Origin of the sequence: Shimia sp. (assembly GCF_041624275.1) — a bacterium.
Lineage (GTDB): Bacteria > Pseudomonadota > Alphaproteobacteria > Rhodobacterales > Rhodobacteraceae > Shimia.
Window position 1 is genome coordinate 1 of the sequence record NZ_JBFJVE010000001.1, and the last position, 55731, is coordinate 55731.

Genomic DNA, 55731 nt, shown 5'->3' on the forward strand with positions numbered 1-55731 from the left:
GCCGGCTTCGTCATTGGTGCGCGATGCCACTTCCTTGACCATCTGCGCGCCCATGTTCTCGAACTTGTCTTCCAGTTCGATTTCCTTGGCGACCGACACACCGTCCTTGGTGATACGGGGGGCGCCGAACGACTTGTCGAGGACCACGTTGCGGCCCTTGGGGCCCAGGGTCACTTTCACGGCGTCGGCGAGAATGTTTACACCGCGCAGCATCGAATTGCGGGCGTCGGTGGCGAACTTTACGTCCTTAGCAGCCATTGTGCTTTACCTCTTTGAAATTCTTGTTCAGTCGGACGATCAGGACAGGATGCCCATGATGTCGGATTCTTTCATCATCAGCAGCTCTTCGCCGTCGACGGTCACGTCCTGACCGTTCCACTTGCCGAAGAGCACGCGGTCGCCGACCTTGACGTCCAGCGGGATACGGTCGCCATCGTCGTCGCGCAGACCGGCGCCAACGGCGATGATTTCGCCCTCGGCGGGCTTTTCTTTCGCGCTATCGGGGATGATAAGGCCGCCTGCGGTTTTCTCTTCGCTTTCAACGCGACGAACCAGCACGCGGTCGTGCAGAGGTGTAAGTGCCATTGTCTAGGTTTCCCTAACTAAGTTGTCTCCCTGACTCCTCAGCGGAGTCGTTAGCACTCCCTGTCGGCGAGTGCTAACAGCGGAATAGCTAGGGGGAGCCAAACCGCGAGTCAACAGCCGAATGGGAAAAATTCAAAACCTCGCAGAGGGCGGATTCACGATACCCCTCGCCGCCCCGGGGCACCAATGCCGGATCAGCCGCCGTCGCCCGCCAGCGCCGACCGACCCTGCGGGCCAAGGTCGTAAACCCCGGTCGCCACCCTGACGAACCAGCCAAGATGGTTCTCGCGCATCATCCGCGTCGCCTCGGCCACCCCTGCCCCCTTGGCCACCACGGCCCCTTTCGAGGCGCCGTTCCGGGCCAGAAACTCGGCGCAACGCCTCATTTCCTGCTTGTAGGCGGTGGTGATCCGGCCCCGGCTGCCGCCGAGGTTGGGGTCGCCGTCGCGGCGATCAAACTCTTTCAGCAAGGCACCGCGCCGGGGCCGCGACTTGCGCGGCCGGAAGGTGGCCGGGTCGCAATGGGCCTGCACATGGCCATCCTCGAGCCGCACCGAGAGCACCCCGACACCAAGCCGCCGGCACAGGCCGACATTGCCCTTGAATGTGCGCCAGCCGCTGCGGCCCGACCAGCGCGGCACCGCGACATAGACCCAGTCGCTGATCTTCTGGCGTGCCACCGCCTGCTGCAGCAGCGTCAGCGAAAACCCGGTCTTCAGCTCGACGATCACCGGGTCGTCCGCGCCGCGCCGCGCCACCACATCCGCGGCGCCGACCTCGGCCTTGACCTCGAAGCCGCGCGCTTCGAGCCAGGTCTTTACCGGCAGGTAGAGGTCGGTTTCGCGCAGCTTGGCCATGATCCCTGCTTAGCCTGTCAGGCCAGGGCTGCCAAACCCCTGTTTGCGCCGGACAGCCGGATGTTTCGCCGGACTGCGCAAGATGGGTTGTCATCCGACCCTTCGCATCTACTATCGCGGGCAATTCGGCAAAGGACGTCTTCCCGTGATACGCATCCTACTGGTTCTTCTGACCCTGATCCTGCCCGCCACGGCACATGCCGCCTGCTCCGGCCCGTCGCAGTTCGAGGCCCTCGCGCCCGAACAGCAGGCCGCGCTGCGCGACAGGGCGCATCAGGTGCCCTTTGCCCGGGGCGTGCTGTGGCAGATCGAACGGGGCGGTGTGCGGTCCTACGTCGTCGGCACGCTGCACCTGCCCGATCCGCGCCACGCGGCGACGCTGGACAGGCTTGCGCCGCTGATGCCCAAGGCCGACCGCCTGTTTCTGGAGATGACCACCGAGACCGAGGCCGCGTTCATGCGCGATCTCACCTCGGACCCTTCGCACTATCTGATGCCCGCCGGCACCAGCCTGATCGAGGCCCTGGGCGATGAGGCCTGGCAGGGCCTGTTGCCGCACCTGAAGGCGCGCGGCGTTCCGCCGGTGATGGCGGCGCGCTACCAGCCCTGGTTCCTCGGCATGACCATGTCGGTGTCGCCCTGCGCCCTGCGGGTGCTGCAATCGGGCCAGCCCGGCCTTGACCGGCTGATCGAGCGCCGGGCGCTGGACCTGGGGCTGGAGACCCGGTCGCTGGACAGCCCCGAGGCGATGCTCGCGACCTTTTCCGCAAGCCCGCTGGACAGCCAGATCGACGATTTGAAACAGGCGATCGGCGCCGGCACCATCGACGCCGAGGACACGGCGGCGCTGATCGCGCTGTATTTCGCCGGCGAAACCCAGCTGGCCTGGGATTTCAGCGCCCACACCGTTCTGACCACCGCGCAGAGGAACGGGGTTTCCGGGATGGAGGGGCAACTGCAACGGCTGGAGCAGGACCTGCTGACCGACCGCAACCGCCAGTGGTTGGAGATTCTGGTCGCGGAACTGCGCCATGCGCCGGCGGTGGTCGCCGTCGGGGCCCTGCACCTGCCCGGAGAACAGGGTCTTCTGGCCGGGTTGCAGCGGGCCGGCTTTACCGTCGAGCGCATCGAAATCCGCCGCGACTGACCGCGCGCAGCCCCTCGCGACGCTGCAATGCAGCAACACATTTCACAGAGCCACAGACTCCTCGTCGCAGGGGCCGGCGCGGGGCGTGACAAGCCCGGCGGCAGACCCTATAAGCGCGCCAAATCGCCCCTTCCAGACAAGGAACCGTTCAGATGACAACGCTCGTTTTTGGCCATAAATCCCCCGACACCGATTCCACCGGCTCGCCGCTGATCTGGGCCTGGTATCTCAATGAAGTGAAAGGCGTCGATGCCAAGGCCGTGCTGCTGGGCCAGCCCAACACCGAAGCCGCCTTCATGCTGGAACGCTGGGGCTTCGACATGCTCGACACCATCGAGGACGTGGCCGACGGCCAGCCCTGCGTCGTGGTCGACACCAACAACCCGGCCGAGCTGCCGGCCAATATCAACGGCGCCGACGTGCAGCAGATCATCGACCACCACAAGCTGGTCGGCGGGCTGGAAACCAAGGGCCCGATCGACATCACCATCCGTCCCGTGGCCTGCACCGCGACCATCATGTACGACCTGATGGGCGACGATGTTGCCAAGATGCCCGAGGCCATCAAGGGCGCGGCGCTGACCTGCATCCTGTCGGACACGCTGGAGTTCCGCTCGCCGACCACCACCGACCGCGACCGCGAGGTGGTTGCCGCCCTGGCCGCCGACCTCGGCGTCGACGTCACCGAATATGCCGCCGAGATGTTCGCCGCCAAATCCGACGTTTCGGCCTTTTCCGATGCGGACCTGATCCGCATGGATTCGAAGAAATACGAAGTCGACGGCGTCCAGTTCCGGGTCTCGGTTCTGGAAACCACCGCGCCCGAGATCCCGCTTGGCCGCAAGGCCTCGCTGATGGAGACCTATGCCACGGTGCAGGCCGAGGACGGCGTCGACCAGGTGCTGCTCTTCGTGGTCGACATCCTGAAGGAAGAAGCCACGCTGCTGGTGCCCAACGACGTGGTCAAGGGTGTCGCCGAAAAGAGCTTTGGCGCCACGGTCGAGGGCGATGCGGTGGTGCTGCCCGGCATCATGAGCCGCAAGAAGCAGATCATCCCCAACCTCAAGGTGTGATCGCCGGGATCCGGCTTTCGGACACTGACAGAACGCGGGCCGGAGTTCACGGGACTCCGGCCCGCTTTGCGTTGCCGCCGATGGTTGGCACTGGTCATGGCGCGCCTGCTTTGCGATACAGGCCCTGCCGCAACGCGACAGGAGCCCCGCAATGACCCGGATCATCTCATCTCTCGCCGAAATCTCTGACCGCTATCAGGCCCTGTTCGTGGACCTCTGGGGCTGTGTCCACAACGGCGTCAGCGCCTTTCCCGAGGCGGTCGCGGCGCTGACCGACTACCGCCGCAGGGGCGGCATCGTGGTGCTGGTGACCAATTCGCCCAAGCCCCGCGCCGGCGTCGCCACCCAGCTCGCCCAGTTCGGTGTCCCGGCCGAGGCCTATGACACCATCGCCACCTCGGGCGATTCTGCCCGCGCCGCGATGTTCACCGGCGCCGTCGGCTCCAAGGTCTATTTCATGGGCGAATGGGCCCGCGACGAAGGGTTCTTCCAGCCGCTTGAGGTGATCGAGACCCCGACCCCGATCACCCGCGTGCCGCTGGCCGAGGCCGAGGGCATCGTCTGCTGCGGCCCCTTCGACCCGATGGCCGACCCGGCGGTCAACCGCGCCGGTTTCCTCTATGCCAAGACCAAGGGGCTGAAACTGCTCTGCGCCAACCCCGACATCGTCGTCGACCGGGGCGAGACCCGCGAATGGTGCGCCGGGGCCCTGGCGCGGCTGTACACGGAAATGGGCGGTGAAAGCCTCTATTTCGGCAAGCCGCACCCGCCGATCTATGATCTGGCACGGCGCCGGCTGGCGGCGCTGGGGGTCGACATTCCCGACAGCGCCATCCTGGCGATCGGCGACGGGGCGCAGACCGATATTGCCGGCGCCATGGGCGAGGATCTCGATTCCCTGTTCATCTCGGGCGGCCTTGCCGCGCAGGAGACCGCAACCACGCGCGACCCGGACCCTGCGGCGCTGGAGGCCTATCTCGCGGGCGAAAAATCCGCGCCGACCTACACCATCGGACAGTTGCGACCTTAAGATTAGGGGTTGATTTTCTGCGCCTGCAAAGTAATAAAGTTGCGGAGCGGCTGTCAGGGGGGTCGCAATATTACTCACTCAACAGACCAGGAGGGTGGAATGTTGGACAATCTGCCGCGCGGAACCATCTGCATCGAAGACATCGAAATGGGCATGTCCCGCCATCTGCGCAAGGTGGTGACCGATGAGGATATCGAGATGTTCGCCCAGGTCTCGACCGACCGCAACCCGGTGCATCTGGACGACGATTATGCCAATGACACCATCTTCGAGGGCCGCATCGCCCATGGCATGCTGACCGCCGGGCTGATCTCGGCGGTGATCGGCGAGCAGCTGCCGGGCCATGGCACCGTCTACATGGGCCAGACTCTCAAGTTCCTTGCCCCGGTGCGCCCCGGCGACATGGTCTATGCCGAGGTCAAGGTGGTGGATATCGACCATGCCAAGCGGCGGGTGAAGCTTGACTGCCATTGCGCGGTGGACGGCAAGAAGGTGCTGATCGGCGAGGCCATGGTGCTGGCCCCGTCGCGCAAGTTCGACTGAACCGGCGCCGGTGACGGGCGGTTTCGGGGCCACGAGGCCGCCGCCCCCTTGCAAGCCCCCCCGCAAATAGCTACCCCGGCTTTCATGCGGATTATTCGAGACTACCAATACGTGGATGCAAAGGATCGGGGCGCCAGCGCCGCGATCGGCAATTTCGACGGCGTGCACCTGGGCCACCAGTCGGTGATCGACATCGCCCGCGAGGCCGGCGGCGACGCGCCTCTGGGCGTCGTGACCTTCGAGCCCCACCCGCGGGAATTCTTTGCTCCCGATGCCGCCCCCTTCCGGCTGACCAATGCCGACACCCGGGCCCACCGGCTCGACAAGCTGGGGGTCGAGCGGCTGTACGAGCTGCCCTTCAACGCCACCCTGTCGGCGCTCAGCCCCGAGGAGTTCGCCCGCGACGTGCTGGCCCGGGGGCTGGGGCTGACCCATGTGGTGGTCGGCGCCGACTTCTGTTTCGGCAAGGGGCGCGCCGGCAATGCCGAGGACCTGCGGCGCTTTGGCGCCGAGATGGGCTTTGGCGTCACCATCGCCCCGCTGCTCAGGGGCAGCGGCGAGCAGGTCTCGTCGACCGCGATCCGCAAGGCGCTGAGCGACGGGCGACCGCGGGACGCCAAGGAGATGCTGGGCCACTGGCACCGAATCGACGGGCCGGTGATCGGCGGCGATCAGCGCGGCCGCGAGCTGGGCTTTCCCACCGCCAACATGTCGATCGACGGGCTGCACCCGCCGAAATTCGGCGTCTACGCGGTGCTGGTCGACGTGCTCGACGGGCCGCACCGTGGCAGCTATCAGGGCGCGGCCTCGGTCGGCGTGCGCCCGATGTTCGGCATCAACAAGGCCAATATCGAAACCTTCCTCTTCGATTTCTCGGGCGATCTTTATGGCGCCGAACTGTCGATCGCGCTGATCGAGTTCCTGCGCCCGGAATGGAAGTTCGACAGTCTCGAGGCCCTGATCGCCCAGATCGACGCCGACTGCGCGCAATGCCGCGACATCCTGAGCGCCCTATGAAACGCGACCCGATCGACCGCAGCGGGCTGGCCCGGCGCTTCTGGGAAAGGAAACCGCTGAGCAAGCTTTCCGAACGCGAATGGGAGGCGCTGTGCGACGGCTGCGGCAAATGCTGTCTCAACAAGCTCGAGGACGCCGATACCGGCGAGGTGGCGCTGACCTGCGTCGCCTGCCGGCTGCTGGACGATGACAGCTGCCGCTGCACGCAATACGACATCCGCCACCAGTTCGTGCCCGAATGCATCGTGCTGAAGCCCTCGAACATCGACAGCCACGCCTATTGGATGCCCCGCACCTGTGCCTACCGGCTGCTCTGGGAGGGCAAGCCCCTGTTCGACTGGCACCCGCTGATCTCGGGCGATGCGCAATCGGTGCACGAGGCCGGGGTCTCGGTGCGGCACCGCACGGTGTCAGAGTTCGAAACCCCCGAGGACGAGTGGGAAGACCACATCATCGAGGAGCCCCTGTAATGTTCTTTGCCTCCGACAATTCCGGCCCGGCGCATCCGGCCATTCTCGACGCGATGACGCGGGCCAATGACGGCTATGCCATGCCCTATGGCGCCGACCCGATCATGGACGAGGTGCGCGCCGCGATCCGCGAGATCTTCGAAGCCCCCGAGGCGGCGGTCTATCTGGTCGCCACCGGCACGGCGGCCAATTCGCTGGCGCTGGCGACGCTGTGCCAGCCCTTCGAGACGGTGTTCTGTTCGCCGGTGGCCCATATCCACGAGGACGAGTGCAACGCGCCCGAGTTCTTCACCGGCGGCGCCAAGCTGACGCTGGTCGGCGATGGCGACAGGATGAGCGCCGCGGCGCTGCGCCGGGCCATCGAGGCCGAGGAAACCCGGGGCGTGCACGGCCCCCAGCGCGGGCCGGTGTCGATCACGCAGGTCACCGAGCGCGGCACCGTCTATGGGCGCGAGGAGATCGCCGGCTTATGCGAGGTGGCGCATGGTTACGGCCTGCCGGTGCATCTGGACGGGGCGCGCTTTGCCAATGCGCTCGAGACCCTCGGCTGTTCACCGGCCGAGATGACCTGGAAGGCGGGCGTCGACGTGGTCAGCTTCGGCGGCACCAAGAACGGCTGTGTCGGGGTCGAGGCGGTGATCCTGTTCGACCCTGCCAAGGCACGCGAGTTCGAACTGCGGCGCAAGCGCGGCGCGCATCTGTTTTCCAAGCACCGCTATCTTTCGGCGCAGATGCAGGCCTATCTTGCCGATGACCTGTGGCGCGAGAATGCCGCCCGGGCCAACCGCAACTGCGCCCGGCTGGCCGAGGGGCTGCGCGCCATCGACGGCGTCACCTTTCAGCACGACCCGCAGGCCAACATGATCTTCTGCGCCTTTCCCCGCGCCGCCCATCTCCGGCTGCACGCGGCCGGGGCGCTTTACTACGTCTGGTCCGGCAATCTGGAGGGCGACGACCCCGAAGAGATGCTGGGGGCGCGGCTGGTCTGCGACTGGTCGATCGCCACGCAGGAGATCGACCGTTTCATCGACCTCGTGCGCGGCTGAGCCGGCTCAGGCGCAAAGCCGCCTGATGCGCTCGGGTGACCGGTGGGCATCGGCGGCGGCGCGCAGGCGTGCCCGCAGGCAGGCCAGCACCGTGTCGATGGTCGCCTGCATGAAGGGGTGGGCCTGCTGTGACGGGTCGCGATCGGCAAGCTGCCGCCGCAATAGGCGCCAACGGCCGAGGGCGGCGTCGATCTCGGGACTTTGCCAGCGGCTCTGCTCGGCCACCACGAAGCCATCGAAAGCATCGCCGGGTGCCCCCGGCGCGAGACGCGTGGACAGCGCGCGGGCATGGATGCCGTTGGCGCCTTCGTAGATCGCGGTGATCCGGGCGTCGCGATAGGTCTGTTCGACCCGGTATTCGCGCAGGTAGCCATAGCCGCCGAGCACCTGCATCGCCAGTTCGGCAGCACGCATGCCGGCCTCGGTGCAATAGACCTTGGCGACCGGGGTCAGGAACGCGACCAGATCGGGATCGTCGCCCGCCTCCATGGCGACGAATGCAAGATGAACAAGGGCGCGGCCGCTGACCGCGAGCCAGTCGATTTCATCGAGCATGCGCCGCACGTCGGCATGCGCCTCGAGCGCGACCGGCCGGCCGTCGCCCCCCCTGCCCTGTACCCGCTCGGCGGCATAGCTGCTGGCGATGTCATGCGCGCGGGCGGCATGGGCCACCCCCTGAAGCGCGACGTCGGCCCGGGCGTGGTTCATCATCGTGAACATCGCCGCCAGCCCCTGCCCCTCGGCCCCGATCAGCTCGGCCTCGGCGGCGTCGAAGGCAAGCTGGCAGGTCGGCGAGGCATGCAGGCCCATCTTCTCTTCGATCCGGGTCACGGTGACCGCGTTGCGGCTGCCATCGGCGCGGGTGCAGGGGCAGAGGAACAGCGACAGCCCCTTGACCCCCTCGTCCGAGGTGCGCGCCAGCACCAGATGCAGGATGCTTTCGCTCATGTCCTGATCGCCGCCCGAGATGAAGATCTTTTCGCCGCTGATCGCCCAGCCGTCGCTGCGGGGGGTGGCCTTGCAGCGCACGCGCGACAGGTCGGAACCCGCGCCGGGTTCGGTCAGGCACATGGTGGCCAGCGTTGCGCCCGAGGCCAGCGGCGGGATGTGGCGCGACTTCTGCGCCTCGGTGCCAAAGCGCAGCAGGGTGCGCACCGCGCCGGGCACGAGGCCGGTGACCATCTGCAGGCTGTGGTTGGCGCCCGAGAAGATCTCGGAGGTGATGGCCAGCATCAGCGCCCCGAGCCCCTGACCGCCATAGGCCTCGGGCACGGTCAGAGACGGCCAGCCCTGTTCGGCATAGGCGCGGTAGACCTCGGCAAACCCGTCGGGCATGGCGACGCGCCCGCCCTTCAGGGAACAGCCCTGCAAGTCGCCGGTTTCGTCCAGCGGGGCGATCTCACCCTCGGCGAAGGCGGCGAAATGGCCGCCGATCTCGGCTGCGAATTCGGCGTCCCAGTCAGGCAGGCCGGTCGCGCCGGCGACATGTTCAAGAGAAAACAGGATGTCGGCGAGCGGGGCTTCGAACGGTTTCATGGTCAGGTCACCTTGTAATAGTCGATTTCGACGGCCGAGGCGCGGCGCAGGCCGGCACAGAGGAACAGCATGTGATTGACCCAGCGGTAGCGCGCATCCCCGGTTTCGAGACGCGCGGCGGTGCGCATGTAATAGGTCGCCGGGTCGACCTCTTCGCAGGCGGCGAGGCGGTCCATTAGTTCGGGCGGGCCGTGCCGGGTGCCGATATTGACGATCTCGATCACCGCGCCGTCACCGGTCTTCAGCGCATAGCGCGTGTCGAGATGGGCGGCGCCGTCGTCGAAAACGGTCTGCCAGTCGGCGCCGAGGTTCAGCACCTCGCCGCGAATGTCGGGGCCCAGCGCCGCGCCGCCGATGATCGGGATGATGCGGCGCCCGCCGGCCCGGCCCCGGCCGATCTCGATCGGCGCCGCCAGATCGACCCGCAGGCTGAAGGACAGCGCCAGCCCCGGAACCGGAGCCCGCATCAGTCCATCAGCCCCAGCAGACGGGCGGCGTTGTTCTTGATGATGTCTTCGCGCAGGTGATCCTTGATCGCGATCTTGTCGAAGGCGTCAAGCCAGCGATCGGGCGAGATCATCGGCCAGTCCGAGCCGAACAGAACCTTCTTCTTCAGGATCGTGTTGCAATACTGGACAAGGATCGGCGGGAAGTATTTCGGCGACCAGCCCGAGAGGTCGATATAGACATTGGGCTTGTGCTGGGCCACGGCCAGCGCCTCTTCCTGCCAGGGAAAGGAGGGATGCGCGAGAATGATCTTCATGTCGGGGAAATCCACCGCCACGTCATCCATATACATCGGGTTGGAGTATTTCAGCCGCATGCCGTTGCCGCCGCGCATGCCCGATCCGACCCCGGTCTGGCCGGTGTGGAACAGGGCGATACAGCCATGCTCTGCCAGCACCTCGTAAAAGGGATAGGCCATGCGGTCATTGGCATAGAACCCCTGCATGGTGGGGTGGAACTTGAAGCCCTTGATGCCGTGGTCCTCGATCAGGCGGCGGGCTTCGCGCACCGCCATCTTGCCCTTCCACGGATCGATCGAGGCAAAGGGGATCAACACGTCGTCGTTCTTGTTGACCAGTTCGATCACCTCGTCGTTGGAATAGCGGCGATAGCCGGTCTCGCGCTCGGCATCGACGGGAAAGATCACGGCGGCGATGTTCTTCTCGCGGTAATGAGCGGCAGTCTGCTCGATGGTCGGCGGATGCTGCCAGGGGGCGCCGAAATAGGTCGCCATCGTCGATTGCAGATCGTCATAACCGTCATCCGAATGGCAGCCGCAGGGTTCTTCGGCGTGGGTGTGGATGTCGATGGCGCGGACCTTGGAAATATCAACCATGTTTCAGTTCTTCCTCAAATCTGGATGGTGGCCGGATCGGCTTGGTCATAGAGCCGCTCCAGAAGGGTTTTGCGGCGCGTCAGCACCCGGCGGAAATTGAGATTGCCCTTGGCGGTCATCTCGCCCTCGGGCATCGAGGCGGGCTCACTGAGCACGATGGCCCGCGACACCCGGGTGGAACTGCCGGCGATCTCGCGGGCGCGTTCGGCCAGGCGGCGGTGGATCTCTCCCTGCATCAATCGGCAGCGATAGGCGCCACCGTCCTCGGCAAGGTCGAAGCCTTCGCGCTGCAACTCGGCGACATCCGGGAAGATCAAGACGCCGATCTGGTCCCGGTCGGCGCCGGTGACGACAAGGTCGGCGGCCAGAGGAGCGAGGCAGGCCAGCATCTCCATGCGCAGCTGCGCCGCCCGCACCCAGGTTCCGGTCAAGAGCTTGAAGTCTTCGGAAATGCGCCCGTCGAAGGCCATGCCCCGGTTCACATCTGCCGCATCGACAAAGCGCATCGCGTCGCCGGTGATGAAAAAGCCTTCCTCGTCGAAGGCCTCGGCCGTCTTTTGCGGATCCCGGAAATAGCCCTTGGTGACATTCGGCCCCTTGACGCGCATCTCGCAGCGCATCTCGTCATCGGGGATCAGCTTCATCGTCACCCCGTTCAGAGGCACCCCGACCACGCCCGAACGGTCGATCGGCTCGCTTTGCATCATCGTCGCCGGGGCGGTCTCGGTCAGCCCCCAGGACGAGGTCATCAGCGGGATTTCCCCCTTGATTTCCAGCGCCATCTCCTCGAAGCCGGCCCAGATGTCCTGGGGCAGCGACGCGCCGGCATAGAACATCAGGTCGAGGTGTTCGAAGAACCGCTGCCGCAGACCGGAATCCTGCCGCAGGGCGCCGAGCAGCATGGCATAGCCCACCGGCACGTTGAAACTTAGCGTGCCGGTGACCAGCGACAGGTTTTCCAGCGACCGCTCGAACAGGCCTTTGACCGGCTTGCCGTCATCGACATAATAGCTGCCGCCATTGGCCAGCATCATGTTGAAATTATGCGAGCCTCCGAACACGTGGTTCCAGGGCAGCCAGTCCACCACGCGCGGCGGACGGGCGCGCAAAAAGGGCATCGCGTCGGCCAGCATGGTCTGGTTGACGCACATCATGCGCTGCGTGGTGAGCACCCCCTTGGGGGCCGAGGTCGAACCGCTGGTCATCAGGATCTTGGCCACGGTGTCGGGGCCGACCCGGTCATGGGCCAGGGCCAGATCGACCCCCGCGTCGCCCTTCAAGAGGTCGTCAAACGCGGTCACACCAGGGTTGGCGCCGGGACGCGAGGCGACGATCTCGATCCCGTTCAAGGCGTCGAGCGCCAGCGCCTCGCGATACTGGTCGGCATCGACCACATAGGCCATCGTCGGGCGCACCAGTTCGATCGCATGTTGCAGGCGACCGTGGGCGCCATGGATCAGCGCGTATTGCTCGGCCACCGGGGCGGTCGGGATGCCGACATATTGCGCCGCCAGGGACAGGAGCCCGTGATCGACGCCATTGCCCGACATGATGAGGATCGGTGTCTCGGGGCCCATGCCGCGCGCCAGCAGCGCGCTGGCAAGGGCGCGGACCTTCTGCAGCGCGCCGGCATAGCTTTCCTCGCGCCAGCCGGCGCCGCTGCGCTCGGCCAGAAAGACGCGATCCGGGGCTTTCTCGGCCCAGTCGTGCAGCCAGACTCCGGTCTTGTCGACCACCGGCCCCAGATCGTAGTTCGAACGCAACAGGATGCTGCCGTCGGCGCGGTCTTCGCGCGACACGGAATGGGCGCGGAATTCGGATGTGCGTTTCATGGTCAATCCCCCTGCCTTGCGTTTTCGATGGTTTTCAGGGCCGCGAGCACGGTCGCGATGCTGTCTTGGTCGATCCCGTCAAGCAGCCGTGCCTCATGCGCGGCAACCGCCGCGACGGCGCGGTCATAGAGCCGCAGGCCGGCCAGCGTCGCCTTGAGAGCATAGGCACGCCGGTCGGTCGGAACGCGGTCGCGCACGATGAGTTCGCGCCGCTCCAGCTCGTCGATCAGCACGACGAGATTGGGGCGTTCGATGTCCATGGCATCGGCCAGCTGCGACTGGCGCATGCCGGGATTGTCGACGATGAGAACCAGCGCGGTATAGGTCAGCATCCGCAGTTCGAAAGGTTTCAGAACCCGTGCCAGATCTTCCTGCACGACGTTGAAGGCGCGTTTCATCCGGTAGCCGACAAAGCGGCGCATGGTAGCATCGCTGACCGATGCCACCTCGACATGTTGCGGCGCGGGGGAATGTGTCTTTTTCATCGCGTCACCGGAACACGGGCGCGCGTTTTTCGAGAAAGGCACGCAGCCCTTCCTCGGCATCCGGCGAGGTCTGGGACAGGGCCGCCGCAAGCGACTCGGTGAACAGACCGTCACTCTGCGACATGTCGTTGATGCGGGCGATGGACTGGACCATCAGATAGTTGGACAGCGGCGCATTGCGGGCGATCTTGCCGGCAAGGGTCCGCGCCAGCGCCATGGCTTCGCCCTCGGCGACGGCGTAATGCGCCAGCCCCAGGGACAGCCCGTCCTGTGCGTCGTACCTGCGCCCGGTGAGCATCATCTCGGTCATGCGGTCCGGCCCCAGAAGACGGCCGACGCGGGCGGTGGCGCCGCCGCCGACGAAGATGCCGCGCCGCCCTTCGGGCAGCTGGAAGATGGTCGAAGGCTCGGCGATGCGCACATGGGTCGACGCCGCCAGTTCGAGCCCGCCACCGATGACGGCCCCGAACATCGCCGACAGGGTGATCAGACCGCCGAACTGGATCTTTTCCATCACCACATGCCAGTGGCGCGAGTGGTAGAGATTGTCCTCGGCCGAGCGGTGCACATGTTCGGACAGGTCGAGCCCCGAGCAGAAATGGCCCTCGACGCCGGTCAGAATGACCACGCGCACCCCTTCGGGCGGGTTGAAATAGAAGCCCTGAAGCGCCTCGAGCAGGGCTTCGCACATGGCGTTGCGCTTGCCGGGGCGGTTCATGGTCAGGGTGGCGATCGGGCCGTCGGTCTCGATCTTCAGGATGCTGTCGCTCATCGTTCTCTCCTTAGCGCGGCGGCAGGCGGACGGCGCCGTCCAGCCGGATCGTGGTCCCGTTCAGGAACCGGTTGGTGGCGATCTGCTCGGCAAGAAGCGCGAATTCCCGCGCCTGCCCCAGCCGCGCCGGGAAGGGAATATTCGCCGTGATCTCGGCCGCGACCTCCTCCGGCAGACCCTCCATCATCGGCGTATGAAACAGGCCCGGCGCGATCGCCATCACCCGGATGCCGCTACGGGCCAGTTCGCGCGCCGCCGGCAGGCACATCGAGGCGATCGCCCCTTTCGAGGCGGCATAGGCGGCCTGCCCCAGCTGCCCGTCCTCGAAGGCCACCGAGGCGGTGTTGATGATGACGCCGCGCTCTGAGTCTTCAAGCGGGGTCAGCTCGGCCATGCGCTTGGCGGCGTGGCTCATCACGTTGTAGGTGCCGAACAGGTTCACCCGCAGGGTCTTTTCGAACACGTCGAAGGACAGCTTGCCCTCGCGCCCGACGATACGCGCCGCCATGCCGATGCCGGCACAGTTGACGGCGATGCGCGGCGCCGATCCGAAATGCGCCGTCGCCGCGTCAAAGGCTGCACCGACCGCCGCTTGGTCGCTGACATCGGCCTGAATGGCCATGCCGCCGATCTCGTCGGCCAGCGCCCTGGCGCCCTCGAGATTGTAGTCGAGGATGGCGACGCTGGCGCCAAGGCCCGCGAAATGGCGCGCGGTGGCGGCGCCAAGTCCGCTGCCGCCGCCGGTGACCAGAACCGGGTTTCCGTCAATCTGCATGGCTGGGCTCCTTATTGGTATCTTCAATCATTGTTATGTCTCATATCTATTTTCCAGACAAGACTTTGCGCATGTTCCGGCGCTTGGTCTTGGGGTCGGGTTTACGGGATCAGGAACAGGGTGATCGCCGGGAACAGCACCAGAAGGACGACCCGCAAGAGGTCGGAGGTGACGAACCACATCACCGCCTTGTAGGTCTGCACCATCGGGGTCGAGCGATCCATGGCATTGATGATGAACAGGTTCATCCCCACCGGTGGCGTGATCAGCCCGACCTCGACCACGATCAGCACCAGGATGCCGAACCAGATCGCCACATGTTCCGGGCTCATGCCGAAATCAAGCGCGCTGATGACCGGAAAGAAGATCGGGATCGTCAGCAGGATCATGCTGAGACTGTCCATCAGGCAGCCGAAGATCAGGTAGAAGACCAGGATCAGCGACAAGACCATCCACGGGCTGAGACCCAGCCCGACAACCCAGGCCGACAGTTCCTGCGGCACCTGCGACAGCGCCAGAAAACTGTTGTAGAGGCCGGCGCCGAGCACGATGAAAAAGATCATCGCGGTGCTGGTCGCGGTGGCGATGATGCTTTCGACGAAGACCTTCCAGTTGAGGTTGCCCGAGACCAGTGCGATCAGCCCGGTGCCGGCGGCGCCCACGGCAGCCCCCTCGGTCGGGGTGAACCAGCCGAGGTAGATACCGCCGACGACAAGGCCGAAGACCAGCAGCACCGGCCAGACATCAATCAGCGCCCGCAGGCGTTCGTTATAGGGGGTCGGCGCGCGGGTACCGGCGGAATCCGGGTAACGGCGCACGTAAAGCGAGATGGTGATGATATAACCCAGCGCCGCCAGCAGCCCGGGCACGAATGCGGCAAGGAACAGCTTGGCGATATTCTGCTCGGTCAGGATGGCATAGATCACCAGGATCACCGAGGGCGGGATCAGGATGCCGAGCGTGCCGCCGGCGGCCAGGGTCGCGGTCGAGAACCCCCCCGAATAGCCGTAGCGGCGCAGCTCGGGAAGGGCAACGCGGCTCATCGTGGCGGCCGTGGCCAGCGAGGAGCCGCAGATCGCGCCGAACCCGGCACAGGCCCCGACCGCCGACATCGCGACACCGCCCTTGCGGTGGCCGAGCCAGCTTTCGGCGGCCTTGAACAGCGCCGAGGACATGCCGGACAGGGTCGCGAACTGCCCCATCAGCAGGAACATCGGGATGATGGTCAGCGAATAGCTGGAAAAGGTCGAATAGGTCTCGGTCTTGAGCTTGGCCATGAACATGTTGGTGCTGCCCATGGCGAAATAGAGCCCGCCGATACCGCAGAGGAACATCGCAAGGCCGATCGGCGCGCGCAGGAAGATCATGACCAGAAGGATCGGGAAGGACGCGTAGCCCAGTTCGAGCATGCTCAATGGACTGCCTCCCCACCATAGGGCAGCACATAGCGCCCGGTGGCAAATTCGACGATGCGCGCAAAGGCGCAGTAAAGCGCGACCAGCGAGGCCACGACGGCGGCGAGGAAACTCAGCCCATAGGCCCACCAGACCGGAAACTGCAACAGGAAGGTGGTGTCGCCATAGGCCATCTTGGCCTGAACACCGTGGAACAGCCGCCAGGTGATCAACAGCACGATCGCCGTCAGGACCAGCTCCCAGAACATCACGATGGCCCGGTTGACCCGTGGCGCCAGCCCGTTGGTGAACACATCCACAGTGGCATGGCTGCCGTAGAACTGGCAGATCGGCAGGAACGAGAAGATCGCGAAGGCGACACCGGCTTCGACCAGTTCGAAATCACCGTTCACCGGCCCGACGCCGGTGGCGATCAGCCCGTCGGCCACCGCGCCGGACAGGGAGGTCAGCAGATCCGAATGCCCCAGCGCGTTGAGACCACGCCCAAGGACGCTGATACAGGTCAGGACCACCAGCAGCGTCAACACGATCCCGCCGGTTATGGCCATGAGGCGCGCCGCGCGTTCGACCAGTTTCGTCATGGTTTCCTCCGGGTTGGATGCGCCCCCGAGCCGGTTTCGGGCCCGGGGGAGCGGTCGGTTCAATGCGAATACTTGGCGATCAGCTCGAGTGCGCGGGCACGCAGGCCGGTGCCGTCCATACCCTTGTCATCCATTTCCGCGACCCAGTTCTCCGAGGTCGGCTGCGCGGCGGCCTTCCATTCGGCGACCTGCTCGGGGTTCAGGGTGATGATGTTGTTGCCGCGCTCCATCGCCTGCTTGTGCGAGGGGGCGTCGTCGGCCTGCATCTGCCGCCCGGCGAAGGCCGAGAACTCGGCCCCGGAATTGGCATCGATGACGGCTTTCAGATCCTCAGGCAGCGCATCCCAGCGTTGCTGGTTCATCGCGAAGATGAAGGTGGTGGTGTAAAGCGCATCATCGCCGAAGGTGGTGTGGTTGCTGACCAACTCGTTGACTTTCAGCGCCCCGGTCACTTCCCAGGGAATGACGGTGGCATCGATCACGCCCTTGGAGAGGGCTTCGGGCACTGCTGGAATCGGCATGCCGACAGCGGTTGCGCCAAGCGATTTGAACATGCCGTTGGTGACCCGGGTCGGGGCGCGCAGCTTGACACCGTTCAGATCGCTGACGCTCTGGATCGGCTTCTTGGAGTGGATCAGGCCGGGCCCGTGGACCCAGAGGCCAAGCACCTTGAACTGCTTGAAATCGGCGTCCATCATGGTTTCTTCGGCCAGTTGCCAATAGGCGCGCGACACCGCCTCGCCATTGGTCATGGTGAAGGGCAGTTCAAAGACCTCGGCACGCGGGAAGCGGCCGGGGGTGTAACCGGCGACGGTCCAGACGATATCCGCCACGCCGTCGATGGCCTGATCGATCAGCTGCGGCGGCTTGCCGCCAAGCTGCATGGCCGGGAAGCGCTGGATCTCGATGCGGCCACCGGACTCGGCCTCGATCTTGTCGGCCCAGACATCGAGAATGTTCTTGGGCACATTTGCCTGCGCCGGCAGGAACTGGTGCAGCCGCAACGTGACCTCGGCCGCGAAGGCCCCAGTGGACATTGCACCAAGCGCCATCGCGGCAACAGCGGTCTTCAACATGTTTCTACGGGTCTTCGCCATCTTTTCCTCCCAAAATGATTGATGCCGCCGATGTCAGCGACGCAAATCCGTGCCTGCTACTGTTAAACAGGCGCGGTCGGAGTCCACAGTTCGTTTTCGTTCTTGTCTATTTGATTTTGTTAGGATGCCGTTTTCCGACCGGTCAGTAACCGGGTCGTCAGCCCGGCCTGTCGGTCTGCGGCTCGCGATCGAAACCGCGCAGGGCCTTGCTTGCCAGGGCCAGGAACTGCTGTTTTTCCGCCTCGCTCAGCCCATGCAGAATGTCTGCCTGCAGGGCCTCCACGACGGGATACAGCCGTGACATCAACAGCTGCCCCTCGCCGCTGAGGCTCACCTCGCGGGCGCGCTTGTCCCTTGCGCTGACGGTGCGCATCACGAGGCCTTTCTTCTCCAGCCTGTCGATGACCCCGCCGATTGTCGCCCGATCATAGGCGATCCGGGCCGCAATTCCGGCCTGATCCGCCCCCGGCGTGGCGCGGATGGCATCCAGCGCCGCGAATTGCACCGGCGTCAGATCCAGCCCCTGCTGCTGCATATGAGTCGCGAACACCTGGGTCGATGCCTGATGCAGGCGCCGAATCAAGTGCCCTGCCATCCGTGTCACTGCCATTGCTGCCCCCTTCGACATGCCCGCGCCCCTTTGATCGTTAAAGCATAAAATCCTGTCAGGGTTCAATATATGTAAGTACACATATTAAATTCTTGACGGATTATAGTAAGTATAGATATTAGTTTTCGCGGAAGCCGGCACGCCCGTGCCGCAGGACCGGAGGAACGACATGCAATTTTATCTGGATGGTTTTCGCGCAGGAGACCCCGACATCAGCACCGCGGCAGCCAACCGGCGCGACCGGGACCCGCATGCGCCGCTGCCCGAAAAAGTGGATGTGCTGATTGCGGGCACCGGGCCGGCCGGGCTTTGCCTGGCCGCCCAACTGGCGCAGTTTCCCGACATCGACACGATGATCGTCGAAGCCAGCCCCTGCAACATCAACAAGGGCAAGGCCGACGGCATCAACACCCGCACCATGGAGATGTTTCAAGCCTTCGGTTTCGCCGACAAGGTCAAGCGTGAAAGCTATTGGGTCAACCAGACCGCCTTCTGGATGCCGGACCGTGATGCGCCCGGCAACATCACCCGCGTCGGCCGGGTGCAGGACGTGGCGGACGACAGTTCGGAAATGCCGCATATCCTGATCAACCAGGCGCGGCTGCACCAGCTGTTTCTCGACGTGATGCGAAACGCGCCGTCGCGGCTGGCGCCGGATTACAACTGGTCGGTCAAGGATGTGAGCATCGATCCGACCACCGACGACCACCCGGTCACGGTGACGCTGGAGGATACCGGCGTCGACTGGGGCGCGATCCGGACCGTTCGGGCCAATTACGTCGTCGGCTGCGACGGCGCCCGGTCGAACGTCCGCCGGGCGATCGGCGGCGAGCTGCATGGCGACGCGGCGCATCAGGCCTGGGGGGTGATGGACATATTGGCCAATACCGATTTCCCGGATGTGCGGCAGAAATGCCTGATCACCTCGGCCCGCGAAGGCAACGTACTGATACTGCCGCGCGAGGGCGGCTATCTGTTCCGCATGTATGTCGAACTGGACAAGCTGCGCGCCGGCGAACGGGTGGCCGAACGCGGTTTCGGACAGGACGACATGATCGCGGCGGCCAACCGCATCATGCACCCCTATACCATCGACGTGAAAGAGGTGGTCTGGTGGTCGATCTACGAGATCGGCCACCGCATGACCGACCGGTTCGACGACGTGCCCGAGGGCGAGAGCCCGAGCCGCACCCCCCGCGTCTTTACCGCCGGCGACGCCTGCCACACCCACAGCCCCAAGGCCGGTCAGGGCATGAACGTCTCGATGCAGGACAGCTTCAACCTTGGCTGGAAACTGGCCCATGTGTTGCAGGGGCGCGCCGATGCCCGCCTGTTGCACAGCTATTCGGCGGAACGCTGGGCCGAGGCCAAGCGGCTGGTCGAGACCGATCACGAATGGGCCCGCATCATGTCGGCGCCGCCGGGCACCAGCGCCCTGGACGACGGCACCGAACCGCGATTCATCCGCGCCTTCAAGGACAATCTCGAGTTCACCGGGGGGCTGGCGGTGCATTACGCCGAATCCGACCTGATCGGGCCGGCAACCCACCAGGGCCTGGCCACGGGCCTGCCGGTCGGACGCCGGTTCCACTCGGCCCCCGTCGTGCGGGTTGCCGATGCCAAGCAGATGCAGCTTGGCCATGCGGCGCAGGCCGACGGGCGCTGGCGGATCTATGCCTTTGCCGGCAGGGAGCATGATGCGCTGCACCGGCTGGCCCTGTGGCTGGAGACGGACCCGGCCTCGCCGGTGGTGAAATACACCCGCCAGACCGAGGATATCGACGCGCTGATCGACCTGCGCGCCGTGTTCCCGCAAACCTTCGACCAGCTGGCCCTTGAAACCATGCCACCGCTTCTCAGGCCGACCAAGGGCAGGCTGGGCCTGCAGGATCACGAAAAGATCTTCTGCGTCGATCACAAGGGCGCCGGCGATGTCTATGACATGCGCGGGATCGACCGCGGCCAAGGCTGCATGGTGGTCGTCCGCCCCGACCAGTACACCGCCCATGTGCTGCCGCTTGACCACGTCGATACCCTTGGGCGTTTCTTCGACGGCATCTTCGCCTGAGCCCCGGGGCAGGCAGCGGGGCACCCGAGCGGCGCCCCGCCCGCCCTTTCTGCCTCCCCTCTGCCCCCCTGCGCTCTGCCTCCCCTGCGCCCTCCCCCCTGCGCCCGGCGGCGATTTTCTTTGCGATCGGCCGATTTGAAAGCCGCATGAAGCGATGATCCTGCCTTGATGCCGACCGGAGGATCGCCCACTGTCGGTGCCGCAAACGCAACGCAACAGGACAGGCCCCTTGAAAACGCGCAAACTTGGCCGCAACGGCCCCACCGTCAGTGCCCTCGGCTACGGCGCCATGTCATTCACCAATTTCTACGGACCGGCCACCGACGAAGGATCGATGGCGATCCTCGATGAATGCACCGAACTGGGGATCACGCATATCGACACCTCGAATGTCTATGGCATGGGGCGTTCGGAAACCGTGATCGGCGCGTGGCTGAGGCAACGCGGCGGCGAGCCGCCCTTTGCCATCGCGACCAAAGTCGGCATCACCGCCGACCCGGACCAGCGTTTCAACAACGATCCGTCCCATATGCGCGGCGCACTCGACGCCAGCCTGACCCGGCTCGGGGTCGAGGCGATCGACCTCTACTACGTGCACCGCCGCGACCAGCGGTTCGAGATCGAAGAGGTCGCCGAGACGATGGCCAGCTTCGTCAAAGAGGGCAAGGTCAAGGCGGTCGGATGGTCGGAAATCGCCCCGTCCTCGCTGCGCCGCGCCCATGCGGTGCACCCGGTGGCGGCGGTGCAGTCCGAGTATTCGCTGTCGACCCGCGCCCCCGAGCTGGGGTTGATCCAGACCTGCGCCGAGCTGGGCGCGGCGCTGGTGGCCTTTTCGCCGGTCGGGCGGGCGCTGCTGACCGACCGCCCGCATTCGGCCGAAAGCGTTGCCGACCTGCCCTTTCTGAAGGTCAACCCGCGCTTTATCGAACCCAATCTCGGCGCCAACCTCGAATACAACGCCCGGTTCCGGGAACTGGCGGCAGATCTCGGGGTGGCGGCCGCCTCGCTGGCCATCGCCTGGGTGTTGCAGCGCGGCGATCATGTCCACGCGATCCCCGGCACCCGCAGCATCGCGCATCTGCGCGAACTGGCCGCCGGTGCCGATCTTGAGCTGAGCGCCGAGACCCTGGCGCGGATCGACGCGGTGCTGCCGGTCGGCTGGGCCCATGGCGACCGATACTCGGTAGCGCAATGGGCCGGCCCGGAATGCTACTGCTAGGGTGAAAAGGGGCCGCGAGGCCCCTTTCCGCACACCCTTACATCAGATGCGACCTCAGAACGGCAGGCCGACATAGTTTTCGGCCAGCGAGGTCAGCGCCGCCTCGGACGAGAACAGATAGTCCATATCGGTCTGTTGCAGCTTCTGATCATAGGCGATGCTGTCCGGGAAACGGTGCAGCAGGGTGGTCATCCACCAGCTGAAACGCTGCGCCTTCCAGATCCGCGCCAGCGCCTTTTCGCTATAGCCGTCGAGCCCGCTGTCGTCGCCATCCTGATAGTGGGCCACCAGCGCGTGATAAAGGTAGTAGATGTCGCTGGCGGCCGAATTCAGCCCCCGTGCCCCGGTCGGCGGCACGATATGGGCGGCGTCCCCGGCAAGGAACAGATTGCCATAGCGCATCGGCTCGGCGACGAAGCTGCGCAGCGGGGCGATGCTTTTCTCGATCGACGGGCCGGTTTCGAGTTCGGCCGCGACATCCTCGGGCAGACGGGCCTTGAGTTCCTCCCAGAAGGCCTCGTCCGACCAGTCCTCGACAGTATCGGTCAGCGGCACCTGGATGTAATAGCGGCTCAGCACCTGGCTGCGCAAAGAGCACAGGGCGAAGCCCCGGTCGCTCTTGGCATAGATCAGCTCGGGCGACACCGGCTTGGTGCGGCTCAACACGCCGAGCCAGCCGAAAGGATAGACCTTTTCATATTCGACCAGCACGTCGGAGGGGATCGACTTGCGGCTGACACCGTGGAAGCCGTCGGCGCCGATGACGTAATCGCAATCAATGCGGATGATGTCGTCGCCGCTGCGGTAACTGATGTGAGGGGCGTCGGACTTCAGGCCGTGCAGCTTCACGTCCTCGACATTGTGGATGACCTGGCCGTTCATCTTCTCGCGCGCCTCATAGAGGTCGCGGGTCAGTTCCGTCTGGCCGTAGACCACCACCGAATTGCCGCCGGTATGGCCGGCCAGATCGACGCGGCGCTTCTCGCCGCCCTCGGCGATGTAGAAGCCTTCGTGGATCTCGCCCTCGGCATCCATCCGGTCGCCGCATTGCGCCTCGCGCATCAGCTCGGCAAAGCCGTGCTCCAGCACGCCGGCCCGGATGCGGCCCAGCACGTATTCGCGGCTGTGTTTCTCAAGCACGACGTTGTCGATCCCCTTGAGGTGCAGGAGCTGGCTCAGCATCAGCCCCGAGGGGCCACCGCCGATGATTCCAACCTGGGTTTTCATGTTCATGGTGCATCTCCTCCATTCTGCCGACATCCTGCGCCTTTCCGGCCTCGGAATGAATGGATGTATCCGAACTTTTCTGGTACATTTCGAACATGGACACCATCAAGAACTTCAACCTCTACGGAGAGTTCCGCGATTTTCCCGACGTGGTGCACTGCGAAACGATCGAGGTGCGCTCGCAGGCCAACAACTGGGAATTCCGCCCCCACAGACACGCCCGGCTGCACCAGTTCCTGCTGTTGGAAAGTGGCGGCGGAGAGGCAATTCTGGAGGACAGGCGGCACCGCCTGGAGGCCGGGATGCTGATCAATGTGCCGGTGGGCGTGGTCCATGGCTTTGCCTTCGCCCCCGAGACCACGGGCTGGGTCGTTACCCTCGCGGCCGAGCTTCTGGTGCAGGGTCTTCTGGACGGAGAGGGCCTGCACCCCTATCTGAAGATGCCGAAGTTATTCAATTACGACAACGAGATAAAAGGTTCCGTCCGGGCCATATTCGCCGAGCATGGCAATCGCTCTTTCGCACGCGCCCACATCCTGCGGGCCCATTCCGGGGTGTTGATCGGGCTGGTGGCGCGGCGAATCGCGGAACAGGCACCGGCCGGCGGGCAAAGCCGGGGCAACCTGCTGCACCGCTTTGAAACCCTGCTGGAGAAACACGCCGCCGATCATCTGGGCGTGGCGCAATATGCCGAACGTCTGGGCGTGACCCCGACCCATCTCAGCCGGGTCATGCGCCGGGCAACCGGGCGCTCGGCGCTGGCTGCGATCGAACAGCACATGATTCGCGAAGCCAGACGAAACTTGGCTTTTACGAACCTATCGGTTTCCGAGATCGCCTATCAGCTTGGCTATGTCGATCCGGCCTATTTCAGCCGCGTTTTCAAACGCGCGACCGGTCTTTCGCCGCGCGCCTTCCGTCACAGTCTGGAGGGCTGAGATCAGCCGAATGACCTTTCGATCCGGTCCAGCGTCTCCATGGCCTGGATCACGTCGGTGACACAGCCGTTGGGCGCCCGCCCTTCGCGGATCGCGGCGACGAATTCGCGGTCGATAAGCTCGATGCCGTTGTCCGAGACGGCGACGCCGCTCAGGTCGATCTTGTTCTCGTTGCCGTCATAGAGGTCGTCGTAGCGGGCGATATAGGTGCCGTTGTCGCAGATGTAACGGAAATAGGTGCCCAAGGGACCGTCGTTGTTGAACGACAGCGACAGGGTGCAGATCGCGCCATCTTCCGCTTTCAGACCGATCGCCATGTCCATGGCAATACCCAGTTCGGGGTGCGCCGGACCCTCGAGGCCAAAGGCGGCGACCGCCTTGCCGCCGGTCTGGTACTGGAACAGGTCGACGGTGTGGCAGGCGTGGTGCCACAGCAGGTGATCGGTCCAGCTGCGCGGCTCGCCCTTGGCATTGGTGTTGCTGCGGCGGAAGAAATAGGTCTGAACATCCATCTGCTGGATCTTCAGCTCGCCGGCGTCGATGCGGTTCTTGATCCATTGATGCGAGGGGTTGAAGCGGCGCACCTGCCCGGCCATGCAGGTCAGCCCGGTCTCGCGCTGCTTGGCGACGACGCGCTGGCTGTCCTCGAGACTGTCGGCCATCGGAATCTCGATCAGGACATGTTTGCCCGCGTCCATGCAGTCGATGGCCTGCTGGGCATGCATCTGAGTCGGCGTCGACAGGATCACCGCATCGACGTCATCCCGCGCGATGCATTCCTCAAGCGTGGTGCCCGCGTGGCCGATGCCCCGCTCTGCCGCCAGCGCCTCGATCTTGGCCTTGGTCGGCCCCATGACCGAGGTCACCTCGACCTCGTCGATCCGTGCCAGCGCATCAAGATGTTTCAGGCCGAAGGCGCCATAGGCGCCGGCTACGCAGAGTCTCATGATCTCGGTTCCCTTTTCGCTTCCGGCCCGCCCGCCCAGCGGCGCGTCACCCTGCTCCGACACGGCCTCGCGCGCGGAAAATCGGCGGCAAGCCTCGTCTACCGTTGCCGCGACCATATCAGCGCCCGGGCAGGTCGGGGCATTGAAATGCGGCACCCGTCATTTGAAATTGTTATTCCCTTCATTCACTCACGCCCCCGCCCGAAGCCGCCTCGCGGATGATTTCAAGAAACCTCTGCTGAATCGGGGTCGGCACCCATCCGGAACGGAAGGTCAACCCGATCGCCCGGCCGGAGCTTGGCAGCTCGATCGGCAGCTGCATGACCTGCCCCAGCGCCTCTTCGGTCTCGATCTGGCGCTTGGAGGCGATCGAGACATAATTCCCCCGCGCCAATAGCCCGCGCAAAAGAACCAGCGAGCTTGACACGATCCGCACCGGCGACCCCGGCAGATCGAGCTGCCGCAGGGTTTCGAACAGATAGGTGCCGGTGGGGGCGCTTTGCGGCGGCGCCACCCACGGATAGGCCAGCGTGTCCTCGAAGGTGAGACCGGGCTTTGCGGCCAGCGGATGGTCGGGCGAGGCCACCACCGCGAGATCGTCCATGAACAGCTCTTCCTGTTCGACGTCGCTGGCCGGCTTGGGGAAGCGCAGCGCGCCGATCAGGAAGTCGATGTCGCCAAAGCGCAGATCATGGATCAGCGTGTGATAGCGCGCGTCGACACAGTTCACCTGCACCCCCGGCCCGACCTCGCCCATCAGGCGGTCGATGGCCTCGGGCAGGATCGAGCTGCGCGACAGCGGCAGCGAGCCGACATTGATGCAGGTGGTGTCCTGCCCGAGGAATTCATTGATTTCATAGACCGCCTGCTGAAACTCGCTGGCGGCAAGTCGGACATGATAGACAAAGGCCTCGGCGGCCGGTGTCAGCACCACCCCGCCCCGCGTCTGGTCGAACAGGGTCAACCCCGAAAGCGAGGCCAGCTCGCGCACCGCGCGGTGAAGGCCGGGCTGACTCACCCCCAGTTCACGGGCGGCCTGATTGAAGCTGCCGGCCTTGGCGATCGCGGTCAGGGCGCGCAGCTGGGCCGGCGAACAGAAGCGGTGAAAGGGATTGCGCAGCCGTTCATCGCTGCCACGCGCCATCTTCTTGCGGGCCAGCCCGTCACCACGGCGCAGGTGTTCGAGAATCCGCGCAAGCCGGCGCTCGAAGACCAGCCCGGGCTCGGTCGGCACCATGCCCTTGGGCTGGCGTTCGAACAGCGGTGCGCCGAGAATGGTTTCGACCCTTGCCAGCGCCTGTGTCGCCGCCGGCTGCGACATATGCGCGGCCTCGGCAGCAGCGCCGATACGCCGGTGGCGGTAGACTTCGCTGACCACGTAGAGATAGCGGATATGTGGCAGTTCCTTCATCGGTCCCGACCCTGTCTGTTTCCTTGGTTATAACAAAAACAAATTTCGATTGTCAGGATTCGAAATGGTCAAATTGGCACCACTGCCATTACCTTTTGATAGAATTCCGACCATTTGAGAGGCGCAACAATGGCTGACAAGAAAACCGCGCTGGTGATTTCTGCCCATGCGGCAGATTTCGTTTGGCGCTGTGGGGGGGCAATCGCCCTGCATCAAGAACTGGGCTACGACGTGACCGTGGCCTGCCTGTCCTTCGGCGAACGCGGCGAGAGCGCGCGGCTGTGGAAAGAGGGCAAGACGCTCGACGAGGTCAAGGCGATCCGCCAGAGCGAGGCCGAGGCTTCGGCCCGTGCGCTTGGCGTCAGCGACATCCGTTTCCTCGACATGGGCGACTACCCGCTGCGCTTCACCGAAGAGGCAGAGGACAAGGTGGTCGACATCATCCGCGAGGTGCAGCCGAAATTCATGTTCTCGCACTCAAGGTGGGACCCCTACAACACCGACCACATGAAGACCACCGACTTCGCCCTGACCTGCCGCATGATCGCCCAGGCCTGGGGCCACAATCCGGGCGAGAAGGTGCTGGGCGCGCCGCAGCTTTATCTGTTCGAGCCGCATCAGACCGAACAGATGGGCTGGAAGCCCGACGTGTTTCTCGACATCACCCCGGTCTGGGAGAAGAAGCGCGCGGCGATGGAGTGCATGAACGGGCAGATCCACCTCTGGGATTTCTACACCCGCGTCGCCCAGCAGCGCGCCAATCATTTCAAGCGCAACTCGGGCGGCATGGCCGGTGGTCGCGATTGCAAATACGCCGAGGGCTTCGAGACCGTGTTCCCGATCTGCGTGGATGAGCTGTCATGAGCTATCCGCTGGGCACACAGGGCGTCGTCGTCCAGAATATCGAACGCGCCGACCCGGCGGTGATCGACGGGCTGGCCGAATGCGGCGTGGCCACGGTCCACGAGGCGCAGGGGCGCAAGGGGCTCTTGGCGGGCTACATGCGGCCGATCTATCCCGGTGCGCGGATCGCCGCCTCGGCGGTGACGATCTCGGCGCCGCCCTGCGACAACTGGATGATCCATGTCGCGATCGAACAGCTGCAGGCGGGCGATGTTCTGGTGCTGGCGCCGACCTCGCCTTCGGATGCCGGCTATTTCGGCGATCTGCTGGCCACCTCGGCCAGCGTGCGCGGCTGTCGCGGGCTGGTGATCGACGCCGGGGTCCGCGACATACGCGACCTGACGGAAATGGGCTTTCCGGTCTGGTCGAAGGCGGTTTTCGCCCAGGGCACGGTCAAGGAAACCCTGGGCTCGGTCAATGTGCCGGTGGTCTGCGCCGATGCGCTGATCCACCCCGGCGACGTGATCGTGGCCGATGATGACGGCGTCTGCGTCGTGCGCCGAGACGAGGCCGCATCGGTGCTCGAGAAGGCCCGCGCGCGCGAGGCCAACGAGGCGCAGAAACGGGCCCGTTTCGAGGCCGGCGAACTGGGGCTCGACATCTACGGAATGCGCGCACGCCTGGCGGAAAAGGGGTTGAAATATGTCTGAGGGCCTGCGCTGCATGTGGATGCGTGGCGGCACGTCGAAGGGCGGGTATTTCCTGCGCGACGACCTGCCCCGCGATCTGTCGCGGCGCGACGCCACGCTGCTGGCCATCATGGGGTCGCCCGACCCGCGCCAGATCGACGGCATGGGCGGCGCCGACCCGCTGACCTCGAAGGTCGCCGTGGTCTCGAAATCCGACCGCCCCGGCGTCGATATCGACTATCTGTTCCTGCAGGTCTTCGTCGACCGCGCCATTGTCACCGACGCCCAGAACTGCGGCAACATCCTTGCCGGGGTGGCGCCCTTCGCCCTCGAGAGGGGGCTGGTGGCGGCGCAGGACGGCGAAACCCCGGTCACCATCTACATGGAGAACACCGGCCAGATCGCCACCGCCCGGGTGGCGACACCGGGCGGCCGGGTCAGCTATGCGGGACAGGCGCGGATCGACGGGGTGCCGGGCAGCGCGGCGCCGGTGCCGATCGAGTTCAAGGACACCGCCGGGTCGAGTTGCGGCGCGCTGCTGCCGACCGGCAACGCCGTCGATGTCATCGACGGTGTCGCGCTGACCATGATCGACAACGGCATGCCCTGCGTCGTGATGCGCGCCGCCGACATGGGCATTTCCGGCACCGAAAGCCCCGAGGACCTCGAGGCGAACGCGGCACTGCGCGCCCGGCTCGAGTCGATCCGCCTGCAATGCGGCCCGCTGATGAACCTTGGCGACGTCGGCGACAAATCGGTGCCCAAGATGACCATGGTCAGCCCGGCGCAGAACGGCGGCGCCATTGCGACGCGCACCTTCATTCCGCACCGCTGCCACAAGACGATCGGCGTGCTGGGGGCGGTCAGCGTCGCCACCGCCTGCCTGCTCGAGGGCAGCCCCGCCGCAGCCCTGGCCGAGACCGGCACCGGCGACGAGCGGCGGCTGGCGGTCGAGCACCCCAGCGGCGAAATGACGGTGATTGCCCGTCTCGACGCGGCCGGCGCGGTCGCCTCGGCGGCGATCCTGCGCACGGCGCGCAAACTGATGGATGGAAAGGTCTTCGCATGAGTGAAGAACAGAAAATGGACGCGGGCTGGCTGGTCTTCGACCCCGACCCCAAGACCCCCGATTTCAAACTGCCCGAGGGGGCGGTGGACGCGCATTGCCACGTCTTCGGGCCGGCGCCCGAGTTTCCCTTTGCCCCGGAACGGAAATACACGCCGTGCAATGCCGGCAAGGATCAGCTTTTCGCCCTGCGCGACCATCTCGGGTTTGCCCGCAACGTGATCGTGCAGGCAACCTGCCACGGCAAGGACAACCGGGCCATGATCGACGCCTGCCGCGCGGCCGGCGAGCGCGCCCGGGGAATCGCCTCGGTCGGCGCCGAGATAACCGAGGATGACCTGCACGAAATGCACGCAGCCGGCGTGCGCGGCGTTCGGTTCAATTTCGTCAAGCGGCTGGTCGACGCGACCCCGAAACAGGTGTTTCTCGATATCGCCGACAAGATCAAACCCCTGGGCTGGCACATCGTGGTCTATTTCGAGGCCGCCGACCTGGAAGAGCTGGAACCTTTCCTCAGGCAACTCCCGACCACGATCGTCGTCGACCACATGGGGCGCCCGGATGTCACCAAGGGCGTCGATCACCCCGATTTCCAGCGCTTCCTGCGCCTGATGGAAGAGAACGACAGCATCTGGTCCAAGGTCACCTGCCCCGAGCGGCTGAGCGTCGAGGGCCCGCCCTATGCGGATGTGATCCCCTATTGCGCCGAGATCGTGTCCCGTTTCCCGGACCGCGTTCTGTGGGGCACCGACTGGCCGCACCCAAACATGAAATCCCACATGCCCGACGACGGGGCACTGGTCGATTTCATCCCCAAAATCGCACCCAACCCGGAGCATCAACGCAAGCTCCTGGTCGACAACCCGATGCGCCTTTACTGGGCGTGAGCGCCGCGCCCCCCCGGTGAGGACCGGAAAGCGCGGCTGAAACAGGAGGAGACCCGATGCACGATCACGCGGGCCACGACTATCATATCGACATTCCCGGCACGACGATCTTCGACGGCAAGATGGCCATGAAAGGCTATCAGCTGAACAAGATGTGCTATTCTTTCAACAAGGCGGCCAACCGCGAAGCCTTCAGGGAAGACCCCGAGGCCTATATGGCCGAATACGGGCTGACCGAGGCCCAGAAAGAGGCCATCCGCTCGACCAATATCCTCGCCATGATCGAGGAGGGCGGCAACATCTACTACCTCGCCAAACTCGCCGGCATCTTCAAGCTGTCGGTCCAGGACGTGGGCGGCCTGCAAACCGGCCGCAGCACCGAAGAGTTCAAGAAATACCTGCTGAGCCAGGCGTAAGGAGACCGGATAATGGCCAAGATTCTCGGAGGCATCACCACCTCGCACATCCCCGCTGTCGGCAACGCCATCCAGCAGGAGCTTTATGACGATCCCTATTGGAAACCGTTCTTCGACGGCTATCCGAAGGTCCATCAATGGATCAAGGAGAAGAAACCCGACGTGGTCATCAACATCTACAACGACCACGGGCTGGGGTTCTTTCTCGACCAGATGCCGACCTTTGCCATCGGCGCGGCACATGAATACAAGAACGAGGACGAAGGCTGGGGCCTGCCCGAGCTGGACCCGTTCCCGGGCCATCCCGAGATGAGCTGGCACATCATCGAAAGCATGGTCGCCGACGAATTCGACATCACCTCCTGCCAGGAGCTGCCGGTCGATCACGGTTTCGTGGTGCCGATGCAGCTGTTCTGGCCCGGCGCCCCGCACAATCCGGACATGCCCCGTGCGATCCCGATTTCGGCCAACACGGTGCAGCACCCGATTCCGACCCTGAAGCGGGCGCTGGATTTCGGCAAGGCGCTGCGACGCGGGATCGAAAGCTTTCCCGAGGATCTCAAGGTGGTGGTGCTGGGCACCGGCGGGCTGTCGCATCAGCTCGACGGCGAGCGCGCCGGCTTCATCAACCGCGAATTCGACGAATACTGCCTGAACAACATCGTCCACAACCCGGAAGAGCTGACCAATATCACCCGCATGGAATTGGTCGAGAAGGCCGGCGCCCAGGGCACCGAATTCCTGATGTGGATGATGATGCGTGGCGCGCTTGGCGACAACATCACCGAGATCACCCGGAACTACCACATTCCGATCTCGAATACCGGCGCCGGCACGCTGCTGCTGGAATGCGCCTGATCGACTGCACCGGGGCCCGCTTTCAGGGCCCCGGCGACTGGGGTGTCCGGCCCGTGTTCAGAGCTGGCCCGCCAGCACCAGATCGAGATCGGCAAGCCGGTCCTGGCCCCAGAACCTCTGATCGTCATCGGTGATGTAGAAGGGCGAGCCGAAGGCGCCGGCGGCCACCGCCTGTTCGAGGTTGGCGGCATAGGTCTCGGCACCGGCCAGCAGGCCGCTGTCGGCCAGAGACGGATCGAACCCCGCCGCGCTAAGGCAGACGCGGATCACCGCATCCTCGGCGATGTCTTTCTGTTCGACGAAACAGGCCCGCAGCAGCCCGTGAACGAGCCCTCCCAGATCGCCGCCACCGGCGTTCTGCGCGGCGATGATCGCATAGGCCGAGGGCGCCTGGTTGGTCGGCCAGTGGGCCGGTTGCAGGTTGAACGCCATGCCCAGCCGGCGCGCCTGACGCGGCAGGTCCATGGCCCGGTACTGCTGGCGCGACGGGTGGCGATCCTTGGGCGCCGTGCCGCCGGTGCGCGCAAACAGCGCCACCACGTCCAGCGGCTTGTAGGTGATCGTCGCACCATGCGCCTTGGCGATCTCTTCCAGACGGGTCCCGGCAAGATAGGCAAATGGTGAAATGGTCGAAAAATAGTAGTCAATATGCGCCATTTTGGTTCCTCCGCGCCCCGGCATCACTTTGCCCGAGGGTAGGGCCATGTTAAGCGGTGTGTAACGTCACGAATCTGTCATCTGCCGCTTGCCGACAGCACCCTGGGGACCACTCACATGCCAACCATCCTTGAACCCAAACTGATCACAGGCACCTCGAATATTCCGCTGGCCAAGGCCATCGCACGCCGCATGTCGATGCATCGCGGCAAGACCCTCGGGCTGGTCGAAGCCCGGGTCGAGCGTTTCAACGACCAGGAAATCTTCGTCGAGGTCTATGAGAACGTGCGCGGCGAGGACATGTTCATCATCCAGCCGACCTCGAACCCGGCCAATGACAACCTGATGGAGCTGCTGATCATGGCCGATGCGCTGCGCCGCTCGTCGGCCGCCCGGATCACCGCGATCATCCCCTATTTCGGCTATGCCCGCCAGGACCGCCGCACCAAGGCGCGCACCCCGATCACCGCCAAGCTGGTGGCCAACATGCTGGTCGAGGCCGGGGTCGAGCGGATCCTGACCATGGATCTTCACGCCGCGCAGATCCAAGGCTTCTTCGACATTCCGGTCGACAACCTCTATGCCTCGCCGATCTTTGCCCTCGATATCCTGAACCAGTTCAAGGGCGATGAGCTCAAGGACGTCATGGTGGTGTCGCCCGACGTCGGCGGCGTCGCCCGTGCGCGCGAGCTGGCCAAGCGCATCAACGCCCCGCTGTCGATCGTCGACAAGCGCCGCGAGAAGCCCGGTGAAGTGGCCGAGATGACCGTGATCGGCGATGTCAGCGGCAAGAAATGCATCATCGTCGACGACATCTGCGACACCGCCGGCACGCTCTGCAAGGCCGCCGAGGTGCTGATGGAGCACGGCGCCACCGAGGTGCATTCCTATATCACCCACGGCGTCCTGTCGGGCCCGGCGGTCGAGCGGATCTCGAAATCGGTGATGAAGTCGCTGGTGATCACCGACAGTATCGAGCCCACCCAGCCGGTGCTGGATACGCCCAATATCCGCATCGTGCCGACCGCGCCGATGTTTGCCCAGGCGATCCTGAATATCTGGAACGGCACCTCGGTCTCGTCGCTGTTCGACACCGCGACGTTGGAGCCGGCCTACGAGGGGCTGTTCAACGTCTGAGCCTCCAAAGGCGCAACAGCACGGAACGGATCAGAGGGCGCCCCAGAGGCGCCCTTTCTCATGACGCCGCCCCCCGTATCCCGAGATCCCGAGGGGGCATGCCGGGGTCAGTCGACCTGCCAGTCGTCCGCATAGGGCAGTTCGCCGACCGCCAGCCAAGACAGGCGGATGCGGGCGACGCGGCTGTCGCCCCAGGTCCTGAACACCAGCTCGAACCCGTCGTGGCCGATGTTTTCCGCCTTCGCTTCGGCGCGCTGGTGCGGACCGCTGTCCATGTCGGAAAGCGCCACCGAGACATGCACCGCAGGCGCGGCGCGGTAGGCCTCGGAAAAGGTTACTTTCTTGCGGCGTTCACGCGGGCCGGTGCCGGTCCACATCTCGCCGCCGTCCTCGAAATCCGCGAACAGGGACACGTCGCCCTGGTCGACGCCGATCAGATGATTTCTCAGTCGTTTCATGCCGCTTTCCAGTTTTGGCTACCCGAGTACCGGAAACCGGCCGCGCAATGCAAACGCAATTTCCGAAATGCCCCTGGCGCGGCCCTTCGGCAACGAAAAAGGCCCCGCGAAACGCGGGGCCTTTTCTGTATCGATCTGAGCGGGCTCAGAGGTTCAGCGCAGCGCGCAGCGCCTCGAGATCGGCCAGGGTCTTGTTGGCAGCGTCCTTGGACTCGGGCGTCGCATTGGCCGCGGCTTCCGAGGCCTGGGCGATCAGCGCGTCCATGTCGGCGGCGGTCACTTCCGCCACCGGCATGGCCTTCTCGGCCAGAACCGAGGTGCCTTCACCGGTGATCTCGGCAAACCCGCCGGTCACCGCGTATTGCGATGCGCCATCGGGTCCGTCCACGGTCAGAACGCCGGGGCGCAGCGTGGTGATGGTCGGAGCATGATCCGGCATTGCGGTCATGTCGCCATCGGCGCCCGGGATCTGGACTGCCGTCGCCTGAAGCGAAGCAAGGCTCCGCTCAGGGCTGACAAGGTCAAATTGCATCGTGTTTGCCATCAGGGGCCTCCTTAGGCCGCTTCAGCAGCCATTTTCTCGGCTTTTGCGATCACTTCATCGATGCCGCCAACCATGTAGAAGGCGCCCTCGGGAAGGTGGTCGTATTCGCCGGCAACAACGGCCTTGAACGACGAGATCGTGTCTTCCAGCGGAACCTGGACACCGTCCGAACCGGTGAACACTTTCGCGACGTCGAAGGGCTGCGAGAGGAAGCGCTGGATCTTCCGGGCACGGGCCACGGTCAGCTTGTCTTCTTCCGACAGTTCGTCCATGCCGAGGATGGCGATGATGTCCTGCAGCGACTTGTAGCGCTGGAGGATACCCTGGACTTCGAAGGCCACTTTGTAGTGCTCTTCGCCCACGACCGAGGGGTCCATCAGACGCGAGGTCGAGTCGAGCGGGTCAACGGCCGGGTAGATGCCCAGTTCCGAGATCGCACGCGACAGAACGGTGGTTGCGTCGAGGTGGGCAAAGGTGGTTGCCGGTGCCGGGTCGGTAAGGTCGTCGGCGGGAACGTAGACGGCCTGGATCGAGGTGATCGAACCCTGCTTGGTCGAGGTGATGCGTTCCTGCATGGCGCCCATGTCGGTGGCCAGGGTCGGCTGGTAGCCCACGGCCGAAGGAATACGGCCCAGAAGCGCCGACACCTCGGAACCCGCCTGGGTGAAGCGGAAGATGTTGTCGACGAAGAACAGAACGTCGGTACCGGACTGGTCGCGGAACTGCTCGGCCAGGGTCAGACCGGTCAGGGCAACACGGGCACGGGCTCCCGGAGGTTCGTTCATCTGACCGTAAACCAGGGCCACCTGCGATTCCTCGAGGTTGTCCGGCTTGATCACGTTGGATTCGATCATCTCGTGGTAGAGGTCGTTGCCTTCACGGGTCCGTTCACCAACACCTGCGAACACCGAGAAACCCGAGTGCACTTTGGCGATGTTGTTGATCAGTTCCATGATGAGAACGGTCTTGCCCACGCCGGCGCCGCCGAACAGGCCGATCTTGCCGCCTTTGGCGTAGGGGGCCAGCAGGTCGATCACCTTGATGCCGGTCACCAGGATTTCCGACTCGGTCGACTGTTCGTCGAATTCCGGTGCCGGCTGGTGGATGGCGCGGGTTTCGGTGGCATTCACCGGACCCTGTTCGTCGACCGGCTCGCCGACGACGTTGAGGATGCGGCCGAGGGTGGCGTTGCCGACCGGAACCGAGATCGGTTCGCCGGTGTCGATCACTTTCGCGCCGCGAACGAGACCTTCGGTCGCGTCCATCGCGATGGTGCGGACGGTGTTTTCGCCAAGGTGCTGAGCCACTTCCAGCACCAGTTTCTTACCATTGTTGTCGGTGTTCAGTGCGTTGAGGATTTCCGGCAGGGAATCTTCGAATTGCACGTCGACGACGGCGCCGATGATCTGGGTCACCTTGCCTTTTGCATTTGCCATGTTTCGTCTCCGGTCTTAGAGCGCTTCAGCGCCCGAGATGATTTCAATAAGCTCGTTGGTGATCACAGCCTGACGCGAGCGGTTGTACTGGATCGTCAGTTTGTCGATCATGTCGCCTGCGTTGCGGGTCGCGTTGTCCATTGCGGACATCCGCGCGCCCTGCTCCGAGGCACCGTTTTCCAGCAGTGCGGCGAAGATCTGCGTCGCAACTCCGCGCGGCAGCAGGTCGGCAAGGATCGCCTCTTCGCTGGGCTCGTAGTCGTAGAGCATGCTTGCGCCGTCACCTTCGACCTCGTCAAACGCGGCCGGGATGATCTGCTGTGCGGTCGGGATCTGGCTGATGACCGACTGGAAGCGGTTGAAGAAGATCGTCGCGACGTCGAACTCGCCGGCATCGAAACGCGACAGCAGGTCGCGCGCGATGTCCTGAGCGTTGTCGTAGCCGATCTTCTTGACCTCGGACAGATCGACATGAGCGACGATCTTGTCCTGGAAGTCACGCTTCAGCTGCTCGCGGCCTTTCTTGCCGACGGTCAGGATCTTGACGGTCTTGCCTGCGGCGGTCAGCTCCTGAGCCTTGGCACGAGCGAGTTTCACGATCGAGCTGTTGAAGCCGCCGCACAGACCCCGCTCTGCGGTCAGGACCACCAACAGGTGGACCTGATCGCTTCCGGTGCCCGAAAGCAGCTTGGGTGCAGAGTCGGAACCACCGACCGAGGCCGCCAGCCCACCCAGAACGGCGTTGAACCGTTCCGTGTAGGGGCGCGATGCCTCGGCAGCGTCCTGCGCGCGGCGAAGTTTCGCCGCGGCAACCATCTGCATGGCCTTGGTGATCTTGCGAGTGTTCTTCACACTCTCGATCCGAGTTTTTAGGTCCTTCAGACTGGGCATTGTCCGAACCCCTTACGCGAAGTCAGCTGCGTATTCGTCCAGCGCGGCTTTGATCTTGTCTTCGGCTTCACCTTTGATCTTGGGATCTTCGTCGGTGATGTACTGAAGCAGGTCAGCGTGCTTGCCGCGCAGGTGGTCGAGAAGACCCTGCTCGAAACGTCCGACTTCGCGAACCGCCAGCTTGTCGAGATAGCCGTTCACACCGGCGTAGATCATGCAGACGATCTCGGCGTTGGTCAGCGGCGAATACTGCGGCTGTTTCATCAGCTCGGTCAGGCGTGCACCACGGTTCAGCAGCTGCTGGGTGGCGGCGTCGAGGTCGGAACCGAACTGGGCGAAAGCCGCCATCTCGCGGTACTGGGCGAGCGACAGTTTCACCGGGCCGGCGACCGACTTCATGGCGTTGGTCTGGGCCGACGAGCCCACGCGCGACACCGACAGACCGGTGTTCACGGCCGGGCGGATACCCTGGTAGAACAGCTCGGTCTCGAGGAAGATCTGGCCATCGGTGATCGAGATCACGTTGGTCGGAATAAAGGCCGAAACGTCACCACCCTGGGTTTCGATCACCGGCAGTGCGGTCAGCGAACCGGCGCCGTTGTCTTCGTTCAGCTTGGCCGAACGTTCCAGCAGGCGCGAGTGGAGGTAGAAAACGTCACCCGGATAGGCTTCACGTCCCGGCGGACGACGCAGCAGCAGCGACATCTGGCGATAGGCCACGGCCTGTTTCGAGAGGTCATCATAGATGATCAGCGCGTGCTTGCCGTTGTCACGGAAGTATTCGGCCATCGCGGTCGCGGCATAGGGTGCCAGGAACTGCATCGGCGCGGGGTCCGACGCGGTGGCGGCCACGACGATCGAGTAATCGATGGCGCCGGTTTCTTCCAGTTTCTTCACCAGCTGGGCAACGGTCGAACGCTTCTGTCCGACGGCCACGTAGACGCAGTACAGTTTCTTGCTGTCGTCGTCGCCGGCGGCGTCGTTGTAGGATTTCTGGTTCAGGATGGTGTCCAGGGCGATCGCGGTCTTGCCGGTCTGGCGGTCGCCGATGATCAGCTCGCGCTGGCCACGGCCGATCGGGATCATCGCGTCGACCGACTTGAGGCCGGTTGCCATCGGCTCGTGCACCGATTTACGCGGGATGATGCCCGGCGCCTTGACGTCTGCGACGTTGCGCTGCGCGGCATTGATCGGGCCCTTGCCGTCCAGCGGGTTACCCAGACCGTCGACGACGCGACCCAGCAGCTCGGGGCCGGCGGGAACGTCCACGATCGAGTTGGTGCGCTTGACGGTGTCACCTTCTTTAATGTCACGGTCCGAACCGAAGATCACGACACCGACGTTGTCGCTTTCAAGGTTGAGGGCCATGCCCATGATGCCACCGGGGAATTCCACCATCTCACCGGCTTGAACATTGTCCAGGCCGTAGACGCGCGCGATACCGTCACCGACGGAAAGCACACGGCCGACTTCGGCCACTTCGGCTTCTTGGCCAAAGTTCTTGATCTGGTCCTTAAGGATCGCAGAGATTTCGGCTGCTTGGATACCCATTATCCGACCTCTTTCATTGCATTCTGGAGGGAAGAGAGCTTGGAAGCGATCGAGGTATCGATCATCTTCGAGCCCACCTTAACGACAAGACCGCCGATGAGGGCTTCATCAACGGTCGCATTGATTTTGACATCTTTGCCCACGCGGGCAGCAAGAGTCTTGGCAAGTTTCTCGCTCTGAGTCTTGGTCAGGGCCTTGGCCGAGACCACGTCTGCGGTCACTTCACCCTTCTCTTCGGCGATCATTGCGCGCAGCTGTTCGACGAGCTGCGGCATCACAAACAGGCGGCGCTTTTCGGCCATCAGGCTCAGCGCGTTCTTCAGCATCGGCTGAAGACCCATTTTGTCGGCAATTCCCGCAATGGCCTTGCCCTGAACTTCGCGGGTGTACACCGGCGAATTGATCAGGTCGCGCACATCTGCGCTTTCGGCCAAGACGGAACTCAGGTCATCAAGACCGCTTTCCAGTTCGGCAAGCGACTTGGTCTCTTTGGCGATCTCGAAGATCGCTTTGGCATAGCGTTCCGCGATGCCGGAGGAGATCGAAGCTGGTTCGGACACGTCCACCCTTCCGCGTTTTGGCCCCAGAATCGGCATACTTTTGTATGCAATTCTCGGGGACGTTTCATCGCCCCGGCAAGTCGGGGCAGTAAAATCCGTCGCGGGTGTAGCAGAGCCTTCGCCACCTAGCAACATGGTTTGGAATATTCCGCCAGACCCGCAAAGCCCTTGTTTATATGGCTTTGCCACAGGTGCGACCCTTTGCCTGTGACGGGGCGTCAAATTTTACCTTCCGAAAAGGCGGTTTTTCGCGATTCCCGGGGCGCGCGGCGGGCAAAATGCGGCGCGTTCGGACGCCCCCCTGCCCCCCCCCTCCGGCCAGAGCGCCGCTAGACCGGCGCCGTCCCCGGTTTGGGCGCCAGCACGCCAAGCGGTTTCCTCACCGCCTCGCGCAGACCCGGCCCCGAGGGGGCATGCACCCTCTTGCTGGCCTCGACCATGAGCACGCCGCCGGCCATCACCGGCGACACGGTCTTGCCGACGCTTTCCCAGAGCGGCCCGGTGCGGCGCCAGAAGCGGCGATGCGACGGCGGCTGGAACAGGGTCGTGCGGTGGCGCTCGGGCATGAAACCGTGCTGGCGCAGCTGCGCCTCGAGCTGCGAGGTCGAATAGGGGCGGCCGAAACCAAAGGGGGTCTTGTCGCTGCGCGACCACAGGCCGGCGCGGTGCGGCACGATGAACAGCGCCCGCCCGCCCGGCCCCAGCACCCGGTTGGCCTCGGTCAGCAGATCACCCGGCCGGTCGCAGTTCTCGAGCCCGTGCATCATCACCAGCCGGTCGACGCGCCCGGTCTCGATCGGCCACAGGGTCTCTTCACAGAGGGCCGCGACATTGGCCATGCCCGCCGGCCAGGGCATCACCCCCTGCGGCGCCGGCATCAGGCCGATCACCCGGCGCGCCTCGGCCAGATAGGGGCGCAAGAGCGGCACCGCGAACCCGTAGCCCACCACCGACTGCCCCTTGGCCTCGGGCCACAGATCCAGCGTCTCGTCGCGCACCGCCTTCTGGGCGGCACGGCCCAGGGCGCTGCGATAGTAGAAGTTTCGGAGATCCTGAACGTCGAGATACATTGCAACCGCCCAATCAATCGGCAAAGCTGAGGCGTTTCGCGACGCCCCCTGTTCGGGGTGGGCGTGAAACGCGCGGAACCTATAATGTCGTGAGCGTATCGACCCCGGCCGCCGATGCGGATCGGACCCGATACATCCCGGCCACACCATAGCAAGCAAAAAGCGAAACTCCATGCCTCTCGAAATCGTCACCCTGCCCTGCCTGTCCGACAACTACTGCTTTCTTCTGCACGATGCCGACAGTGGCGCCACCGCAGTGGTCGACGTGCCGGACGCCGCAGTGATTTCCGAGGCCCTCGCCGCCCGGGGATGGACCCTTGGCCAGGTGCTGCTTACCCATCATCACTGGGATCATGTCGACGGGCTGCCGGCCCTGCTCGAGGCGCACCCGGCGCAGGTCATCGGCGCCAAGGCCGATGCCCACCGGCTGCCGCCGCTGGACCTCGAGGTCGCCGAGGGCGACGGTTTCCTTGTCGGCAGCGAGCCGGTCGAGGTGCTCGAGGTGCCCGGGCACACGCTGGGCCATATCGCCTTTTACCTGCCGAACGCGGGGGCCGTCTTCACCGCCGACAGCCTCATGGCCATGGGCTGCGGCCGCCTGTTCGAGGGTGATCCGGCGATGATGTGGGCCTCGCTCTGCAAACTCGCCGCACTGCCCGCCGAGACCCTTGTCTGCTCGGGCCACGAATACACCGAGGCCAACGCCCGCTTCGCCAAGACCGTCGATCCCGACAACCCCGCGCTTGCCGCCCGGATCGAAGCCATTGCCGCGGCCCGCGCGGCAGGGCGGCCGACCGTGCCCTCGCGGCTGTCCGAAGAGCTGGACAGCAATCCCTTCCTGCGCGCCACGGCCCCAGAAGTGGCGCGGCATCTGGGAATGACCGGGGCGGACCCGGAACACGTATTTGCAGAAATTCGCAAGCGTAAAGACAATTTTTAGTGTACTATGATCTCATCTAATTCGGCTAAATCCTGCAAATGTGAAGGGAATTCCGAAGAAAGAGCTTGAAGACCGGCCCAGATAGACCAAACTTTATAAGTATGAGGCCATGGTTGTGAGGGGTCTCGCATCCCGCCAACCCAGAACCAGAAGGAGCACCGGAGCAGTGCCTTCATTCTCGACCACCCTGGAGCAGGCCATTCATGCGGCGCTGGCGCAGGCCAATGCGCGCCGCCACGAATTCGCCACGCTCGAACACCTGCTTCTGGCATTGCTGGAAGAACCCGATGCGGTGCGCGTGATGCGCGCCTGCAGCGTCGACCTTGACGAGCTGCGCAGCACGCTGGTCGAGTTCATCGACGACGACCTGTCCAACCTCGTGACCGACATCGAGGGCTCGGAGGCGGTGCCGACCGCCGCCTTCCAGCGCGTCATTCAGCGCGCCGCGATCCACGTGCAGTCTTCGGGCCGCACCGAGGTCACCGGCGCCAATGTGCTGGTGGCGATCTTTGCCGAACGCGAATCCAACGCCGCCTATTTCCTGCAGGAGCAGGACATGACCCGCTATGACGCGGTCAATTACATCGCCCATGGCGTGGCCAAGGATCCGGCCTTCGGCGAAAGCCGGCCGATCACCGGCGCCGAGGAAGAAGAAAGCCAGACCGTCGACGCCACCGAGGGCGACAAGAAGGAAAGCGCGCTGGCGAAATACTGCGTCGATCTCAACGCCAAGGCCCGCAAGGGCGACGTCGATCCGCTGATCGGGCGCGGCGAAGAGGTCGAGCGCTGTATCCAGGTGCTGTGCCGCCGCCGCAAGAACAACCCGCTTCTGGTCGGTGACCCCGGGGTCGGCAAGACCGCCATCGCCGAGGGGCTGGCGCATCAGATCGTCTCGGGCGAGACCCCCGAGGTGCTGTCCAAGACCACGATCTATTCGCTCGACATGGGGGCGCTGCTTGCCGGCACCCGCTATCGCGGCGATTTCGAGGAACGGCTGAAGGCGGTGGTCTCTGAACTCGAGGAACACCCCGACGCGGTGCTGTTCATCGACGAGATTCACACCGTGATCGGCGCCGGCGCCACCTCGGGCGGCGCGATGGATGCCTCGAACCTGCTGAAGCCGGCCCTGCAGGGCGGCAAGCTGCGCTGCATGGGATCGACCACCTACAAGGAGTTCCGCCAGCATTTCGAAAAGGACCGCGCCCTCAGCCGCCGGTTCCAGAAGATCGACATCTCAGAGCCATCGGTCGAGGACACGATCAAGATCCTCAAGGGGTTGAAACCCTATTTCGAAGAGCATCACAGCGTCAAATACACCGCCGAGGCGATCAAGACCGCCGTCGAGCTGTCGGCGCGCTACATGAATGACCGCAAGCTGCCCGACAAGGCGATCGACGTCATCGACGAGGCCGGCGCGGCGCAGCATCTGGTAACGGCTTCCAAGCGCCGCAAGACCATCGGCGTCAAGGAGATCGAAGCCGTGGTCGCCAAGATCGCCCGCATCCCGCCCAAGAACGTGTCGAAGGACGATGCCGAGGTTCTGAAAGATCTCGAGCGGTCGCTGAAACGCGTCGTCTTCGGCCAGGATCCGGCCATCGAGGCCCTGTCGAGCGCCATCAAACTGGCGCGCGCCGGGCTGCGCGAGCCCGAGAAACCGATCGGCAACTATCTTTTCGCCGGGCCGACCGGGGTCGGCAAGACCGAGGTCGCCAAACAGCTTGCCGACACGCTGGGCGTGGAACTGCTGCGCTTCGACATGTCGGAATACATGGAGAAACACGCGGTCAGCCGCCTGATCGGCGCCCCGCCGGGCTATGTCGGCTTCGACCAGGGCGGGCAGCTGACCGACGGGGTCGACCAGCATCCGCATTGCGTGCTGCTGCTCGACGAGATCGAAAAGGCGCATCCGGATGTCTACAACATCCTGTTGCAGGTGATGGATCACGGCTCGCTGACCGATCACAACGGGCGCACCGTGGATTTCCGCAACGTGATCCTGATCATGACCTCGAATGCCGGCGCCATGGAACAGGCCAAATCGGCGATCGGCTTCGGCCGTGACCGCCGCGAGGGCGAAGACACCGCCGCCATCGAGCGCACCTTCACGCCGGAATTCCGCAACCGGCTGGATGCGGTGATTTCCTTCGCGCCGCTGTCCAAGAAGGTCATCATGCGCGTGGTCGAGAAGTTCGTGCTGCAACTCGAGGCGCAGCTGATGGATCGCAATGTGACCATCGAGCTGACCCCCAAGGCCGCCGAATGGCTGGGCGAGCGCGGTTACGACGACAAGATGGGCGCCCGCCCTCTGGCCCGCGTGATCCAGGAGCATATCAAGAAACCGCTCGCCGAGGAGCTGCTGTTCGGCAAGCTCGCCAAGGGCGGTGTGGTCAAGGTGACGGTGAAGGGCGACGCGCTGAAGCTCGAGCTCAGCGGCCCCGACAAGCCGCGCATCACCGGCAACAAGCCACCGCTGCTCACCGCGGAATGATCGCCCGCGCGATCCTGACGATTTATGCGCTCGCAGCTTTCCCGGCTGCGGGCGCACCCGTTTTGGACCAGCCCGTCGACTGCGTTTTGGGCGAGACCTGCTATATCCAGAACTACGTCGACAACGACCCCTCGCTTGCCGCCGCCGATTTCGCCTGTGGCGGGCTGACCTATGACGGCCACAAGGGGACCGATTTCGCCCTGCCCACCCTGCGCGACATGCAGCGCGGCGTCGCCGTGCGCGCCGCCGCCGCAGGCGTGGTGGCCGCCAGCCGCGACGGCATGGCCGACCTCGGCTATTCCCAAGACACCGCCGAGACGGTGCGCGGGCGCGAATGCGGCAATGGGCTTGCCATCGACCACGGCGACGGCTGGGTCACCCAGTACTGCCACATGAAACGCGGCACGGTTGCCGTTTCGCCGGGGCAGCGAGTGCTCGCCGGGCAGGTGCTGGGGCAGGTCGGCCTCAGCGGCAAGACCGAATTCCCGCATCTGCACATGTCGCTGCGCCACAACGGGGTGGTGGTCGACCCTTTCGCGCCCTCGGGGCCGGACCAAAGCTGCCGGGGCGACGCGGGCGGTGCGCTTTGGCGCAGCCCGCCGGGCTACACGGCCGGGGGGCTGGTGCGGCTCGGCTTCGAGACCGGCGTGCCGTCATTCGCGGCGGTGAAGTCCGGCGCCGCAGGCCGCCAGAGCCTGTCGGCGGACGCCCCGGCGCTGGTGCTCTTCGCGCAGGGTTTCGGCAGCCGCGCCGGTGACAGGGTCACGCTCCGCATCACCGGCCCCGAGGGGTTCAGCTTTGATCACGACGCCACGCTGAGCCGGACTCAGGCGCTGTATTTCCGCGCCGCCGGAAAGAAACGCCCCGCCGGCGGCTGGCCGACCGGGGCCTATCTGGGTCAGGTGACCCTGATGCGCGACGGCGCCGCCTATGATCACGCCAGCCTGACACTGGTGGTCGAATAAACCGGGTCTTCGCAGCGGCGGGTCAGCGTTCGGTCAGCTTGATCTCGATACGCCGGTTGCGGGCCCGGGCCTCGGCGGTATCGGCCGGATCCAGAGGCTGGAACTCGCCGAAACCGTTGGCCGACAGGCGCCCCGGCGGAATGTCGAGAACCTCGGACATATAGCGCACGACCGACAGCGCCCGCCCCTGGCTCAGCTCCCAGTTGTCGGCGTATTTGCCGGCGCTGAAAAACGCCTGATCGTCGGTGTGACCGTCGACCCGGATGATCCAGTCGATGCCGGGCGGAATATCCTTGGCCACCCGCTGCAATATCGCCGCGACCTTGGCGATCTCGCCCTCGCCCTCGGGCGACAGGGTGGCGCTGCCGATGTCGAACAGCACCTCGGAGGAGAAGACAAAGCGGTCGCCGACGATGCGCACCCCTTCCTGATCGGCAAGCACGTCGCGCAGACGCCCGAAGAATTCGGAGCGGAATTTCTCGAGATCCTTGGCCTCGGCCTTTAGGCGCAGCCTTTCGGCCTCGAGCCGCTTGCGTTCGGCCTCTTCCAGCTCGCGCCGCCGGCGTTCCTCGGCCGCGGCGCGCGCCAGCGCCGTGTTGAGATCGCTGCCAAGGGTCTGCAACCGCACCTGGGCCGCCGCGTCCCGTGCCTTGGAATCGTCAAGCAGCGCCTGCAGGCTCGACAGCTGGCTGCGCAGTGCCGCGACCTGCTGATTCAGCAGTGCAACCTCGCGCTGGCTTTCGGCGAAACGCGCCTCTTCTTCGGCCAGTGCCCGATTGGCGGTGGCCAAGAGAGCCTCGCGTTCTTCGGCGGCGGTCATGCTTTCGTCCCGCCCCTGCTCGGCCGCCAGCTTGGCGGCCAGCGCCGCCGCAAGCTGTCTGCGCACCGCCTCGGCGTCACCGGCTTCGGTCTCGGCCGCCAGCCGCGCCGCGATCGCCGCGGCAAGCTGCGCGCGGGTGGCCTCGAGATCGGCCGAAAGGGTGCTTTCCCGCTTTTGCTGCGTGCCCTGCTCGGCCCGGGCCGCGTCCAGCGCCGCCTGCAAGGCCACCAGCTCCGCCAGCTTGCGCGCCAGTTCGTCGCGGGCTGCCGTCAGTTCATCTTCTTTCGCCTCCAGCCGCCCCAGAGCTGTCTCCAGCGCAGCCTCGCTCGCCTGCGCCTCGGCGTTTCGCTGCTGCGCGGCCTGCCGCTGGGTCTCGAGCGCCAGAAGGGTCTCGGCCAGATCCAGCTCGACCGCCTCTCCGGCCAGCAGCGCCGCCGCCAGTTTCTCGGTCAGATCATCCCGCGCCGCCTCGGCAGCCGCCAGCATGGTCAACGTCTCTTCGGCCCGCCGCCGCTGTTCTTCGAGCGCCAGTGTCATCGCCGTCAGCTCGGTATCGGCGTCCTGCAATTTCTTTCGCAGGGCTTCGGCGGCGGCGGCTTCGGCCAGCCGCGCCACCTCTTCGTCGCTGAGCGCGGTCTCGAGTTCGCTCACCCGCGCGGTCAGAATCGCATTGGCGGCCTGACGCTCTGCGTTCTGACGGTTGAGGTCGGCGATCAGCGCCTCGAGCGCCTCGCGCCGCGCCGCCGCCAGCCGCGCCGCCTCGGTCTGGGCATCGATCTCGTTCCGGGCCGTGGCCAGCGCCAGGTTCAGCGCCTGCTGCTCGCTCAGCAGCTGATCGCGCACGTCTTCAAGCTCGGCGATCGTGCCCAATGCGGTGCTGCGCTCTGCCAGCAGGGCCGCGACCTGGGCCTCGAAACTGCTGATCCGGGTCCGGGCCTCGGCCAGGTCCCCCTCGCGCGCGGCGAGGCTGGCATTGAGGCTGGCGATCAGGCTTGCCTGACGCTCGGCATCGGCGCGTTCGTCGGCCAGGGTGGCCCGCAGGGCGCCCGTTTGGCTGGTCAGCTCGGCGCTGCGCTCGCGTTCGAGCCCCAGCGCCTGAGCCAGCGCCGCGACCTCGGCCGACAGGGCATCGAGTTCGCTTTCCTGGCCGGATATGGTCTCGCGCAGAACGAACTGCACCACCATGAAGATGGTCAGCACGAACATCAGCACCAGCAGCAGACCGGTCATCGCATCGACGAAACCCGGCCAGATGGAAGCCTGAAACCGCTGTCCTGTACGCCGCGACAGGGCCATGAATCAGCCCCCCTCGCCGCCCGCGTCGGGATTGCGCGGATGCGCCACCACCCGCGCGACCGGCTCTTTGACCTGGCGCGTGCCACGGGTCGCCTGTCGCAGCAGCTTGGTCACCGCCGCGATGTCGGTGCGCAGCTCGGCCATGCTTTCCTGACGGCCTGCGGAAATCTCTTCGAGAATGCGCAGCATCTGGACGTCGATCGAGCGCAGCCGCATGCGGCTTTCGGCGTCGATGCCGCCGTCGTTCTCACCCTGCACCTCGAGCGTGTGGATCAGGCGTTCCTGACCTTCGGCGACCCGCAACAGCGCCTGCGTCGTCGGCGCCTGGGTCTCCATCCGGTCGGCCATGCGGTCAATCGCGCTGGCCAGGTTGCCCAGTTTCTCGTCGACCATCGAGCGGCTGATGTCGGTCTGGGTGAACATCATCTGAAGCGCTTCCATCTGCTGGCCCATGTGGTCCAGAAGATTGGCGATGGCGGTCTGTTCGAGGCTGCCATCGCCGTCGCCGCTGGAAAAGCTGACCCGCGTGATCGTGCTCAGCCATTCCTCGAGTTCGCGGTAAAATCGGTTCTGGCCATGACCGGCGAACAGTTCCAGCAGCCCGACGATCAGCGAGCCGGCGAGCCCCAGCAGCGACGAGGCAAAGGCGATGCCCATGCCGCCAAGCTGCGCCTCGAGGCCGGTCATCAGCCGCGAGAACACCTCGACCCCGCCCTCGCCTTCCTGCGGGGCGAGGCTGCGGATGGTGTCGACCACGGCCGGCACGGTGGTGGCCAGACCGTAGAACGTGCCGAGAAGGCCGAGAAAGATCAGCAGGTTGACGATATAGCGCGTGATCTCGCGCCCTTCGTCGATACGGGTGGCGACCGAATCCAGGATCGACCGGGTCGAGGCGGTGCCGATCTGGCTGCGCGCGCCGCGCGCGCCCAAAAGGGCCGCCAGCGGCGCCAGCAGCGACGGCGCGCTGGCGACATCGCCGCCTTCGCGTTCGGCGGTGAAGTTCTCGATCCAGCGGACGCTGGAAATCAGCGACAGCACCTGCCCGAAACAGGCCATGACACCGATCAGGAAGACGAAGGCGATGAACCCGTTGAGATAGGGGTTGGCCTCGAACACGGGCAAGACGTTGGGCAGGGCGACATAGACCAGCAGCCCGGTCAGGCCCAACGCCACCAGCATCATGATGATCTGGCGGAAAGGATGAGAGAAATGCGGCTCGACTTCGCGGTCCGGCTGCTCCATCTGGACAGCTCCTGACACATTGTTTTTTCTGTCGTCACCCTACTCAGTCGGGTGCCACCTGCCAAGGTTTTATGACGACCGCGGCCGTTTTCACCGCTTTGGGCCAACCATAGCCCGGCGCAGGCCTTGAAAACCCGCTCAGCCGGCGGTCAGCCCCCGGACCCGCGCCGACAGCCAGTCGAGATCCGCATCCTCGATGCCCAATTCGCCGAGATGGGCAGCGGTGTTGTGCAGATACTCGGTATTGGGCCCGCGCCCGCCGACGGCGGTGGCGATGATCCGGGCCTGTTCCTCAAGCTCGAGATGGCAATACTGCACGTGATGCGGGTCGATGACATAGGTCAGCGCCTCGACCCGGCGCCCGTCCGCCAGTTCGACGTGCAGCCGCCTTTCCAGATAGGCCGAGGAGATCAGCTCGCGCTCGCGCAGGTCGGCAAGGGTCTGTTCTTCGTGCCCTTCCTCGACCAGCAGCGCCAGCCCCTGGCAATGGGCGCCCTCTTCGGCGTCCAGCGCCAGCACCAGGCCCGGCCGTTCTTCGGTGCCGCGGTGATGGATCGAGCGCATGCAGAAACTGCGGTGCCAGCCCGGCAGGGTCGCCACCGCCTTTTCGCGATAGGCAAAGCCCGGGTTCCACAAAAGCGAACCATATCCGAATACCCACATCGTCAACTCTCTGGCCCTCGTCCTTTTGCGCGGTTAAACACCAATCGCGCCACCGGGAAAAGGGCCTGAAGATGAAACGTCTGCTAAGTGTGATCCTGATCGCCGCGCTGGGATGGTCCGGCTATTGGTTCGTCGGTGCCAAGGCGGCAAGGAACGGTTTTGAGCAGTGGTTCGACGCCCGCCAGTCCGAAGGCTGGCTGGCCGAGCAATCGGAGATTTCGGTGGCCGGTTTTCCCAACCGTTTCGACACCACCTTCGACGACATCGCACTTGCCGATCCCGAGACCGGCGTGGCCTGGTCGGCGCCCTTCTTCCAGCTGCTTTCGCTCAGCTACCGGCCCAACCACCTGATCGCGATCTGGCCCGACCGGCAGCAACTGGCCTTTCCCGATCAGAAGATCGCCATCTCGAGCGAGGACATGAAGGCCTCGGTGGTGCTGGGCGCCGATCCTTCGCTGCCGCTCGAGCGCAGCAATCTCGCCGTGGCGGCGCTTGGCCTGCGCTCGGATGCCGGCTGGGCGGTGGCGGCGGACAGCCTGCAACTGGCGCTGCACCGGGCCCCCGAGACCGCCCACAGCTATCGGTTCGCGCTGAGCGCGGTCGGCTTTGCGCCGTCGACCGCGACGCCGCTGTCAAACGGCCATCCGCTGCCGCACCGTTTCAAGACCATCGAGGCCGATCTGGTCGCCGGGTTCGACCGCGCCTGGGACCGGCGGGCGCTGGAAGAGGCGCGCCCGCAGCCCGAATGGATCGAGATCAGAAAGGCCGAGATCGTCTGGGGCGATCTCGAACTGCATGCGGCGGGCCGGGTCACGGTGTCGCCCGCAGGCTACCCGGTCGGAGAGATCACCCTGCGGGCCACCAACTGGCGCGAGATCGTCGCCATCGCGCGGGGCTCGGGCCAGATCCCGCCCGGGGTGCTCGACGCCATCGTCGGCGGGCTGGAACTGCTGTCGGGTCTGGCCGGCAATCCGCAACGGCTGGATATTCCCTTGAACTTCAGGAACGGCGCCACCCGGATCGGCCCGGTCGCCATCGCCCCGGCACCGCGCCTGGTGCTGCGCTGACTAGCGACAATAGGCGCCGCCGCGATGGCGGGCGATATCAAAGTGGAAATGGTCCTTGTGGTAGCGATCGGACTCGGGGCCCAGCACCGTGCCGAAAGTGCCGCAGGCGCTTTTGTGCATGTTCTTCAGGATCCGCCCCTTGGTGCCCTGCCCCCAGTCGTCGCGCACGCTGATCGTGGCGCCACTCTTGAGACGGAAGGCGGAAATGTCGATCGCCCGGCCCTTGCCATGTTCCGAAACCCGCGCGCCGGGGCGCGAATTGCGGGTCCGGCAGGCATAGCCGGCGGCGACCTTAACTTCACCGACACCGTTGCCATAGCCGCCCACCGACGGGGCCATGCCGGTTTCGATCCAGGTTTTCAGGGCCCGCGCGGTGTCGCATTCCATCAGCGCCGGCCGGCTCAGGCGCACATCGCCCACCGCATGAAGCCGCACCGCGCCCTGGCGAATGCCGCAACCGTCGCGCTGCGCCGGCACCGGGCCCACGTTCTGGCCGCGCAGGCTGCGGTCGCCGCAGATCGCGCCGATGGGGCCCGCCCTGTCCGACCGGGCTGGGGCCCGTGCAGCGTTGCTGCGGCGCGCGGCGGCCTGCTCGACCCTTTGCGGGCGGCGCATCGGCCGCAGCGAACGCGCCGGCGCGAAACTGGGCAATGCCACGGGAAAGACGTCTTCGCGCGCCACCGGGCGCAGCGATGCGGCCGGCGCATCGGCCAGCGCGGCGGGGCCGGCCAGCGCCAGAAGCAAGGCCGCCAACAGCCCCGCCCGGCGCCTCACGGTGCCTTGGCGCCGCGTCCGAAATCCGGCGCGTCGGTGTCCTGGCCGGCCTCGATGATGCCGCGCCGGATGGCCCGGGTATGGGTGAAATAGTCGAACAGGTGATCGCCGTCGCCGGTGCGGATCGCCCGTTGCAGGGCGAAAAGCTCTTCGGTGAACCGGCCGAGGATTTCCAGCGTCGCATCCTTGTTGTTGAGGAAGACGTCGCGCCACATGGTCGGATCCGAAGCCGCGATACGGGTGAAGTCGCGGAAACCGGCGGCCGAATACTTGATCACCTCGCTGTCGGTCACGCGGCGCAGGTCGTCGGCGACGCCGACCATCGTATAGGCGATCAGGTGCGGTGCGTGGCTGGTCACCGCCAGCACCAGATCGTGGTGGTCGGCGTCCATTTCCTCGACATTGGCGCCCATCCCCTCCCACAGCCGGCGCAGGCGCAGCACTGCCTCGGGGTCGCTGCCCTCGGTCGGCACCAGCAGGCAGAAGCGGTTGTCGTACAATTCGGCAAAGCCGCTTTCGGGACCGGAATGCTCGGTCCCGGCCAGCGGGTGGCCGGGGATGAATTCGACGTTCTCGGGCAGATGCGGTGCCACCGCCTCGATCACCGCGCGCTTGACCGATCCGACATCGGTGACCGTGGCGCCGGGTTTCAGAACCGGCGCGATGTCCTGCGCCACCTGCCCCATGGCGCCAACCGGCACGCAGAGCACCACCAGGTCGGCGTCTTGCACGGCCTCGACGACGCTGTCGCAGACCCGGTCGCAAAGGCCGATCCGGCGCGCGGTGTCGCGGGTTTGCGCGCTGCGCGCATAGCCGGTGACTTCCGCCGCCAGCCCGCCGCGTTTCATGGCCCAGAACATCGAAGACGCGATCAGGCCGAGCCCGATCAGCGCCACGCGGTCATAGATCGGACGGCTCATGTCGCGCCCCCCTTGAACTGGGCCACGGCATGGGCCACCCGGCGGCAGCTGGATTCATCGCCGATCGTGATGCGCAGGCAATGCGGCAGGCCATAGCCCGCCACCCGGCGCACGATCAGCCCCTGGCTTTTGAGATAGTCGTCACAGGCTTCGGCCTCGGCCCGGTTCGCGAAACGGGCAAGGATGAAGTTGGCGAAGGATGTATCCGAACGCACGCCGATCTCGGCCAGCGCCTCGGAGAGCCAGCTGCGCATGCGGGCATTGTCCTCGCGGCATTTGGCGATGAAGTCCTGATCGCGCATCGCCGCCTCGGCCACGCTCAGCTGCACCGTCGACAGGTTGAAGGGCTGGCGCAGGCGGTTCAGCACATCGATGATCTCCTGCGGGCCATAGCCCCAGCCGATGCGCAGGCCGCCAAGCCCGTAGATCTTGGAAAAGGTGCGCGTCATCACCACGTTGCTGCGGGTCTCGGTCAGCGCCGCGCCGCCGTCAAAGTCCTCGACGAACTCGGCATAGGCCCCGTCAAGCACCAGCAGCACGCCCTCGGGCAGATTGTCGGCCAGCCGCGCGAGCTCGTCCGCGCCCAGCATGGTGCCGGTGGGGTTGCCGGGGTTGGCGATAAAGACGATCCGGGTCTTCTTGGTGCAGGCGGCGAGGATCGCGTCGACATCGACCACCCGCTCGGCCTCGGCCACCTTGACCGGCGTCGCCCCGGCGGCCCGCGCCAGGATCGGATACATCGAGAACCCGTGCTCGGTATAGATCACCTCGTCGCGCGGACCGGCATAGCCCTGGGCGATGAATTGCAGGATCTCGTCCGAGCCGGCGCCGCAGATGATCCGCGCCGGGTCCAGACCGTGCACCTCGCCGATCAGCGCCCGCAGCTCGGCATGATCGGTCGACGGGTAACGATGCAGATTGTGCCCGGACTTGGCATGCGCGGCCTTGGCGGCATCCGAACAGCCATAGGGGTTTTCGTTGGACGACAGCTTGACGACGTCCGACACCCCTTCCACCGTGGCCTTGCCGCCCACGTAGAGCTCGATGTCCATAATACCGGGTTGCGGTTTGATACCAGCCATACCTGAAAACTCCTGCTTCGAGACGGGTTCTATCCGTGGCGTCCGGGCTTGGAAAGCTCGGAAATGGCCTGATGTTCAACCTGCGCTTTTGCGGTCACGCACCGGGCGCCCACCGGGCACGGGCCGGGCCGCCAGCCCGGCACGCGGCGGACATGGCATGGCGAAACGCAAAAAGCCGCCCGTTGGCGGGCGGCTTTTCCTGGCCATGCTGTCGACCGGCACCGAACCGGCCGGGCAGGCTTAGTTCTTGGCGTAGAATTCGACCACGAGGTTCGGTTCCATGACCACCGGATAGGGCACGTCCGACAGGCCGGGGGTGCGCACGAAGGTGGCGGTCATTTTCGAGTGGTCGGCGTCGATATAGTCGGGCACGTCACGCTCGGGCAGTTGCACGGCTTCGAGCAGCACGGCCATCTGCTTGGACTTGTCGCGAACCTCGATCACGTCGCCTTCCTTGACGCGGTAGGACGGGATGTTGACGCGCTTGCCGTTGACCTTCACGTGGCCGTGGTTGACGAACTGGCGGGCGGCAAAGACGGTCGGCACGAACTTGGCGCGGTAGACGACGGCGTCGAGGCGGCTTTCCAGCAGGCCGATCAGGTTTTCACCGGTGTCGCCCTTGACGCGCTCGGCTTCGCCGTAGATGCGGCGGAACTGTTTCTCGGTCAGGTCGCCGTAGTAGCCTTTCAGCTTCTGCTTGGCGCGCAGCTGCAGACCGAAGTCCGACAGTTTGCCCTTGCGGCGCTGACCGTGCTGGCCGGGGCCGTATTCACGACGGTTGACGGGGGATTTGGGGCGACCCCAGATGTTTTCGCCCATGCGGCGATCGATTTTGTACTTGGCAGCAGTGCGTTTGGTCACGGCTGATCTCCTTCAGTTGTGGTGCTTCGCGGCTTGGTCCGAAAACCGGTTCCCACTTTCCGGGCCGCAATCGCAGGTTCGAAGGGCGTTGTCCTCTTGCCGGATTTGGCCGACATGACAGGCATCCCCTCGCGGGGGCCACCAACACCAATGAAGGGGCGCATATACAGGAGTCTGCGGGGGTGTCAAGCGCTGGCGTGCCCCCCCGGCGCGGATAGGCGCGTGTGTGGGGGGGGCGCCATCGGGCGGCGCTCAGGCGGCCTCGTGCATCAGGATCGCCGCTTCGCTGGCGCTGAGGTTGCGCCGGGCATGGGCGCCATAGCTTTCGGGGTCGGCATCCAGTCCGGGCATCGCGCGCATCAGGCGGTCGTGATCGCGCTGCTCCAGCGTCGACAGCGCCGCACTGGCCGGGTGGAAGCTTTCGGTTTCGACACCGTTGGCCCAGAGGATCTGATGGCGCGGCAGCATCAGGTGGATATAGGTCACCTCGCGCAGGCTGTAATCGACCGCCACCCCGGCATTGTCGATCAACTCGCGCGCCGCGACCAAGACTTCGGAGGTGTTGAACAGTGCCCGCGCCGCATGGCCGCGCACCAGCATCCGGTGCCCCGGCGACACCACGAGTTCGCGTTCGGGGCGCGCGATGCCGAAAGCACCGGCGCGTATGCGCACCGGGCGCAGCCTTGGCATCGCGAACAGACGGGCCCCCGACATGTGTCGGCGCCCGATCCAGCAGATCTCTTCGGCGCCGTTGTCCTTGGTCTGCACCCTGTCGCCTTCGCGCAGATCCTCGATCCGGCGCGGGCCCTGGGGGGTGAGAATCTCGGTTCCCGGGGTGAAACAGATGACCCCGCCCCGGCCCGGCTCGCGGGTCTTCAGGACCGCGCCCATGCTGTGATGCACCACCCACAGATCCTGATTCTGCGGCGGCATCTCGTCGAGGAACATCAGCAGCGGCCGGCTGCCCGCGACCTCGATCACGGTGACCGAATAGCTCTGCGCGCCATTGGTGACCACGAAGCCGCCGTCCATCAGCGGTTCTTCGATTTCGATCTCTTCGGGCTTGCGACCCGTGTCGATGGCCGCGCCGACCAGCCGGCGCACCATGCGCGCCGCCCGTTTGCGGATATTGGCCTCGCCTTCCGCCTGATCCAGACTCAACAGGTCCGACGGGCCGTCCACACGCACCGCGTCGCCACGCCAGGACCACACCACGCCGGTTTCCAGCGCCTCTGTCGGTGCGGCCGCGACACCCTCTATCTCTGTCTGCGACCAAGAGATGACGAACGTGCCTCGAAAGCCCGTTTTCATTGCCCGGTTACCTGCCAATTGTTCTTATTGCCGATCAGGATACCAGAGGTGATTCGCTGTGAAAAGAGTCCCGTGAAGGAAATGTGACGGGAACCGGGGGCGGCAGCGCGCCGCCCCCGGCAGTCAGGTCTTGAACACGCGGTAGATCGCCGGGATCACCAGCACCGTGAGCAGGGTCGAGCTGAGCAGGCCGAACAGCAGCGAGATCGCCAGCCCCTGGAAGATCGGATCGAACAGGATCACCCCGGCGCCGATCATCGCCGCCACCGCCGTCAGCAGGATCGGCTTGAAGCGGATCGCCCCGGCGTCGATCAGGATTTCCAGCTCGGTCTTTCCGGCCCGGTCGGCATGGCGGATGAAATCGACCAGCAGGATCGAGTTGCGCACGATGATCCCGGCCAGGGCGATGAAACCGATCATCGAGGGCGCCGAAAATGGCGCCCCCAGCCACCAGTGGCCCAGCATGATGCCAAGAAAGGTCAGCGGCACCGGGGTCAGCACCACCAGCGGCAGGCGGAACGAGCCGAACTGCGCCACCACCAGGATGTAGATCCCCAAGAGCGCCACCGCAAAGGCCGCCCCCATGTCGCGGAAGGTGATCGCCGTGACCTCCCATTCGCCGTCCCACAGCAACGTGGGATGCGACTCATCTGCCGGCTGGCCCATCAGCTTGATCTGCGGCTTCTGCCCTTGGCTCCAGTCCATCCGGTCCAGCGCATCGGCGACCGCGATCATGCCGTAGAGCGGGCTTTCGTAGCTGCCGGCCAGTTCGGCCATGACCATCTCGGCGGCGCGGCCGTTGTGGCGGAAGATCGGGAAGGAGGCGCGGCTTTCGACGATCTCGACCACGTCGCCCAGTTCGACCACCCCGCGCGCGCCGGGCAGCACGTTGGCCGGCACCGGGGTCGACAGAAAGCGTTCGTCGACCACCCTGCCCGCCTTGTCACGCTCGACCCGGATCGGGATCGGGTAGCGGCCCTCGCCGCGATGCGAATAGCCGACCACCGAACCGTGGTTGAGCAGGGCAAGGGTCGAGAACACATCCTCTTCCTGGACCCCGAAGAACTCGAGCTGATCGGGCAGGATGCGGGCCCCGAGCTTGCGCGGCTGAAGGCCGAAACTGTCGTCGACATCGACGATGAAAGCCACGCTTTCAAAGGCCTCGCGAATTTTGCGCGCCGTGGCGCGGCGACTTTCGCCATCGGGGCCGTAGACCTCGGCCAGCAGGGTCGAGATCACCGGCGGTCCGGGGGGCGGCTCGACGGTCTTGAGGCTGGTGCCCGGCGGCAGATCGAGCCCGGAAAGCCGGTCGCGGATGTCCAGCGCGATCTCGTGGCTGGTGCGCTCGCGGTGATGCTTGGCATCGAGATTGATCTGCACATCGCCCAGATGCGGCATTTCCCGCAGGTAATAGTGCCGCACCAGCCCGTTGAAGTTGAAAGGCGCCGCATCGCCGGCATGGGTCTGCACCGACAGCACCTCGGGCAGGTCCAGCACGCGGCGCGCCACCGCCTGAGCGACGGCATCGGTGTCCTCGACCGAGCTGCCCTCGGGCATGTCGATCACCACCGACAGTTCGGACTTGTTGTCGAATGGCAAAAGCTTGACCGTCACGTCCTTGGTGTAGAGCATCGACAGGGAACCGAAGGACAGGCCCGCCGCCAGCAGCAGGAACAGGCCCGACCGCGCCTTGGAGGCCAGAACCGGCGCGGCGACCGCCGCATAGGCCCGCCCGAGGGCGCCACCTGAATGGGCCCTATCGTCGGCGTGGTGGGGCGGCGCCTTGCCGCTGACCTTGACCATCAGCCAGGGGGTGATGATCACCGCGACGAAGAAGGAAAACACCATCGCCGCCGAGGCATTGACCGGGATCGGGCTCATATAGGGCCCCATGAGACCGGAAACGAAGAGCATCGGCAGCAGCGCCGCCACCACCGTCAGCGTGGCGACGATGGTCGGGTTGCCGACCTCGGCCACCGCATGAATGGCGCGGCTGACCCGGTCTCCCTTGCCGGGCATGCCCCAGTGGCGGGCGATGTTCTCGATCACCACGATGGCATCGTCGACAAGGATGCCGATCGAGAAGATCAGCGCGAAAAGCGACACCCGGTTCAGCGTGTAGCCAAGGATCCAGGCCGCGAACAGCGTCAGCAGGATGGTGACAGGGATCACGATGGCCACCACGATGCTCTCGCGCCAGCCGATGGCGATCAGCA

At 65.2% G+C, this 55731-nt stretch carries 55 protein-coding genes; 21 read left to right on the top strand and 34 right to left on the bottom strand.

The window, feature by feature from the left end:
* From ABZD10_RS00005 to ABZD10_RS00015, 3 genes are all read right to left on the bottom strand, one after another.
* Positions 1-258 (bottom strand): TCP-1/cpn60 chaperonin family protein (locus ABZD10_RS00005; protein ID WP_372884039.1); only part of this gene is annotated, 258 nt, incomplete at its 3' end.
* A gap of 39 nt (positions 259-297) precedes the next feature.
* On the bottom strand, positions 298-585 hold the full coding sequence (locus tag ABZD10_RS00010) for a co-chaperone GroES (protein ID WP_372884040.1): 288 nt from the start codon (positions 583-585) through the stop codon (positions 298-300).
* Between the two features lie 194 nt (positions 586-779).
* Complete coding sequence (locus tag ABZD10_RS00015) at positions 780-1442, bottom strand: DUF2161 domain-containing phosphodiesterase (protein WP_372884041.1); 663 nt, start codon at positions 1440-1442, stop codon at positions 780-782.
* A 145-nt stretch (positions 1443-1587) separates the two neighbouring features.
* Here ABZD10_RS00015 and ABZD10_RS00020 point away from each other — a divergent pair, with 145 nt between their 5' ends.
* The 7 genes from ABZD10_RS00020 to ABZD10_RS00050 all read left to right on the top strand — a co-directional run bounded on the left by ABZD10_RS00020 (position 1588) and on the right by ABZD10_RS00050 (position 7768).
* Positions 1588-2589 (top strand): TraB/GumN family protein, encoded by a 1002-nt coding sequence (locus ABZD10_RS00020; RefSeq protein WP_372884042.1) that lies wholly within the window; start codon positions 1588-1590, stop codon positions 2587-2589.
* Positions 2590-2741: 152 nt separating this feature from the next.
* Positions 2742-3662, top strand: a complete 921-nt coding sequence (locus ABZD10_RS00025) for a manganese-dependent inorganic pyrophosphatase (RefSeq protein ID WP_372884043.1) — start codon at positions 2742-2744, stop codon at positions 3660-3662.
* 151 nt (positions 3663-3813) lie between these two features.
* A complete protein-coding gene (locus tag ABZD10_RS00030) occupies positions 3814-4692 on the top strand; it encodes a TIGR01459 family HAD-type hydrolase (RefSeq protein ID WP_372884044.1) in 879 nt (292 codons plus the stop codon).
* A 99-nt stretch (positions 4693-4791) separates the two neighbouring features.
* A complete protein-coding gene (locus ABZD10_RS00035) occupies positions 4792-5235 on the top strand; it encodes a MaoC family dehydratase (RefSeq protein WP_372884045.1) in 444 nt (147 codons plus the stop codon).
* Between the two features lie 84 nt (positions 5236-5319).
* Positions 5320-6252, top strand: coding sequence for a bifunctional riboflavin kinase/FAD synthetase (locus ABZD10_RS00040; RefSeq protein WP_372884046.1), 933 nt, complete (start codon positions 5320-5322; stop codon positions 6250-6252).
* Entirely contained in the window at positions 6249-6722 is a 474-nt protein-coding gene (locus tag ABZD10_RS00045) for a YcgN family cysteine cluster protein (RefSeq protein ID WP_372884047.1), read from the top strand. Before ABZD10_RS00040 ends, ABZD10_RS00045 begins: the two co-directional genes overlap by 4 nt.
* On the top strand, positions 6722-7768 hold the full coding sequence (locus ABZD10_RS00050) for a low specificity L-threonine aldolase (RefSeq protein WP_372884048.1): 1047 nt from the start codon (positions 6722-6724) through the stop codon (positions 7766-7768). Before ABZD10_RS00045 ends, ABZD10_RS00050 begins: the two co-directional genes overlap by 1 nt.
* 6 nt (positions 7769-7774) lie before the next feature.
* Here the strand turns inward: ABZD10_RS00050 and ABZD10_RS00055 are convergent, their stop codons facing one another.
* From ABZD10_RS00055 to ABZD10_RS00105, 11 genes are all read right to left on the bottom strand, one after another.
* A complete protein-coding gene (locus tag ABZD10_RS00055; protein WP_372884049.1) occupies positions 7775-9304 on the bottom strand; it encodes an acyl-CoA dehydrogenase family protein in 1530 nt (509 codons plus the stop codon).
* Positions 9305-9306: 2 nt separating this feature from the next.
* Complete coding sequence (locus ABZD10_RS00060) at positions 9307-9771, bottom strand: DUF3237 domain-containing protein (RefSeq protein WP_372884050.1); 465 nt, start codon at positions 9769-9771, stop codon at positions 9307-9309.
* Positions 9771-10646: an amidohydrolase family protein gene (locus tag ABZD10_RS00065; RefSeq protein WP_372884051.1), complete on the bottom strand. Its 876-nt coding sequence runs from the start codon at positions 10644-10646 to the stop codon at positions 9771-9773. The genes ABZD10_RS00060 and ABZD10_RS00065 overlap by 1 nt, the downstream gene beginning before the upstream one ends.
* Positions 10647-10660: 14 nt before the next feature.
* Entirely contained in the window at positions 10661-12478 is a 1818-nt protein-coding gene (locus tag ABZD10_RS00070; protein WP_372884052.1) for a feruloyl-CoA synthase, read from the bottom strand.
* Between the two features lie 2 nt (positions 12479-12480).
* On the bottom strand, positions 12481-12963 hold the full coding sequence (locus tag ABZD10_RS00075) for a MarR family winged helix-turn-helix transcriptional regulator (RefSeq protein WP_372884053.1): 483 nt from the start codon (positions 12961-12963) through the stop codon (positions 12481-12483).
* Positions 12964-12967: 4 nt separating this feature from the next.
* Positions 12968-13735, bottom strand: a complete 768-nt coding sequence (locus ABZD10_RS00080; RefSeq protein WP_372884054.1) for a crotonase/enoyl-CoA hydratase family protein — start codon at positions 13733-13735, stop codon at positions 12968-12970.
* A gap of 10 nt (positions 13736-13745) precedes the next feature.
* A complete protein-coding gene (locus ABZD10_RS00085) occupies positions 13746-14510 on the bottom strand; it encodes an SDR family NAD(P)-dependent oxidoreductase (protein ID WP_372884055.1) in 765 nt (254 codons plus the stop codon).
* Positions 14511-14611: 101 nt separating this feature from the next.
* Entirely contained in the window at positions 14612-15925 is a 1314-nt protein-coding gene (locus ABZD10_RS00090; protein WP_372884056.1) for a TRAP transporter large permease, read from the bottom strand.
* On the bottom strand, positions 15922-16506 hold the full coding sequence (locus ABZD10_RS00095; RefSeq protein WP_372884057.1) for a TRAP transporter small permease: 585 nt from the start codon (positions 16504-16506) through the stop codon (positions 15922-15924). Before ABZD10_RS00095 ends, ABZD10_RS00090 begins: the two co-directional genes overlap by 4 nt.
* Before the next feature lie 59 nt (positions 16507-16565).
* Entirely contained in the window at positions 16566-17603 is a 1038-nt protein-coding gene (locus ABZD10_RS00100) for a TRAP transporter substrate-binding protein (RefSeq protein WP_372884058.1), read from the bottom strand.
* 157 nt (positions 17604-17760) lie between these two features.
* Positions 17761-18213 carry a MarR family winged helix-turn-helix transcriptional regulator gene (locus ABZD10_RS00105; RefSeq protein ID WP_372884059.1) on the bottom strand — a complete coding sequence of 151 codons (453 nt, stop codon included), beginning with the start codon at positions 18211-18213 and terminating at the stop codon, positions 17761-17763.
* A 169-nt stretch (positions 18214-18382) separates the two neighbouring features.
* Between ABZD10_RS00105 and ABZD10_RS00110 the strand changes: the two genes are divergently transcribed.
* The gene (locus ABZD10_RS00110; RefSeq protein ID WP_372884060.1) at positions 18383-20281 is read left to right on the top strand and encodes an FAD-dependent monooxygenase; all 1899 of its coding nucleotides are present in this window, start codon (positions 18383-18385) and stop codon (positions 20279-20281) included.
* A gap of 229 nt (positions 20282-20510) precedes the next feature.
* Entirely contained in the window at positions 20511-21500 is a 990-nt protein-coding gene (locus tag ABZD10_RS00115; RefSeq protein WP_372884061.1) for an aldo/keto reductase, read from the top strand.
* Between the two features lie 54 nt (positions 21501-21554).
* On the opposite strand, the gene pobA is transcribed toward ABZD10_RS00115, so the two are convergent.
* Entirely contained in the window at positions 21555-22727 is a 1173-nt protein-coding gene (pobA, locus tag ABZD10_RS00120; protein ID WP_372884093.1) for a 4-hydroxybenzoate 3-monooxygenase, read from the bottom strand.
* Between the two features lie 59 nt (positions 22728-22786).
* Here pobA and ABZD10_RS00125 point away from each other — a divergent pair, with 59 nt between their 5' ends.
* Positions 22787-23665: a helix-turn-helix domain-containing protein gene (locus tag ABZD10_RS00125; protein ID WP_372884062.1), complete on the top strand. Its 879-nt coding sequence runs from the start codon at positions 22787-22789 to the stop codon at positions 23663-23665.
* Between the two features lie 2 nt (positions 23666-23667).
* On the opposite strand, the gene ABZD10_RS00130 is transcribed toward ABZD10_RS00125, so the two are convergent.
* Together ABZD10_RS00130 and ABZD10_RS00135 are read right to left on the bottom strand one after the other, a co-directional pair.
* On the bottom strand, positions 23668-24612 hold the full coding sequence (locus ABZD10_RS00130; RefSeq protein WP_372884063.1) for a Gfo/Idh/MocA family oxidoreductase: 945 nt from the start codon (positions 24610-24612) through the stop codon (positions 23668-23670).
* A 181-nt stretch (positions 24613-24793) separates the two neighbouring features.
* The gene (locus ABZD10_RS00135; protein ID WP_372884064.1) at positions 24794-26023 is read right to left on the bottom strand and encodes a LysR family transcriptional regulator; all 1230 of its coding nucleotides are present in this window, start codon (positions 26021-26023) and stop codon (positions 24794-24796) included.
* A 129-nt stretch (positions 26024-26152) separates the two neighbouring features.
* Between ABZD10_RS00135 and ABZD10_RS00140 the strand changes: the two genes are divergently transcribed.
* The 6 genes from ABZD10_RS00140 to ABZD10_RS00165 are packed head-to-tail and all read left to right on the top strand — an operon-like array spanning position 26153 to position 30782.
* Positions 26153-26887 carry a PIG-L deacetylase family protein gene (locus tag ABZD10_RS00140; protein ID WP_372884065.1) on the top strand — a complete coding sequence of 245 codons (735 nt, stop codon included), beginning with the start codon at positions 26153-26155 and terminating at the stop codon, positions 26885-26887.
* Entirely contained in the window at positions 26884-27576 is a 693-nt protein-coding gene (locus ABZD10_RS00145) for a 4-carboxy-4-hydroxy-2-oxoadipate aldolase/oxaloacetate decarboxylase (protein WP_372884066.1), read from the top strand. The genes ABZD10_RS00140 and ABZD10_RS00145 overlap by 4 nt, the downstream gene beginning before the upstream one ends.
* On the top strand, positions 27569-28624 hold the full coding sequence (locus ABZD10_RS00150) for a 4-oxalomesaconate tautomerase (RefSeq protein ID WP_372884067.1): 1056 nt from the start codon (positions 27569-27571) through the stop codon (positions 28622-28624). Before ABZD10_RS00145 ends, ABZD10_RS00150 begins: the two co-directional genes overlap by 8 nt.
* Positions 28621-29508, top strand: a complete 888-nt coding sequence (locus ABZD10_RS00155) for an amidohydrolase family protein (protein WP_372884068.1) — start codon at positions 28621-28623, stop codon at positions 29506-29508. Before ABZD10_RS00150 ends, ABZD10_RS00155 begins: the two co-directional genes overlap by 4 nt.
* 56 nt (positions 29509-29564) lie before the next feature.
* Complete coding sequence (locus ABZD10_RS00160; RefSeq protein WP_372884069.1) at positions 29565-29924, top strand: protocatechuate 4,5-dioxygenase subunit alpha; 360 nt, start codon at positions 29565-29567, stop codon at positions 29922-29924.
* A gap of 12 nt (positions 29925-29936) precedes the next feature.
* The gene (locus ABZD10_RS00165) at positions 29937-30782 is read left to right on the top strand and encodes a class III extradiol dioxygenase family protein (protein ID WP_372884070.1); all 846 of its coding nucleotides are present in this window, start codon (positions 29937-29939) and stop codon (positions 30780-30782) included.
* A 57-nt stretch (positions 30783-30839) separates the two neighbouring features.
* Here the strand turns inward: ABZD10_RS00165 and ABZD10_RS00170 are convergent, their stop codons facing one another.
* Positions 30840-31439, bottom strand: coding sequence for a 2-hydroxychromene-2-carboxylate isomerase (locus ABZD10_RS00170; protein ID WP_372884071.1), 600 nt, complete (start codon positions 31437-31439; stop codon positions 30840-30842).
* Between the two features lie 117 nt (positions 31440-31556).
* On the opposite strand from ABZD10_RS00170, the gene ABZD10_RS00175 reads away from it, so the two are divergent.
* Positions 31557-32576 carry a ribose-phosphate pyrophosphokinase gene (locus ABZD10_RS00175; protein ID WP_372884072.1) on the top strand — a complete coding sequence of 340 codons (1020 nt, stop codon included), beginning with the start codon at positions 31557-31559 and terminating at the stop codon, positions 32574-32576.
* Between the two features lie 107 nt (positions 32577-32683).
* Here ABZD10_RS00175 and ABZD10_RS00180 read toward each other — a convergent pair whose 3' ends face one another.
* The 7 genes from ABZD10_RS00180 to ABZD10_RS00210 all read right to left on the bottom strand — a co-directional run bounded on the left by ABZD10_RS00180 (position 32684) and on the right by ABZD10_RS00210 (position 39086).
* Complete coding sequence (locus ABZD10_RS00180; RefSeq protein WP_372884073.1) at positions 32684-33034, bottom strand: H-type lectin domain-containing protein; 351 nt, start codon at positions 33032-33034, stop codon at positions 32684-32686.
* Positions 33035-33179: 145 nt separating this feature from the next.
* A complete protein-coding gene (locus ABZD10_RS00185; protein ID WP_372884074.1) occupies positions 33180-33578 on the bottom strand; it encodes a F0F1 ATP synthase subunit epsilon in 399 nt (132 codons plus the stop codon).
* 11 nt (positions 33579-33589) lie between these two features.
* Complete coding sequence (gene atpD / locus ABZD10_RS00190) at positions 33590-35014, bottom strand: F0F1 ATP synthase subunit beta (protein WP_372884075.1); 1425 nt, start codon at positions 35012-35014, stop codon at positions 33590-33592.
* A 15-nt stretch (positions 35015-35029) separates the two neighbouring features.
* The gene (locus ABZD10_RS00195) at positions 35030-35905 is read right to left on the bottom strand and encodes a F0F1 ATP synthase subunit gamma (RefSeq protein WP_372884076.1); all 876 of its coding nucleotides are present in this window, start codon (positions 35903-35905) and stop codon (positions 35030-35032) included.
* Between the two features lie 12 nt (positions 35906-35917).
* Positions 35918-37456 carry a F0F1 ATP synthase subunit alpha gene (atpA, locus tag ABZD10_RS00200; RefSeq protein ID WP_372884077.1) on the bottom strand — a complete coding sequence of 513 codons (1539 nt, stop codon included), beginning with the start codon at positions 37454-37456 and terminating at the stop codon, positions 35918-35920.
* Complete coding sequence (locus ABZD10_RS00205; RefSeq protein ID WP_372884078.1) at positions 37456-38016, bottom strand: F0F1 ATP synthase subunit delta; 561 nt, start codon at positions 38014-38016, stop codon at positions 37456-37458. Before ABZD10_RS00205 ends, atpA begins: the two co-directional genes overlap by 1 nt.
* A 329-nt stretch (positions 38017-38345) precedes the next feature.
* Positions 38346-39086, bottom strand: a complete 741-nt coding sequence (locus tag ABZD10_RS00210) for a class I SAM-dependent methyltransferase (protein WP_372884079.1) — start codon at positions 39084-39086, stop codon at positions 38346-38348.
* Between the two features lie 172 nt (positions 39087-39258).
* Here ABZD10_RS00210 and gloB point away from each other — a divergent pair, with 172 nt between their 5' ends.
* From gloB to ABZD10_RS00225, 3 genes are all read left to right on the top strand, one after another.
* Positions 39259-40026, top strand: coding sequence for a hydroxyacylglutathione hydrolase (gloB, locus tag ABZD10_RS00215; protein WP_372884080.1), 768 nt, complete (start codon positions 39259-39261; stop codon positions 40024-40026).
* 166 nt (positions 40027-40192) lie between these two features.
* Positions 40193-42514 (top strand): ATP-dependent Clp protease ATP-binding subunit ClpA, encoded by a 2322-nt coding sequence (gene clpA, locus ABZD10_RS00220; RefSeq protein ID WP_372884081.1) that lies wholly within the window; start codon positions 40193-40195, stop codon positions 42512-42514.
* A gap of 62 nt (positions 42515-42576) precedes the next feature.
* On the top strand, positions 42577-43479 hold the full coding sequence (locus ABZD10_RS00225) for a M23 family metallopeptidase (RefSeq protein ID WP_372884082.1): 903 nt from the start codon (positions 42577-42579) through the stop codon (positions 43477-43479).
* A gap of 22 nt (positions 43480-43501) precedes the next feature.
* Here the strand turns inward: ABZD10_RS00225 and ABZD10_RS00230 are convergent, their stop codons facing one another.
* From ABZD10_RS00230 to ABZD10_RS00240, 3 genes are all read right to left on the bottom strand, one after another.
* Entirely contained in the window at positions 43502-45595 is a 2094-nt protein-coding gene (locus ABZD10_RS00230) for a peptidoglycan -binding protein (protein WP_372884083.1), read from the bottom strand.
* A 3-nt stretch (positions 45596-45598) separates the two neighbouring features.
* Positions 45599-46837 (bottom strand): biopolymer transporter ExbB, encoded by a 1239-nt coding sequence (locus ABZD10_RS00235; RefSeq protein WP_372884084.1) that lies wholly within the window; start codon positions 46835-46837, stop codon positions 45599-45601.
* Positions 46838-46975: 138 nt separating this feature from the next.
* Positions 46976-47506 carry a gamma-glutamylcyclotransferase gene (locus ABZD10_RS00240; RefSeq protein WP_372884085.1) on the bottom strand — a complete coding sequence of 177 codons (531 nt, stop codon included), beginning with the start codon at positions 47504-47506 and terminating at the stop codon, positions 46976-46978.
* 65 nt (positions 47507-47571) lie between these two features.
* Here ABZD10_RS00240 and ABZD10_RS00245 point away from each other — a divergent pair, with 65 nt between their 5' ends.
* Positions 47572-48567, top strand: coding sequence for a DUF2125 domain-containing protein (locus ABZD10_RS00245; protein ID WP_372884086.1), 996 nt, complete (start codon positions 47572-47574; stop codon positions 48565-48567).
* Here ABZD10_RS00245 and ABZD10_RS00250 read toward each other — a convergent pair whose 3' ends face one another.
* From ABZD10_RS00250 to ABZD10_RS00275, 6 genes are all read right to left on the bottom strand, one after another.
* The gene (locus ABZD10_RS00250; RefSeq protein WP_372884087.1) at positions 48568-49320 is read right to left on the bottom strand and encodes an extensin family protein; all 753 of its coding nucleotides are present in this window, start codon (positions 49318-49320) and stop codon (positions 48568-48570) included.
* Positions 49321-49337: 17 nt separating this feature from the next.
* Complete coding sequence (locus ABZD10_RS00255) at positions 49338-50261, bottom strand: prephenate/arogenate dehydrogenase family protein (protein WP_372884088.1); 924 nt, start codon at positions 50259-50261, stop codon at positions 49338-49340.
* Complete coding sequence (gene hisC / locus ABZD10_RS00260; protein WP_372884089.1) at positions 50258-51343, bottom strand: histidinol-phosphate transaminase; 1086 nt, start codon at positions 51341-51343, stop codon at positions 50258-50260. The genes ABZD10_RS00255 and hisC overlap by 4 nt, the downstream gene beginning before the upstream one ends.
* 240 nt (positions 51344-51583) lie before the next feature.
* Positions 51584-52204 carry a 30S ribosomal protein S4 gene (gene rpsD, locus ABZD10_RS00265; RefSeq protein ID WP_372884090.1) on the bottom strand — a complete coding sequence of 207 codons (621 nt, stop codon included), beginning with the start codon at positions 52202-52204 and terminating at the stop codon, positions 51584-51586.
* Positions 52205-52456: 252 nt separating this feature from the next.
* Positions 52457-53515, bottom strand: a complete 1059-nt coding sequence (locus ABZD10_RS00270) for a Hint domain-containing protein (protein ID WP_372884091.1) — start codon at positions 53513-53515, stop codon at positions 52457-52459.
* Between the two features lie 123 nt (positions 53516-53638).
* On the bottom strand, positions 53639-55731 hold a 2093-nt coding region (locus tag ABZD10_RS00275; protein ID WP_372884092.1), incomplete at its 5' end, for an efflux RND transporter permease subunit.

What these genes read in the sequence shown, in the direction of transcription:
- ABZD10_RS00010 (WP_372884040.1), bottom strand. Translation starts at nt 585, where the DNA reads ATGGCACTTACACCTCTGCACGACCGCGTGCTGGTTCGTCGCGTTGAA.
- ABZD10_RS00015 (WP_372884041.1), bottom strand. Translation starts at nt 1,442, where the DNA reads ATGGCCAAGCTGCGCGAAACCGACCTCTACCTGCCGGTAAAGACCTGG.
- ABZD10_RS00025 (WP_372884043.1), top strand. Translation starts at nt 2,742, where the DNA reads ATGACAACGCTCGTTTTTGGCCATAAATCCCCCGACACCGATTCCACC.
- ABZD10_RS00030 (WP_372884044.1), top strand. Translation starts at nt 3,814, where the DNA reads ATGACCCGGATCATCTCATCTCTCGCCGAAATCTCTGACCGCTATCAG.
- ABZD10_RS00035 (WP_372884045.1), top strand. Translation starts at nt 4,792, where the DNA reads ATGTTGGACAATCTGCCGCGCGGAACCATCTGCATCGAAGACATCGAA.
- ABZD10_RS00040 (WP_372884046.1), top strand. Translation starts at nt 5,320, where the DNA reads ATGCGGATTATTCGAGACTACCAATACGTGGATGCAAAGGATCGGGGC.
- ABZD10_RS00045 (WP_372884047.1), top strand. Translation starts at nt 6,249, where the DNA reads ATGAAACGCGACCCGATCGACCGCAGCGGGCTGGCCCGGCGCTTCTGG.
- ABZD10_RS00050 (WP_372884048.1), top strand. Translation starts at nt 6,722, where the DNA reads ATGTTCTTTGCCTCCGACAATTCCGGCCCGGCGCATCCGGCCATTCTC.
- ABZD10_RS00055 (WP_372884049.1), bottom strand. Translation starts at nt 9,304, where the DNA reads ATGAAACCGTTCGAAGCCCCGCTCGCCGACATCCTGTTTTCTCTTGAA.
- ABZD10_RS00060 (WP_372884050.1), bottom strand. Translation starts at nt 9,771, where the DNA reads ATGCGGGCTCCGGTTCCGGGGCTGGCGCTGTCCTTCAGCCTGCGGGTC.
- ABZD10_RS00065 (WP_372884051.1), bottom strand. Translation starts at nt 10,646, where the DNA reads ATGGTTGATATTTCCAAGGTCCGCGCCATCGACATCCACACCCACGCC.
- ABZD10_RS00070 (WP_372884052.1), bottom strand. Translation starts at nt 12,478, where the DNA reads ATGAAACGCACATCCGAATTCCGCGCCCATTCCGTGTCGCGCGAAGAC.
- ABZD10_RS00075 (WP_372884053.1), bottom strand. Translation starts at nt 12,963, where the DNA reads ATGAAAAAGACACATTCCCCCGCGCCGCAACATGTCGAGGTGGCATCG.
- ABZD10_RS00080 (WP_372884054.1), bottom strand. Translation starts at nt 13,735, where the DNA reads ATGAGCGACAGCATCCTGAAGATCGAGACCGACGGCCCGATCGCCACC.
- ABZD10_RS00085 (WP_372884055.1), bottom strand. Translation starts at nt 14,510, where the DNA reads ATGCAGATTGACGGAAACCCGGTTCTGGTCACCGGCGGCGGCAGCGGA.
- ABZD10_RS00095 (WP_372884057.1), bottom strand. Translation starts at nt 16,506, where the DNA reads ATGACGAAACTGGTCGAACGCGCGGCGCGCCTCATGGCCATAACCGGC.
- ABZD10_RS00100 (WP_372884058.1), bottom strand. Translation starts at nt 17,603, where the DNA reads ATGGCGAAGACCCGTAGAAACATGTTGAAGACCGCTGTTGCCGCGATG.
- ABZD10_RS00105 (WP_372884059.1), bottom strand. Translation starts at nt 18,213, where the DNA reads ATGGCAGTGACACGGATGGCAGGGCACTTGATTCGGCGCCTGCATCAG.
- ABZD10_RS00110 (WP_372884060.1), top strand. Translation starts at nt 18,383, where the DNA reads ATGCAATTTTATCTGGATGGTTTTCGCGCAGGAGACCCCGACATCAGC.
- pobA (WP_372884093.1), bottom strand. Translation starts at nt 22,727, where the DNA reads ATGAAAACCCAGGTTGGAATCATCGGCGGTGGCCCCTCGGGGCTGATG.
- ABZD10_RS00125 (WP_372884062.1), top strand. Translation starts at nt 22,787, where the DNA reads ATGGATGTATCCGAACTTTTCTGGTACATTTCGAACATGGACACCATC.
- ABZD10_RS00130 (WP_372884063.1), bottom strand. Translation starts at nt 24,612, where the DNA reads ATGAGACTCTGCGTAGCCGGCGCCTATGGCGCCTTCGGCCTGAAACAT.
- ABZD10_RS00135 (WP_372884064.1), bottom strand. Translation starts at nt 26,023, where the DNA reads ATGAAGGAACTGCCACATATCCGCTATCTCTACGTGGTCAGCGAAGTC.
- ABZD10_RS00140 (WP_372884065.1), top strand. Translation starts at nt 26,153, where the DNA reads ATGGCTGACAAGAAAACCGCGCTGGTGATTTCTGCCCATGCGGCAGAT.
- ABZD10_RS00145 (WP_372884066.1), top strand. Translation starts at nt 26,884, where the DNA reads ATGAGCTATCCGCTGGGCACACAGGGCGTCGTCGTCCAGAATATCGAA.
- ABZD10_RS00150 (WP_372884067.1), top strand. Translation starts at nt 27,569, where the DNA reads ATGTCTGAGGGCCTGCGCTGCATGTGGATGCGTGGCGGCACGTCGAAG.
- ABZD10_RS00155 (WP_372884068.1), top strand. Translation starts at nt 28,621, where the DNA reads ATGAGTGAAGAACAGAAAATGGACGCGGGCTGGCTGGTCTTCGACCCC.
- ABZD10_RS00160 (WP_372884069.1), top strand. Translation starts at nt 29,565, where the DNA reads ATGCACGATCACGCGGGCCACGACTATCATATCGACATTCCCGGCACG.
- ABZD10_RS00165 (WP_372884070.1), top strand. Translation starts at nt 29,937, where the DNA reads ATGGCCAAGATTCTCGGAGGCATCACCACCTCGCACATCCCCGCTGTC.
- ABZD10_RS00170 (WP_372884071.1), bottom strand. Translation starts at nt 31,439, where the DNA reads ATGGCGCATATTGACTACTATTTTTCGACCATTTCACCATTTGCCTAT.
- ABZD10_RS00175 (WP_372884072.1), top strand. Translation starts at nt 31,557, where the DNA reads ATGCCAACCATCCTTGAACCCAAACTGATCACAGGCACCTCGAATATT.
- ABZD10_RS00180 (WP_372884073.1), bottom strand. Translation starts at nt 33,034, where the DNA reads ATGAAACGACTGAGAAATCATCTGATCGGCGTCGACCAGGGCGACGTG.
- ABZD10_RS00185 (WP_372884074.1), bottom strand. Translation starts at nt 33,578, where the DNA reads ATGGCAAACACGATGCAATTTGACCTTGTCAGCCCTGAGCGGAGCCTT.
- atpD (WP_372884075.1), bottom strand. Translation starts at nt 35,014, where the DNA reads ATGGCAAATGCAAAAGGCAAGGTGACCCAGATCATCGGCGCCGTCGTC.
- ABZD10_RS00195 (WP_372884076.1), bottom strand. Translation starts at nt 35,905, where the DNA reads ATGCCCAGTCTGAAGGACCTAAAAACTCGGATCGAGAGTGTGAAGAAC.
- atpA (WP_372884077.1), bottom strand. Translation starts at nt 37,456, where the DNA reads ATGGGTATCCAAGCAGCCGAAATCTCTGCGATCCTTAAGGACCAGATC.
- ABZD10_RS00210 (WP_372884079.1), bottom strand. Translation starts at nt 39,086, where the DNA reads ATGTATCTCGACGTTCAGGATCTCCGAAACTTCTACTATCGCAGCGCC.
- gloB (WP_372884080.1), top strand. Translation starts at nt 39,259, where the DNA reads ATGCCTCTCGAAATCGTCACCCTGCCCTGCCTGTCCGACAACTACTGC.
- ABZD10_RS00230 (WP_372884083.1), bottom strand. Translation starts at nt 45,595, where the DNA reads ATGGCCCTGTCGCGGCGTACAGGACAGCGGTTTCAGGCTTCCATCTGG.
- ABZD10_RS00235 (WP_372884084.1), bottom strand. Translation starts at nt 46,837, where the DNA reads ATGGAGCAGCCGGACCGCGAAGTCGAGCCGCATTTCTCTCATCCTTTC.
- ABZD10_RS00245 (WP_372884086.1), top strand. Translation starts at nt 47,572, where the DNA reads ATGAAACGTCTGCTAAGTGTGATCCTGATCGCCGCGCTGGGATGGTCC.
- ABZD10_RS00255 (WP_372884088.1), bottom strand. Translation starts at nt 50,261, where the DNA reads ATGAGCCGTCCGATCTATGACCGCGTGGCGCTGATCGGGCTCGGCCTG.
- hisC (WP_372884089.1), bottom strand. Translation starts at nt 51,343, where the DNA reads ATGGCTGGTATCAAACCGCAACCCGGTATTATGGACATCGAGCTCTAC.
- ABZD10_RS00270 (WP_372884091.1), bottom strand. Translation starts at nt 53,515, where the DNA reads ATGAAAACGGGCTTTCGAGGCACGTTCGTCATCTCTTGGTCGCAGACA.